General features: G+C 59.7%; 48 protein-coding genes (1 of these 48 running past the window's edge). 19 read left to right on the forward strand and 29 right to left on the reverse strand.

Going from position 1 to position 57,671, the window contains the following annotated elements; translation table 11 throughout:
* Nucleotides 1-519 precede the first annotated feature (519 nt).
* The gene (locus tag AGR1_RS26520) at nt 520-2,466 is read left to right on the forward strand and encodes a M23 family metallopeptidase (RefSeq protein ID WP_149148975.1); all 1,947 of its coding nucleotides are present in this window, start codon (nt 520-522) and stop codon (nt 2,464-2,466) included.
* A 68-nt stretch (nt 2,467-2,534) separates the two neighbouring features.
* On the opposite strand, the gene clpB is transcribed toward AGR1_RS26520, so the two are convergent.
* The 6 genes from clpB to AGR1_RS26550 form a co-directional block, all read right to left on the reverse strand.
* Complete coding sequence (clpB, locus tag AGR1_RS26525) at nt 2,535-5,159, reverse strand: ATP-dependent chaperone ClpB (RefSeq protein ID WP_142913466.1); 2,625 nt, start codon at nt 5,157-5,159, stop codon at nt 2,535-2,537.
* Nucleotides 5,160-5,512: 353 nt separating this feature from the next.
* Entirely contained in the window at nt 5,513-6,295 is a 783-nt protein-coding gene (locus AGR1_RS26530) for a DUF4167 domain-containing protein (RefSeq protein ID WP_077984937.1), read from the reverse strand.
* Nucleotides 6,296-6,692: 397 nt separating this feature from the next.
* Complete coding sequence (prmC, locus tag AGR1_RS26535) at nt 6,693-7,562, reverse strand: peptide chain release factor N(5)-glutamine methyltransferase (protein WP_149148976.1); 870 nt, start codon at nt 7,560-7,562, stop codon at nt 6,693-6,695.
* Nucleotides 7,559-8,638, reverse strand: coding sequence for a peptide chain release factor 1 (gene prfA / locus AGR1_RS26540; RefSeq protein WP_149148977.1), 1,080 nt, complete (start codon nt 8,636-8,638; stop codon nt 7,559-7,561). Before prfA ends, prmC begins: the two co-directional genes overlap by 4 nt.
* A 130-nt stretch (nt 8,639-8,768) precedes the next feature.
* On the reverse strand, nt 8,769-11,036 hold the full coding sequence (gene ptsP / locus AGR1_RS26545; RefSeq protein WP_077984940.1) for a phosphoenolpyruvate--protein phosphotransferase: 2,268 nt from the start codon (nt 11,034-11,036) through the stop codon (nt 8,769-8,771).
* A gap of 175 nt (nt 11,037-11,211) precedes the next feature.
* Nucleotides 11,212-12,489: an aspartate kinase gene (locus AGR1_RS26550; protein ID WP_077984980.1), complete on the reverse strand. Its 1,278-nt coding sequence runs from the start codon at nt 12,487-12,489 to the stop codon at nt 11,212-11,214.
* Between the two features lie 390 nt (nt 12,490-12,879).
* Here AGR1_RS26550 and AGR1_RS26560 point away from each other — a divergent pair, with 390 nt between their 5' ends.
* On the forward strand, nt 12,880-14,727 hold the full coding sequence (locus tag AGR1_RS26560) for a DEAD/DEAH box helicase (RefSeq protein ID WP_137412444.1): 1,848 nt from the start codon (nt 12,880-12,882) through the stop codon (nt 14,725-14,727).
* A gap of 276 nt (nt 14,728-15,003) precedes the next feature.
* Here AGR1_RS26560 and AGR1_RS26565 read toward each other — a convergent pair whose 3' ends face one another.
* Nucleotides 15,004-16,242 (reverse strand): saccharopine dehydrogenase family protein, encoded by a 1,239-nt coding sequence (locus tag AGR1_RS26565; protein WP_077984942.1) that lies wholly within the window; start codon nt 16,240-16,242, stop codon nt 15,004-15,006.
* Between the two features lie 60 nt (nt 16,243-16,302).
* Entirely contained in the window at nt 16,303-17,400 is a 1,098-nt protein-coding gene (gene nspC, locus AGR1_RS26570) for a carboxynorspermidine decarboxylase (RefSeq protein ID WP_149148978.1), read from the reverse strand.
* Nucleotides 17,401-17,678: 278 nt separating this feature from the next.
* Between nspC and AGR1_RS26575 the strand changes: the two genes are divergently transcribed.
* The 3 genes from AGR1_RS26575 (at nt 17,679) to galE (ending at nt 19,630) form a co-directional block, all read left to right on the forward strand.
* On the forward strand, nt 17,679-18,023 hold the full coding sequence (locus AGR1_RS26575) for a DUF883 family protein (RefSeq protein WP_149148979.1): 345 nt from the start codon (nt 17,679-17,681) through the stop codon (nt 18,021-18,023).
* A gap of 4 nt (nt 18,024-18,027) precedes the next feature.
* Complete coding sequence (locus tag AGR1_RS26580; protein WP_149148980.1) at nt 18,028-18,465, forward strand: hypothetical protein; 438 nt, start codon at nt 18,028-18,030, stop codon at nt 18,463-18,465.
* A 181-nt stretch (nt 18,466-18,646) separates the two neighbouring features.
* Nucleotides 18,647-19,630, forward strand: coding sequence for a UDP-glucose 4-epimerase GalE (galE, locus tag AGR1_RS26585; RefSeq protein WP_149148981.1), 984 nt, complete (start codon nt 18,647-18,649; stop codon nt 19,628-19,630).
* Nucleotides 19,631-19,733: 103 nt separating this feature from the next.
* Here galE and AGR1_RS26590 read toward each other — a convergent pair whose 3' ends face one another.
* Nucleotides 19,734-20,309, reverse strand: coding sequence for a PRC-barrel domain-containing protein (locus tag AGR1_RS26590; protein WP_080794281.1), 576 nt, complete (start codon nt 20,307-20,309; stop codon nt 19,734-19,736).
* Between the two features lie 235 nt (nt 20,310-20,544).
* Between AGR1_RS26590 and AGR1_RS26595 the strand changes: the two genes are divergently transcribed.
* On the forward strand, nt 20,545-22,269 hold the full coding sequence (locus AGR1_RS26595; protein WP_149148982.1) for a sensor histidine kinase: 1,725 nt from the start codon (nt 20,545-20,547) through the stop codon (nt 22,267-22,269).
* 260 nt (nt 22,270-22,529) lie between these two features.
* Here AGR1_RS26595 and AGR1_RS26600 read toward each other — a convergent pair whose 3' ends face one another.
* Both AGR1_RS26600 and AGR1_RS26605 read right to left on the reverse strand, forming a co-directional pair.
* Nucleotides 22,530-23,522: a sensor histidine kinase gene (locus tag AGR1_RS26600; protein WP_080794287.1), complete on the reverse strand. Its 993-nt coding sequence runs from the start codon at nt 23,520-23,522 to the stop codon at nt 22,530-22,532.
* A gap of 95 nt (nt 23,523-23,617) precedes the next feature.
* On the reverse strand, nt 23,618-24,412 hold the full coding sequence (locus tag AGR1_RS26605; protein WP_080794289.1) for a response regulator: 795 nt from the start codon (nt 24,410-24,412) through the stop codon (nt 23,618-23,620).
* Between the two features lie 138 nt (nt 24,413-24,550).
* On the opposite strand from AGR1_RS26605, the gene AGR1_RS26610 reads away from it, so the two are divergent.
* Nucleotides 24,551-24,757, forward strand: coding sequence for a NepR family anti-sigma factor (locus tag AGR1_RS26610; protein ID WP_077984949.1), 207 nt, complete (start codon nt 24,551-24,553; stop codon nt 24,755-24,757).
* Nucleotides 24,757-25,323: an RNA polymerase sigma factor gene (locus tag AGR1_RS26615; RefSeq protein WP_003508744.1), complete on the forward strand. Its 567-nt coding sequence runs from the start codon at nt 24,757-24,759 to the stop codon at nt 25,321-25,323. The genes AGR1_RS26610 and AGR1_RS26615 overlap by 1 nt, the downstream gene beginning before the upstream one ends.
* Before the next feature lie 59 nt (nt 25,324-25,382).
* Here AGR1_RS26615 and AGR1_RS26620 read toward each other — a convergent pair whose 3' ends face one another.
* Nucleotides 25,383-25,853, reverse strand: a complete 471-nt coding sequence (locus AGR1_RS26620; protein ID WP_080796464.1) for an Lrp/AsnC ligand binding domain-containing protein — start codon at nt 25,851-25,853, stop codon at nt 25,383-25,385.
* Nucleotides 25,854-26,028: 175 nt separating this feature from the next.
* Here AGR1_RS26620 and putA point away from each other — a divergent pair, with 175 nt between their 5' ends.
* On the forward strand, nt 26,029-29,703 hold the full coding sequence (putA, locus tag AGR1_RS26625) for a trifunctional transcriptional regulator/proline dehydrogenase/L-glutamate gamma-semialdehyde dehydrogenase (protein WP_149148983.1): 3,675 nt from the start codon (nt 26,029-26,031) through the stop codon (nt 29,701-29,703).
* 132 nt (nt 29,704-29,835) lie between these two features.
* Here putA and AGR1_RS26630 read toward each other — a convergent pair whose 3' ends face one another.
* A complete protein-coding gene (locus tag AGR1_RS26630; RefSeq protein ID WP_080794294.1) occupies nt 29,836-31,365 on the reverse strand; it encodes an aldehyde dehydrogenase family protein in 1,530 nt (509 codons plus the stop codon).
* Nucleotides 31,366-31,564: 199 nt separating this feature from the next.
* Between AGR1_RS26630 and AGR1_RS26635 the strand changes: the two genes are divergently transcribed.
* A complete protein-coding gene (locus AGR1_RS26635) occupies nt 31,565-32,467 on the forward strand; it encodes a LysR family transcriptional regulator (RefSeq protein ID WP_149148984.1) in 903 nt (300 codons plus the stop codon).
* A 29-nt stretch (nt 32,468-32,496) separates the two neighbouring features.
* Here the strand turns inward: AGR1_RS26635 and AGR1_RS26640 are convergent, their stop codons facing one another.
* Nucleotides 32,497-33,384, reverse strand: coding sequence for a DMT family transporter (locus AGR1_RS26640; protein WP_149148985.1), 888 nt, complete (start codon nt 33,382-33,384; stop codon nt 32,497-32,499).
* 382 nt (nt 33,385-33,766) lie between these two features.
* Between AGR1_RS26640 and AGR1_RS26645 the strand changes: the two genes are divergently transcribed.
* Together AGR1_RS26645 and AGR1_RS26650 are read left to right on the forward strand one after the other, a co-directional pair.
* On the forward strand, nt 33,767-35,098 hold the full coding sequence (locus AGR1_RS26645) for a UDP-glucose/GDP-mannose dehydrogenase family protein (RefSeq protein ID WP_149148986.1): 1,332 nt from the start codon (nt 33,767-33,769) through the stop codon (nt 35,096-35,098).
* An 86-nt stretch (nt 35,099-35,184) separates the two neighbouring features.
* Entirely contained in the window at nt 35,185-36,204 is a 1,020-nt protein-coding gene (locus AGR1_RS26650) for an NAD-dependent epimerase (RefSeq protein ID WP_149148987.1), read from the forward strand.
* A 6-nt stretch (nt 36,205-36,210) separates the two neighbouring features.
* Here AGR1_RS26650 and AGR1_RS26655 read toward each other — a convergent pair whose 3' ends face one another.
* From AGR1_RS26655 to AGR1_RS26665, 3 genes are read right to left on the reverse strand one after another with little or no spacing between them, the layout of a single operon-like run.
* Nucleotides 36,211-37,257: a glutathione synthase gene (locus tag AGR1_RS26655; RefSeq protein ID WP_137412453.1), complete on the reverse strand. Its 1,047-nt coding sequence runs from the start codon at nt 37,255-37,257 to the stop codon at nt 36,211-36,213.
* 10 nt (nt 37,258-37,267) lie between these two features.
* Nucleotides 37,268-39,142 carry a flavohemoglobin expression-modulating QEGLA motif protein gene (locus tag AGR1_RS26660; RefSeq protein WP_149148988.1) on the reverse strand — a complete coding sequence of 625 codons (1,875 nt, stop codon included), beginning with the start codon at nt 39,140-39,142 and terminating at the stop codon, nt 37,268-37,270.
* Entirely contained in the window at nt 39,139-39,969 is an 831-nt protein-coding gene (locus AGR1_RS26665; RefSeq protein ID WP_149148989.1) for an N-formylglutamate amidohydrolase, read from the reverse strand. The genes AGR1_RS26660 and AGR1_RS26665 overlap by 4 nt, the downstream gene beginning before the upstream one ends.
* Nucleotides 39,970-40,259: 290 nt before the next feature.
* Between AGR1_RS26665 and AGR1_RS26675 the strand changes: the two genes are divergently transcribed.
* The 6 genes from AGR1_RS26675 to AGR1_RS26700 all read left to right on the forward strand — a co-directional run bounded on the left by AGR1_RS26675 (nt 40,260) and on the right by AGR1_RS26700 (nt 44,141).
* Nucleotides 40,260-40,481, forward strand: a complete 222-nt coding sequence (locus AGR1_RS26675; RefSeq protein ID WP_077984959.1) for a hypothetical protein — start codon at nt 40,260-40,262, stop codon at nt 40,479-40,481.
* 18 nt (nt 40,482-40,499) lie between these two features.
* Entirely contained in the window at nt 40,500-41,060 is a 561-nt protein-coding gene (locus tag AGR1_RS26680) for a type 1 glutamine amidotransferase domain-containing protein (RefSeq protein WP_080794311.1), read from the forward strand.
* A 61-nt stretch (nt 41,061-41,121) separates the two neighbouring features.
* Entirely contained in the window at nt 41,122-41,562 is a 441-nt protein-coding gene (locus tag AGR1_RS26685) for a PPC domain-containing DNA-binding protein (protein ID WP_149148990.1), read from the forward strand.
* A gap of 54 nt (nt 41,563-41,616) precedes the next feature.
* Entirely contained in the window at nt 41,617-42,477 is an 861-nt protein-coding gene (locus tag AGR1_RS26690; RefSeq protein WP_149149095.1) for a TIGR02587 family membrane protein, read from the forward strand.
* Nucleotides 42,478-42,484: 7 nt separating this feature from the next.
* Entirely contained in the window at nt 42,485-42,895 is a 411-nt protein-coding gene (locus AGR1_RS26695; protein WP_149148991.1) for a TIGR02588 family protein, read from the forward strand.
* A 19-nt stretch (nt 42,896-42,914) separates the two neighbouring features.
* A complete protein-coding gene (locus AGR1_RS26700) occupies nt 42,915-44,141 on the forward strand; it encodes an FAD-dependent oxidoreductase (protein ID WP_149148992.1) in 1,227 nt (408 codons plus the stop codon).
* 6 nt (nt 44,142-44,147) lie between these two features.
* On the opposite strand, the gene AGR1_RS26705 is transcribed toward AGR1_RS26700, so the two are convergent.
* Entirely contained in the window at nt 44,148-44,603 is a 456-nt protein-coding gene (locus AGR1_RS26705; protein WP_236760855.1) for an MgtC/SapB family protein, read from the reverse strand.
* A gap of 202 nt (nt 44,604-44,805) precedes the next feature.
* Between AGR1_RS26705 and AGR1_RS26710 the strand changes: the two genes are divergently transcribed.
* A complete protein-coding gene (locus AGR1_RS26710) occupies nt 44,806-45,306 on the forward strand; it encodes a ferritin-like domain-containing protein (RefSeq protein ID WP_149148993.1) in 501 nt (166 codons plus the stop codon).
* A 74-nt stretch (nt 45,307-45,380) separates the two neighbouring features.
* Here AGR1_RS26710 and AGR1_RS26715 read toward each other — a convergent pair whose 3' ends face one another.
* The 11 genes from AGR1_RS26715 to AGR1_RS26765 all read right to left on the reverse strand — a co-directional run.
* A complete protein-coding gene (locus AGR1_RS26715) occupies nt 45,381-47,717 on the reverse strand; it encodes a glucose/quinate/shikimate family membrane-bound PQQ-dependent dehydrogenase (RefSeq protein WP_149148994.1) in 2,337 nt (778 codons plus the stop codon).
* Between the two features lie 103 nt (nt 47,718-47,820).
* Entirely contained in the window at nt 47,821-48,162 is a 342-nt protein-coding gene (locus AGR1_RS26720) for a hypothetical protein (protein WP_080794321.1), read from the reverse strand.
* 151 nt (nt 48,163-48,313) lie between these two features.
* On the reverse strand, nt 48,314-49,099 hold the full coding sequence (locus AGR1_RS26725; protein ID WP_080794323.1) for a 3-hydroxybutyrate dehydrogenase: 786 nt from the start codon (nt 49,097-49,099) through the stop codon (nt 48,314-48,316).
* Nucleotides 49,100-49,103: 4 nt separating this feature from the next.
* Nucleotides 49,104-51,059, reverse strand: a complete 1,956-nt coding sequence (locus AGR1_RS26730) for an acetoacetate--CoA ligase (protein ID WP_149148995.1) — start codon at nt 51,057-51,059, stop codon at nt 49,104-49,106.
* Nucleotides 51,056-51,940: a 3-hydroxyisobutyrate dehydrogenase gene (gene mmsB / locus AGR1_RS26735; RefSeq protein WP_149148996.1), complete on the reverse strand. Its 885-nt coding sequence runs from the start codon at nt 51,938-51,940 to the stop codon at nt 51,056-51,058. Before mmsB ends, AGR1_RS26730 begins: the two co-directional genes overlap by 4 nt.
* 13 nt (nt 51,941-51,953) lie before the next feature.
* Entirely contained in the window at nt 51,954-53,549 is a 1,596-nt protein-coding gene (locus tag AGR1_RS26740) for a GMC family oxidoreductase (RefSeq protein ID WP_080794329.1), read from the reverse strand.
* Between the two features lie 73 nt (nt 53,550-53,622).
* On the reverse strand, nt 53,623-54,630 hold the full coding sequence (locus AGR1_RS26745) for a branched-chain amino acid ABC transporter permease (protein ID WP_080794332.1): 1,008 nt from the start codon (nt 54,628-54,630) through the stop codon (nt 53,623-53,625).
* Nucleotide 54,631: 1 nt separating this feature from the next.
* A complete protein-coding gene (locus AGR1_RS26750) occupies nt 54,632-55,519 on the reverse strand; it encodes a branched-chain amino acid ABC transporter permease (RefSeq protein ID WP_080794335.1) in 888 nt (295 codons plus the stop codon).
* Nucleotides 55,520-55,521: 2 nt separating this feature from the next.
* Nucleotides 55,522-56,223, reverse strand: coding sequence for an ABC transporter ATP-binding protein (locus AGR1_RS26755; RefSeq protein ID WP_080794339.1), 702 nt, complete (start codon nt 56,221-56,223; stop codon nt 55,522-55,524).
* Nucleotide 56,224: 1 nt separating this feature from the next.
* On the reverse strand, nt 56,225-57,010 hold the full coding sequence (locus tag AGR1_RS26760; RefSeq protein ID WP_080794341.1) for an ABC transporter ATP-binding protein: 786 nt from the start codon (nt 57,008-57,010) through the stop codon (nt 56,225-56,227).
* A gap of 25 nt (nt 57,011-57,035) precedes the next feature.
* On the reverse strand, nt 57,036-57,671 hold the 3' portion of the coding sequence (locus AGR1_RS26765; RefSeq protein WP_149148997.1) for an ABC transporter substrate-binding protein. Its footprint extends 573 nt past the window's final position; 636 of the gene's 1,209 nt are visible here — the last part of the coding sequence; the start codon falls outside the window, past its right edge; its stop codon occupies nt 57,036-57,038.

Raw genomic sequence — 57,671 nt, forward strand, 5'->3', positions numbered from 1 at the left:
ACAGACCACATCAGCAGTCACAAAATCAATCCCCCAAGGCTCAAAACCCCGGAAACAAACAAGCATTCAGCTCATCTTCTTGATTTTCTTAGAACGAAAGACTTCGTCGCCAGCAGCGCCGCCGCCCTCGTTCAGTGAGCGGACTTATAAGAGATCACCCTCAAACAAGTCAACACACCAAATTCGAAAAAATAAAGAAATGTTATATCTGCATGATTCTAAAAGGAAATTTCGTTTTCATGAGCGTATCGGCATAATAAGACGCCACCGAGCTTGTGGTTTTGCACAGGAGAGTACGCCCACGCGCATGAAGGCGGGTCGCGCGCCTTCTTTTAGCCCCCTTCCTCGCCAATTGCTTTGCCAACGAAGCGTTAACACGAGACATGCCTGCGCGTGTCCCTATACAGACGGTTGCGACATGTCTTCCGGTGCGTCGACCGATTTGACTCACGGCTTTGAAAGTTGCACATCTTCGCGTGAAGTTTCTGGAGAGCGCATGACCGACAGGGCACAGCTGGTATGACTGCGGATCGCAATGTGATCCGGTCGCTAGGCACGGAACCGCCAATTCTGGCGGAAGGACGACGTGCACCCGATCGCCGTGAGATTTCGTTGCGCTGGCTTTCGGGCACGTTCCTCACGGGGATTACCTCTTCGATCTTGATGGGGGTTGCGCTGTTTGCCGCTCTTGACGGTCGCCAGCAGCTTGCCATTCCCGCCGAAGCTTTCGCCAAGACGGATATGGGCGACAATGTGACGGAGGCAGCTCGTCGCGGCACGCGCCTCGTTGCTCCGAACATCGCGGCCCGCCCCTCCGATCGCTCGATCATGGAAGTTTCCACCGTTATCAATGAAGGCGACAAGGAAGTGGTCCGCAAGGTCCCCTTCTCTCACGTCAAAATTCCGCTGGCGTCCAATTACGCGAAACAGGATGACTACCCCGCCTTTGATCCGCTGAACATATTTGCCAGCAACGACGACAAGGATGCGCCCGCTCCGGCGGCGAGCCGCACCGGCACGATCTACGGCTCCGAGGTCGAATCCGAAGTCAGCCTGAAAACCGTCGCCTTTCCCATCCAGCACTCTAAATATGCTTTTGCGGGCTCCCTGAGCTTCGATGAGGTCGAGGAAGCGGTACGTTCAAACGGCTCGATCCTGACGGACGGTAACGAGCAAGTTGCGGCACTCTACTACATCGACCCACGCCGCTTCGATAATGATGATGGCGATGTCGACATTACCGCCGGCCTTGCTGCCCGCGTTGTCGAGCAAAACATGTCGGTTTCGACCCCGCAATCACCCTCGGTTCCCGCCAAGGAATATGCCGACGACATCATCCCTGCCCGCCAGACGGAGACAATCGAAGCTGCCCTCTTCGGCGCCGGTTATTCGAAGGCGCAATCCTCCGAAATTGCCGGGCTGCTTTCGCCGCAAATCCAGTCGAACAATGTCGAAAGCGGCGACGTTCTGCGCGTCGGCATCATCCAGGAGGACGAAAAGAGCGACATCGTGCGCGTGAGCCTTTATCGCAAGGGACGCCACATGGTCACCATGGCCATCGATGATCGCAAGCGTTTCGTCAAGGCTAGCGAACCGCCGAAGCTCGACGCCGTGGCGACCGCCTTCGACAGTACGCCAACGCCTGCCGCCGGTCGCGATCTGCCGAGCGTTTATGACGGAGTCTACCGTGCGGCTCTGGCTTACGGCATGAACCAGAGCATGGTTTCGCAGCTCATCAAGCTTCTGGCCAGCAGCGTCGATTTTCAGGCGCAGCTCAAGCCGGCCGATACGCTGGAGGCCTTTTTCTCCGTGGAGGACGCGGACGGCAAGGCGACGGACAAGTCGGAACTGCTCTACGTGAACGCCAAATTCGGCGACAACGAGACACGTTTTTACCGTTTCCAGAACCCGGACGACAACAGCATCGATTATTTCGACGAGAACGGCAAAAGCATCCGGCAGTTCCTGTTGCGCAACCCCGTTCCGAACGGCCGCATGACATCCGGTTTCGGTATGCGCCGCCATCCGGTTCTGAAATTCAGCCGCATGCACACCGGCACCGACTGGGCGGCGCCCCGTGGAACGCCGATCATCGCGACCGGTAACGGCATTGTGGAGAAGGCCGGCTGGGCATCCGGTTACGGCAACCAGACCCTGATCCGCCACGCCAATGGCTATGTCTCTTCCTACAACCACCAGAGCGCCATCGCCAAGGGCGTGACCGAAGGTTCCAAGGTCCGGCAGGGTCAGGTGATCGGTTATGTGGGATCGACCGGCCTTTCGACCGGCGCGCATCTGCATTACGAGCTGATCGTCAACGGCACCAAAGTGGACGCCATGAAGGTGCGCCTGCCGGGCGGCAAGTCGCTTTCCGGCGAGGCGCTGGCGCGGTTCTCCGATGAGAGAAAGCGCATCGACAATCTGCTCAACATCGCGGACAAGCCTAATCAGGTGGCGAGCCGGTAACTCGGCGGACTTTTACGGGTTAAAAAGTTGTCAAATGAAAAGGGCTCCGTTTCCGGAGCCCTTTCATTTTATGCCGCATCGGCCGTTTCAGTCTCAGCCTCACCCTTGGCGGGTTTGACCTTGAACAGCAGGCGGTCGGTGCCTGAGGTTACCTTAACCCGTGAACCATCGGGGATTTCACCGCCGAGGATCATTTCCGCCAGCCTGTCCTGAACCGATTTCTGGATCACCCGCTTCAGCGGACGCGCGCCGTAAGCCGGATCGTAACCCTTATTGGCAAGCCAGTTGCGGGCATCCTCATCCAGTTCGAGCGTGATCTTGCGATCTGCCAGGAGCGAGACGAGACGCTTCAGCTGGATTTCCACGATCGCACCCATTTCGTCACGCCGCAGGCGGTGGAACAGGATGATATCGTCGATACGATTGAGGAATTCCGGCCGGAAATGCGACCGGACCCGCTCCATGACCAGTTCGCGAACCGAATCCACATCGTCATTGTCGCCCATCTGCGTCATGAATTCCGAACCGAGGTTCGAGGTCATGATGATGATGGTGTTCTTGAAATCGACGGTGCGGCCCTGGCCATCCGTCAGGCGGCCATCATCCAGCACCTGCAAGAGGACGTTGAACACGTCCGGATGCGCTTTTTCGATCTCGTCGAACAGCACGACCTGATAGGGCCGACGGCGAACCGCTTCCGTCAGCGCGCCGCCTTCTTCGTAACCGACATAGCCGGGAGGCGCGCCGATCAGCCGCGCGACGGAGTGTTTCTCCATATATTCCGACATGTCGAGGCGAACCATCGCGGTTTCGTCGTCGAACAGGAAGCGAGCGAGCGACTTGGTCAGCTCGGTCTTGCCCACGCCCGTTGGGCCGAGGAAGATGAACGAACCGATCGGCCGGTTGGGATCCTGAAGGCCGGCGCGCGAACGGCGAACCGCCTTGGAAACCGCCTGAACGGCCTCGCCCTGCCCGACAACGGACTTGGCAAGCTCGTCTTCCATGCGCAGCAGCTTTTCGCGCTGGCCTTCCAGCATCTTGTCGACCGGAATGCCGGTCCAGCGGGAAACGACATGGGCGATATTGTCCGCCGTCACCACTTCCTGAACCATTGAGCCGGCGCCGCTGCTGTCGCGGGCTTCCGCCGCAGCCAGTTCCTTTTCAAGGCTCGGAATGATGCCATATGTCAATTCGCCGGCGCGTTGGAACTGGCCGTTGCGCTGGGCGATTGCCAGCTCGTTGCGGGCTTCATCCAGCCGCTTCTTCAAGTCGGCGGCATGGCCGAGCTTCTGCTTTTCCGCCTGCCAGCGGGCCGTCAGCGCATCCGCCTTTTCTTCCGTATCGGCCAACTCGTCCTCGAGCTTCTTGAGGCGGTCGGCGGACGACTGATCCGTTTCCTGCTTCAGGGCTTCGCGCTCGATCTTCAGCTGAATGATGCGGCGATCCAATTCGTCCAGTTCCTCCGGCTTGGAATCCACCTGCATGCGAAGACGCGAAGCGGCCTCGTCCATCAGGTCGATTGCCTTATCAGGCAGGAAGCGGTCGGTGATGTAGCGGTTGGAAAGCGTCGCAGCCGCAACCAGGGCCGAATCCGAGATGCGGACCTTGTGGTGCTGTTCGTATTTTTCCTTCAGACCGCGCAGGATCGAAATCGTGTCCTCAACGGTCGGCTCATCCACCAGAACGGGCTGGAAACGGCGTGCAAGGGCCGGATCCTTTTCCACATGCTTGCGATATTCATCGAGCGTGGTGGCGCCGACGCAGTGCAGCTCACCGCGGGCAAGCGCGGGCTTTAAGAGGTTGGACGCATCCATCGCGCCATCGGCCTTGCCGGCGCCGACCAGCGTGTGCATCTCGTCGATGAACAGGATTATGCCGCCATTCTCGGCCTGCACTTCGTTCAGAACCGCCTTCAGGCGTTCCTCGAACTCACCGCGATATTTCGCACCGGCGATCAGCGCGCCCATATCGAGCGCCATCAGCTTCTTGTCCTTCAGGCTTTCGGGCACGTCGCCATTAACGATACGCAGCGCAAGGCCTTCCGCAATCGCCGTTTTACCGACGCCGGGTTCACCGATCAGAACGGGGTTGTTCTTGGTACGGCGCGACAGGACCTGGATGGTGCGGCGAATCTCGTCGTCGCGACCGATGACAGGGTCGAGCTTGCCTTCGCGGGCTTCTTCCGTCAGGTCGCGCGCGAACTTCTTCAGCGCATCGAAGCCCTGTTCGGCATTGGCGCTGTCAGCCGTGCGGCCCTTGCGGATATCATTGATGACCTGATTAAGCGCCTGCGCCGTTGCGCCGGCCTTCTTCAGGGAAGCCGAAGTGGTGGCGGAACTTTCAATCGCAAGTGCCTGCAGCAGACGCTCGACAGTGACGAAACTGTCGCCGGCCTTCTTGGCGAGATCTTCCGCAGTCGAGAACACTTTGGCAAGCGGCGCGGTGAGCGAAAGGCCGCCATTGCCGCCGGAAACCTTGGGCAATTTCGCAAGTGCCGCATCATTGGCAAGACGCGCTTCCTTGGCGTCGCCGCCGGCGCGCTCGATCAGCGATGCCGCCATGCCCTGCTCGTCATCGAGCAGTACCTTCAGAACGTGTTCGGGCGAAAATTGCTGATGGTTTTCGGCAAGCGCGAAGGTCTGCGCCGACTGCAGGAAACCGCGAACGCGCTCGGAGTATTTTTCAATATTCATAGTCGAACCTCCATAGACCGGCCCGCCCGCTTTCGGCACGGCACCGGGTGTTAGGGTTGAGGCTCCCTCAAAAGGCAAGCCCCGCTACGACAGCCGTGCTTAAGAGATTTCACGTCCGTCGCCTCTCGCTGGTCGGCACCGACGATGCGGTGTTTGTCCTTCCTGCACGAATATGGGAGCCGTTTTCATCGGTTTAAAGGGGAGCAAATCCGCCATATCGGGAAATTTTCGTTCGATCTGACAGGTGTCAATTCGCCTCGCCGGATGAAGCTGGAGAAGGTGAACTACCGCCGAAAACAAAAAACTCCGGCAAGCCGGAGTTTTTCAATCGCCATGTGATTTGCAGACGCTGCTTATTCGGCAGCATTCTCGAGAGGCGCGACCTCTTCACCCGCAGGCGTTTCTTCGCCTTCGGCGCCTTCCGCCGCGGCGGTACGGCGCGGGCGACGCTGACGGGGGGCAGCTGCTCGGCGGGTCTTCGGGGCACGTTCAGCCGCTGGTGCTTCCGCCTGCTGCTGCTCTTCCTCGACAGCCACTTCCATGGGCGTGCCTTCAATGACGGGCTGCGGCGCCTGGCTGGCGTCGTAAACCGGAGGCTGCTGTTCGGCGGTCACCTGCGGCTGGCGCGGCTGACGCTCCTGCCGTTCGCGGCGATCCGGACGCTCACGACGCTCCTGGCGCGGTTCGTTCCGCTCGTTACGCTCCTGGCGTTCGGGCTGCTGCGCCCGCTCGGCCTGTTCGGCCTGCTGCTGCGGCGCAACGGCACCTTCATCGCCGTCGTTCACTTCCATATCGTCACCGTCGGCGGCATTGTACTCGCCGCGGTCGTCGCGCTGGAAGCGTTCCTGCATCTGGGCCTGAGCCGACGCAATGATGCGGTTATAATGTTCAGCGTGCTGCAGATAATTCTCAGCGATCACGCGGTCGCCGGAACTCTGCGCGTCGCGCGCCAGCGCCGCGTATTTTTCCGCTATATGCTGGGCTGTGCCACGGATTTTAACATCGGGGCCGGAACTGTCATAAGTCCTGGTGAGCGGGTTGCCGCCCTTGCGGTTAAAGTTGTTGTTACCGCCACCATTGTTATTGTTGTTGTTTCCACGCCCCCGGCCGCGCTTGTTTTGCTGTCCTGGCCTCATCAATTGCTCACCTGAATTCTGTTTTGCTGACAATCTGGTTGTTTTCATGCAATTCCGGGCGGAAAACCGCTGGAAATTTTTTCCTGAAATTGCTCCATCACGCGCCTTGCCGAAGATAACTCCCGGGCAAGACCTCGCGTATGACGACCGGCTGCGCAAATGCTGCACCGAGCCGCCTGCGAACAAAGTTTACTGATTCACATGCCGGAAACGCCCAGCCTTTCAGGGCTCCTTAAAGAACCCGCTTCGGGACTGACCCATACCCTGACGAATCTCAGTTCGTCCTCAGCCACCCGGCATGTGGCCGCAAACTATCCCGCTTCCCGCGGAAATCCAAGCCTTTTCTTTTGCTGTGCAAAATATCCTTGCAAAAAATCCGCAGACATATCGCGAACAACTATCTCCGGAAGGTCAAAACTCTGTCGTTACCGCCATAATCCTTGACGGCGTCCAGAAGAGAGAAGCCGTGGGAAGCAAATATAGCGGAAACATCAAGCCTTTGATCGAAACCGATCTCCACACCGACAATCCCGTTTTCCACAAGAAAGCGGCCTGCATCTGCAGCGATGAGGCGGTACGGTGCAAGGCCGTCCTGACCTCCATCCAGCGCCGCCATCGGGTCGTGGTTACGAACCTCCCGGTCGAGCGTTGCTACCATATCAGTTCTTATATAGGGCGGATTCGACACAATTATGTCAAAGCGGCCAGAGATTTTTTCAAACCAGTCACTGCGAATGGTTTCGAAGCGTGAACTGAGGCCATTTCGAGCGGCATTTCTGGCGGCCGTTTCCAGCGCATCGGCCGAAATATCACTGCCAATACCGGACGCCTGCGTACATTCCTTTAGCAGTGCCAGACAGATTGCACCCGTTCCGGTGCCTAAATCCAGAATGCGGACGCTACCCGTTCGGGAAACCGTCTCCTTTAACGCCGGCAACAGCGTATCGACGAGAACCTCTGTATCCGGGCGGGGTTCGAGTGTTTCCTTCGATAGAAGAAGATCAAGGCCGTGAAACTCGCGGTGGCCGAGAATGCGATGCACCGGTTCGCCCAAGGCCCGCCGCTCGATCATGGCGGTGATACGCGCGTTTTCTTCCGCGGTGACCGGGCGGTCTGGCTTCATCACGAAATCGGTCAATGAGAAACCGACGACTTCCGCAATCAAAAGCCGCGCATCGAGAAGCGGATCATCGATCCCGGCTGTCTGCAGCCTTTTGCGGGCGGCGGCAAGCGCGCTCGCGATACTCGCTTCAGCCGCCGTGCTCAAAGCTGTTCGCCGAGCTGGGCGAGTTGTCCCGCCTGATAATCGGCGATCAGCGCATCCACAAGTTCATCGATCTCGCCTTCGATCATCCGATCCAGCTTGTAGAGCGTGAGATTGATGCGGTGATCGGTAACGCGACCCTGCGGGAAGTTATAGGTGCGGATGCGCTCGGAGCGATCACCCGAACCCACCTGGCTCTTGCGGTCGGCAGAGCGTTCGCTCTCCACCTTCTGGCGTTCGATATCGTAAAGCCGGGAGCGCAGAACCTGCATGGCCTTGGCGCGGTTCTGGTGCTGCGATTTCTCCGAGCTGGTAACGATCAGGCCCGTGGGAAGATGGGTGATGCGAACGGCGGAGTCTGTGGTGTTGACGTGCTGGCCGCCGGCTCCCGACGCGCGCATCGTGTCGATACGGATGTCTTCCGGACGGATTTCGACGTCGATGTCTTCCGCCTCCGGCAGCACGGCAACAGTGGCGGCAGATGTGTGAATGCGACCACTCGCTTCCGTTTCAGGCACACGTTGCACACGGTGCACGCCGGATTCGAATTTCAGCTTGGAGAACACCCCTCGCCCGCTGATCGTGGCGATGATTTCCTTGTAACCGCCCGCTTCACCTTCGCTTGCGGAAAGAACTTCCACCTTCCAGCCCCTGGTCGATGCGAAGCGCTCATACATGCGAAAAAGATCGCCGGCGAACAGTGCCGCCTCGGAACCGCCGGTTCCGGCTCGAATTTCGAGGATCGCGCTTTTTTCGTCCGCCGCATCCTTTGGCAACAGCAGGACCTGCATATCCTTTTCAAGCTCGCCGATACGGGTCTCGACCTCTGGCAGCTCCATTTCCGCGAGCTCGCGCATATCCTTGTCGGTCGTCTTGTCGGCCAAAAGCGCTTCTAGATCGTTGGCCTCGGAAACAGCCTTCTCGTAGTCGCGGATTTTCTTCACCACCGGCTCGAGTTCGGAATATTCCGAAGCCAGTTTCACATAGACATCCGCTGCCGGGCCTGCCGACATGCGCGCTTCGATCTCGCCGAAACGTCTTTCCAACTCGCGCATTTTTTCGACGGGAAGCTTCGCCACCAGTCACTCCAATAATGAAACAGGTCTTTTAGAGCACTTTCGCTTTTCATCGAAACGCGAAAACGCTCTAACTTTTTGCTTTAACGCATTTCCGGACGGAAAACCGGGGTCCACTCTTCCTGGAAAAGCTCTAAACGGGAATGGAATGCGTCGCAGCGAAGCGTAACAACACCTCGCGCGCGCTTTCCAGCGAATTGTGATCGTCCAGCGCCGCGTTCAGCTCTTCGGCAAGGCGCGCGGCATCGAGCCCGAGCAGCATTGCCTTGACCGGACCGATTGCCGTCGGTGACATGGAGACCGAACGGAAGCCGAGGCCGATCAACGCCATGGCCGAAAGCGGCTTGCCCGCCATTTCGCCGCACAGCGTGACCGATGTGTGATGCCTTTCGCCAGCGCGGACGATATCGCGCAGAATGCGCAGGAACGGCTTGCCGAGATTGTCGAAACGATCCGAAACACGCGCATTGCCGCGGTCGACCGCCATCGAGAACTGGAACAGGTCGTTCGAACCGACGGACACGAAATCCACCTCCTGCATCAGCTCATCGAGCTGCCACATCAGGGAGGGCACTTCCAGCATGGCGCCGAATTGCAGCTTTTTCGGCAGCGCATGGCTGAATTTGGAGAGATGCTGCACTTCCTTCTGTAACAGGTCGCGGGCGGCGCGAATTTCTGACACTTCCGTCACCATCGGCAACATCATGCGCAATTCAGCACCGGATGCGGCGCGCAACAGTGCACGCATCTGCGTGCGCATCAGGCCCGGACGGTCGAGCGACAGGCGAATCGCCCGCCAGCCCAGCGCCGGATTTTCCTCTTCCTGGCCCCGCATATAGGAAACGACCTTGTCGCCACCGATATCCAACGTGCGGAAGGTAACGCTCTTGCCCTTAGCCTGCCGCAGAACGGAGCGGTAGAACGCCTCCTGCTCCTCGCCCTTCGGCATGTTGGAGGCGATCATGAATTGCAGTTCGGTGCGGAAGAGGCCGATGCCATCGGCGCCGGATTCCTCCAGTTGCGGCAGGTCCACCAAAAGGCCCGCATTCATCTTCAGATTGACCTTCTGGCCATCCTTGGTGATCGGCTCGACATTGCGCAGCGCGCGGAACTGCTCCTGTCGCTTGGCGCGCAGGCGCACCTTTTCTTCATAAGCGCGCTGCAAATCCGACATCGGGCGCAGATGCACCTGGCCGTCATCGCCATCGATAATGATGGGATCGTTATTTTCCGCCAGCGCGACGATCCCGGTCGCCTGCCCGATGATCGGAATGCCCATGGCCCGCGCGACGATGACGACATGGCTGGTCACCGCGCCGTCTTCGAGCACCAGTCCACGCAGTTTTTCACGCGGATAATCCAGCAGCTCGGCAGCGCCCATGGCGCGCGCCAGAACGATGGCGTCGAGCGGGAAATCCTGCTCCGGCCCACGCCCGCCAAAACCGATCAGCTGGCGCAGCAGCCGGTTGGCGAGATCGTCGAAATCATGCATGCGCTCACGCAGATAGGGGTCAGTGAGCCGCATCATGCGCGCCTTGGTGTCGCTCTGCACCTTCTCGACCGCCGCTTCCGCCGTCAGGCCGTTGCGGATGGCCTCTTCCATGCGCCGCACCCAGCCCTGATCGTGGGCGAACATGCGGTAGGTCTCGAGAACCTCGCGGTGTTCGCCCTCGGTCGGCACGTCACGGCGCTGCAACATGTCGTCGATCGACAGGCGCAGCGAGCCGATGGCGTCGGCAAGACGGCGGATTTCCGTATCGGCATCTTCATTGAGCAGGTTGGTCACGACGATGCGCGGATCGTGCAGCACGACGTGGCCAAGGCCGATTCCTTCGCCATAACCATCGCCATCGATGGAAACCGCGCGCGTCAGGTCCAGCTCCACGCCGGGGCGGGTGATCTTCTTCAATTCACCGCTCGCCACTATTTCAGCGATAAGCATCGCGGTTGTCTCGAGCGCTTCAACTTCATCCTCCCGATATGTTCGGCTGGCCTTGTTCTGGACCACAAGAACGCCAAGAGTGCGACCGGAGCGCAAAATCGGCACGCCGAGGAAGGAATGATAAATTTCCTCACCGGTTTCAGGAAGATAGCGGAAAGCGGGATGCGCCTGCGCATCGGAAAGATTGAGCGGTTGGGCGGACGCGGCGATGGTGCCGACAAGACCTTGCCCCATTTTCAGCTGGGCAAGATGCACGGCATCCTTATTGAGACCTTCGGTCGCATAAAGTTCCAGCACGCTGTCGGAACGCAGCACGTAGACCGAGCAAACCTCCGCCACCATGTTGCTGGCAATCTGACGGACGATCTGGTCCAGACGCTCCTGCGGTTCAAGGTGCTCCGCCATCATTTCGCGCAGCCGCTTGAGCAGGACACGCGGACCTGCGGAAAGGTCTCTCATCGCGTTTGCTCCCCGACGCTTCCGATCCGAATGTCATAATATTCGGGAATCAAAAGGTCATTTAAAAATTTATAGCGCGAGAAGCGCGTCCCGCAAGGGACACGCTTTCATGAAACGCCGCATCGGAAGAACGCAACTCCGAAGAATCGGAGCATCGGGAACCGATGCCTCGGGTTCAAGCTTTATCGAGGCCGTAAGCGGAATGCAAAGTGCGAACGGCAAGTTCGGCATAGGCGCCGTCGATCAGGATCGAAATCTTGATCTCGGAGGTAGTGATCGCCTTGATGTTGATGTTCTTCTCGGCAAGCGCCTTGAAGGCACTGGCGGCCACGCCGGCGTGGCTGCGCATGCCGATACCGATGACCGACACCTTGGCGAGGCCCGTCTCGTTCTGCGCGACGTCGAAGCCGATCTGGGCCTTGTTGTCTTCCAGAAGCTTGATAGCCTTGGCGACGTCGCCCGAAGGAACGGTGAAGGTCATGTCGGTGCGCGAACCGTCTTCGGAGATGTTCTGCACGATCATGTCGACATTGATATGCGCTTCGGCGAGCGGCCCGAAGATCGCGGCGGAGACGCCCGGACGGTCGGCCACGCGGCGCAGCGAGATCTGTGCTTCATCCTTGGCATAGGCGATGCCGGTTACGACTTCCTGTTCCACGATTTCATCCTCGTCACAAATCAAAGTACCGGGCGGGTTGATGAGGTCGCCCATGCCCGGCGCATCGGGATCCTCGAAACTGGAGCGAACGAAGGTGCGCACCTTGTGTACCATGGCAAGCTCGACCGAGCGAACCTGCAGAACCTTCGCGCCGAGAGACGCCATTTCGAGCATTTCCTCGAAGGCGATCTTCTTCATGCGGCGAGCCTTCGGCTCGATGCGCGGGTCGGTCGTGTAGACGCCGTCGACATCCGTATAGATGTCGCAGCGATCCGCCTTGACGGCGGCGGCGATGGCGACAGCCGAGGTGTCCGAACCGCCGCGGCCGAGCGTCGCGATGCGGTTGTCAGGACCGATGCCCTGGAAACCGGCAACAACGGCAACCTGGCCTTCGCCCATGCGTTTGACGATATCGGAACCGTCGATTTCCAGAATCCGGGCGGCGCCGTGCGCATTGTCGGTGCGGATCGGGATCTGCCAGCCCTGCCAGGAGCGAGCATTGATGCCCATGGATTGCAGCGTGATCGCCAGAAGACCTGACGTCACCTGTTCGCCGGATGCAACAACCGCATCATATTCGCGCGCGTCGAAAAAGGAGGCGGCGTTGGCGCCAGCCACCTTCGCGGCGTTCTGCACCCAGTCCACCAGCTCGTTGGTTTTACCGGACATGGCAGAAACGACCACGGCCACTTCATGGCCGGCATCCACTTCGCGTTTCACATGCCGTGCGACATTGTGAATGCGTTCGAGGTTCGCGACGGACGTGCCGCCGAATTTCATGACAATGCGAGCCATAGCCTTGACCAGTACCATCCCATTTTCCCGCCGGCTCCTTCAGGAAGCGGACGGACAAGAACAAACCCAGTCGGCCCTTCCTGAAAAGAGCCTCAAGTTGCGGGTCTCTTAGCGAAAAGGTGGGGGGCACGCAATGCCGTTTATGAACCATGCGGTACGCCTTCTTTCTGGGCCGATAAAACGGACGAAGACAGCATCGAACCGTTAACGAGATAAAGCACCCGTAAAAGAGCGTACCGCAGTGCACTGTACAAATGGGCCCATTCGCAGTATGAGCGCGGCAATGCAACCGGCCAGATGGCCGAAATGGCCTGCATCGGCTGCCCCGGAGACATTAGGATCTATTGGTTTCGGGCGGATGCGGGCAGCTTCATATCCGAAAGACGGTAGATGACAGACACCCAGGGTATCGCCCCGGCGATCGCGCAGGCGTTGGAAAAACGCGGCTACAAAGACTTGACCCCCGTGCAGCAGGCCATGCTTGCGCCCGAACTCGCCGACAAGGACGCGCTGGTTTCCGCGCAGACCGGTTCCGGCAAGACCGTTGCCTTCGGCATCGCGCTCGCGACCACGCTGCTGCGTGACAATACCCGTTTCGGCCAGGCCGCTGCCCCTCTGGCGCTTGCCATTGCCCCCACGCGCGAACTGGCCATGCAGGTCAAGCGCGAACTGGAATGGCTTTATGAGTTTGCCGGTGTCTCCATTGCCTCCTGCGTCGGCGGCATGGATATCCGCAACGAGCGCCGGGCGCTGGAGCGCGGTGCGCATATCGTCGTCGGCACGCCCGGCCGTCTCTGCGACCACATCAAGCGCAACGCACTCGATCTTTCGTCGATCCGCGCCGTCGTGCTCGACGAAGCCGACGAGATGCTCGATCTCGGCTTCCGCGAAGATCTGGAATTCATTCTGGAAGAATCGCCCGACGATCGCCGCACGCTGATGTTCTCGGCCACCGTGCCGCGCAGTATCGCCAAGCTGGCCGAAAGCTACCAGAAGAACGCCGTGCGCATCGCCACCGCTTCCGAACAGAAGCAGCATGTGGATATCGAATATCGCGCGCTCCTGGTGTCGCCTTCCGATCGCGAGAACGCCATCATCAATGCGCTGCGCTTTTATGAAGCCCGCAACGCAATCGTCTTCTGCTCCACCCGGGCCGCGGTGAACCATCTGACGGCACGCCTGAACAATCGCGGCTTTTCGGTCGTGGCTCTCTCCGGTGAACTAACGCAGAACGAACGCACACATGCCCTGCAGGCCATGCGTGACGGCCGCGCCCGCGTTTGCGTAGCGACAGACGTTGCCGCCCGCGGCATCGACTTGCCCGGCCTCGAACTCGTTATCCATGCCGATCTTCCGACCAATTCCGAAACGCTTCTGCACCGTTCCGGCCGTACCGGCCGCGCCGGTCAGAAGGGCGTCAGCGCCGTCGTGGTGCCGGTCAGCCAGCGCCGCAAGGCCGAACGCCTGCTCGAAGGCGCCAAGGTCAGTGCCGCATGGGTTCACCCACCCTCCGTTGAAGAGATCGTAGAGCGCGACGGCGCCCGGCTTCTGGCCGATCCTACGCTAAGCGAAGCAGTGGCGGATGACGAACGCGATTTCGTCACCAAGCTGCTGGAACAGCATGGCGCGGAAAAAGTCGCCGCTGCCTTCGTGCGTCTTTATCATGCCGGACGTTCGGCGCCGGAGGACATTTTCGAGGTCGCGCTTGACAACACCCGCAAGCCGCGCCGCGACAGTTTCGAAACACCCGAAAACAATGCGCCGCGCCGCGACAGGTCCGATTTCTCCGACAGCGCCTGGTTTTCGCTCTCCGTTGGCCGCAAACAGAGCGCCGAACCGCGCTGGCTCATCCCCATGCTCTGCCGTTTCGGCAAGATCACCCGCCAGGATATCGGCGCGATCCGCATGCAGCAGACGGAGACCTTCGTGGAACTGGCGGCTGATGCCGTCGACCGTTTCACCTCCGCCATCGGCAAGGATATGACGCTCGAAAAGGGCATCCGTCTGAAGGCGCTGGAAGGCAAGCCGGAAATAACCGGCAGCTTCCGCGAAGACACCCGCCCGGCGAAGGCCCAGCGCAAGTTCAGCAAATCGGACAATGCTGCCGCTCCCCGCGATGACCGCAAGGGCGACGACAAGCCCTGGAAAAAGAAAAAGCCCTTTGGCGACAAGCCGAAATACGAGGGCAAGAAGGACAAGCCGTTCGAGAAGCGTGGTCCGAAGCCGACAAAGGGCTGAAGTCACTCTGCAACTGACGACGACGACGGGCATACCTGCTCTCGACATCATCCTCGGGTTAGTCCCGAGGATCTGGAACCTATTGATGTCATTCAACGTGATTGGATCCTCGGCACAGGGCCGAGGATGACGTCGCGTCACGGGTTAAACTCCTCTTTCCATCGACTGGCGCTACCCTCGTCTTGTGTCCAGTGCGTGATAGATGAGCTGCATAGCCAAGAAAAAAGCCCTGCTTTCGCGGGGCTTTTCTGTCTCTATCCGTTAAGAATGCTGCGCTTAGAACTCCAGCGCGCGATCGCCGTTTTCGTCCTTGATGCGGTTCGGAAGACCGATCTTGTTCAGAAGGTTCAGGAACGGCTTCGGCGGCAGTTCTTCAACATTCGCCATCTGCTTCACGTCCCATTCGCCAGTAGCGATGAGCATGGCGGCTGCGACCGGCGGAACGCCGGCGGTGTAGGAAATCCCCTGCGAGCCGACTTCTTCATAGGCTTCCTTATGGTCAGCCACGTTGTAGATGAAGACTTCGCGCTCCTTGCCGTCCTTGATACCCTTGACGATATCGCCAATGCAGGTCTTGCCGACATAATCAGGCGCCAGCGAAGACGGATCGGGCAGCACGGCCTTGACCACCTTGAGCGGCACGACTTCCAGGCCTTCGGCCGTCTTGACCGGCTTCTCGGACAGGAGGCCAAGGTTCTTCAGCACGGTGAAGACGTTGATATAGTGATCGCCGAAGCCCATCCAGAAGCGCACATCGGCGCCGTCCATGTTCTTGGACAGCGAATGCACTTCGTCATGGCCGGTCATATAGGCCTTCTGCTTGCCGACGACAGGCAGGTCGAATTCCTGTCCGACTTCGAACATCTGGTTCGTCTGCCACTGGCCATTCTGCCAGGAGTAAACGACGCCGGTGAATTCGCGGAAGTTGATTTCCGGATCGAAGTTGGTGGAAAACCAGCGGCCGTGGCTGCCGGCATTGATATCGACGATATCGACCGAGGTGACCTTGTCGAAATACTCATCCTTGGCGAGACGCGCATAGGCGTTGACCACGCCTGGGTCGAAACCGACGCCGAGAATGGCGGTAACGCCCTTTTCCTTGCACTCTTCCGCGCGCTTCCACTCGTAGTTTCCATACCACGGCGGCGTCTCGCAAATCTTGGTCGGATCCTCGTGGATCGCCGTGTCCATATAGGCAACACCCGTGTCCATGCAGGCACGAAGAACGGACATATTGACGAAAGCCGAACCGACATTGATGACGATTTCCACGCCGGTTTTTTTGATCAAGGCTTTTGTCGCCTCGATATCCATCGCGTCAAGCGCATGGGCCTCAAGTTTCACATCTGTCTTGAGGCTCTTCTTTTCGCGTACGGACTCGACAATCTTGCGGCACTTTTCCACGGTCCGTGACGCAATATGAATGTCTCCCAATACATCGCTGTTCTGGGCGCACTTATGCGCCACGACCTGTGCTACGCCACCGGCGCCGATGATCAGAACGTTCTTCTTCATTTCAGGTGATGCCTCCTTTTCCCCGCAGGGATGAGCTTCGTTTCATGTTAAAAACAGGGTTTAAGACAGGCTTTGCTCGAAATCGGCAAAGTCGAATTCACGAACGGCGCGAACGGTGCCGTCCAGTTCCTTGATGGCGATGGTCGGCATCCTCACGCCGTTGAACCAGTTCTTCTTGACCATGGTGTAGCCCGCCGCATCCTGGAAGGAGATGCGGTCGCCGACCTTCAACTCCTTGTCGAAGCGAAAATCGCCGAAAATATCGCCGGCGAGGCAGGACTTGCCGCAGACCATGTACGGATGCTCGCCCTCATTCGGCGACACCTTGGCGGTTTCGCGGTAGATCAGCAAATCGAGCATATGCGCTTCGATGGAGCTGTCGACGATGGCGAGGTTCTTGCCGTTGAACAGCGTGTCGAGAACCGTCACTTCCAGCGTCGTGCTCTTCGTAATCGAGGCTTCGCCCGGCTCCAGATAGACCTGCACGCCATATTTTTCGGAGAAGGCCCGTAGACGGTCGCAGAACTGGTCGAGCGGATAATTGTCACCGGTAAAGTGGATACCGCCGCCAAGGCTCACCCATTCGGCACGCGACAGCAGCGATCCGAACTTTTCCTCAATCTGGGTCAACATGCGGTCAAACAGAGAGAAATCGCCGTTTTCGCAATTATTGTGGATCATGAAACCGGAAATGCGGTCCATGACCTTGTCGACCTTGGCCACATCCCATTCGCCGAGCCGACTGAAGGGACGCGCGGGATCGGCAAGGTCGAAGCTCGAAGAGCTGACCTGCGGGTTGAGGCGCAGACCACGGGTGATACCGGAGGCCTTGTCCGCAAAACGCTCGAGCTGGCTGATGGAATTGAAGATGATCTTGTCCGCATTCGAGATCACCTCGTCGATTTCGTAATCGGCATAGGCGACGGAATAGGCGTGGGTTTCACCACCGAATTTCTCGCGGCCGAGACGGACTTCATAAAGCGAGGACGAGGTGGTGCCGTCCATATATTGCGACATGAAATCGAAAACCGACCATGTGGCGAAGCACTTCAGCGCCAAGAGCGCCTTGGCGCCGGATTTTTCCCGCACATAGGCAATCTTCTCCATGTTGCGAAGAAGTTTTGTCTTGTCGATAAGGTAATAGGGCGTCTGCAGCATGTCGTTTCACATATTGATTGAAGTCAAGGTACGTCTCGATGATGGGCCTTATAGGATGCTTGTGACAGGAAAACAAATGTCCGGGGGCTGATTCCTGAAAAATGCCCGGCACACCACTATGATGGAACAAAACGCATAACGTTACGGAACCAAGGCAAGGCCGGCGCGTTTCACTCCCGGACAGGCGGGTTGTTTCTGCCGCCTTAACGGGAGTTAAGCGGCGTCAGTCATTGACATGTCGCCATTTCCATCAACGATGTTCAAGAAGGACCTGACCCATGGCAAGCGTGCGCAGCAGCGTTAACGACAAGATCCAGCAATCCCTCGAAAGCGGTGACGCAGCCGATGTGGCCGCACAGCTCGCCCAGCTTCGCGAAGATCTGGCGAATCTTGCCAAGAGTGTGAAAGCGCTTGGCGTCGGCGCATCTTACGAGCTGAAGGCACAGGCCGCGCGGGTCGCAGACGATGCAATTTCCGCGTCGAGTGACATGGCGGACACTGTCCGTAACGAGATTTCCACGCTGAACGACAACCTCACCGATCAGGTCCAGAAGAACCCGCTGCAGTCGCTCGGCATCGCCGTCGGCGTCGGCTTCGTTCTTGCCCTCCTGACGCGTCGATAAGCTCATGCTTGAGGCATTGCTGGTCTATCTGGGGGAGACCCAGCGTGAAGGGCGTGTCGTCACGAGACGATTGCGCTCCGTCATCATATTGTCGGTGCTGGCGGGGATATTTTTCCTGATTGCCTTTGTCGCAGCGGTCGTGGCGGGATCAATTTATCTGGCGCGTCACGTCGGGGCCGGACCGGCAGCGCTCGTCGTTGCGGGCTCTGCCTTTCTGCTCGGTGTTATCATGCTGGTGGCGCTCGCCATCCTCAAACGCCCGAGGGTCTACGCGACCAGACCGATGACACCACTTGCTGCCGCAGCACCTTTAACGGCTGCGCCGCTCGCTCTGCAATCGCTGCTTTCGCTTGCAATCCAGGCACGCCCTTACGCAACACTTGCCGTCGCTATTGCAGCCGGATTTCTCGCGACGAGAGCGGGTACAAAAAAGACCAAGTAACTTCTTGGCAGCCTCGCAAGACCAACCGCGCGTCCAGACGATGGATGCGCGGTTTTTTTTATGTTACCCGCGAAGGATAGACTGGTTGTTGGCGTTGCCCGCCACGCCGCCCTTATTTGAACAAAGTGACATACAGTCTCGGGCAGTCTCTGCGCGTCCCTAATTTTCTGAAAGGCAATTGATGAAGAAGAAAGTCCTTGTCGTCGGCGGTGCCGGCTATATCGGTTCGCACACCTGCCTTCTCCTGTCTGAGCGAGGGTATGAACCGGTCGTTTTCGACAATCTGTCCAACGGGCATGAGGAATTTGTCCGCTGGGGACCCTTCGAACAGGGCGATATTCGCGACCGGGCGCGTCTGGACGAAGTCTTCGCCAAACACCAGCCGGAGGCGGTTCTGCATTTCGCCGCGCTGATCGAAGTCGGTGAATCGGTCAAACAGCCCGTGGCTTTCTATGACAACAACGTCATCGGCTCGCTCAACCTTCTCTCCGCCGCCATCAATGCCGGCGTCACGGCCTTCGTTTTTTCGTCCACCTGCGCAACTTACGGATTGCCGGAACAGGTACCGATCGACGAAACGCACCGGCAGGCGCCGATCAACCCCTATGGCCGCACCAAATGGGTGGTGGAGCAGGCGCTGAAGGATTACAGCACCTATAAGGGGCTGCGTTCGGTCATGCTGCGCTACTTCAACGCCGCTGGCGCGGATTTCGAAGGCCGCATCGGCGAATGGCACAAGCCGGAGACCCACGCGATCCCGCTGGCCATCGAGGCCGCACTCGGCCGGCGTCAAGGCTTCAAGGTGTTCGGCACGGATTACGACACGCGCGACGGCACCTGCGTGCGCGACTATATCCACATTCTCGATCTCGCCGATGCGCATGTGCGGGCGGTCGATTATCTGCTTGCCGGCGGGGAGACCGTCGAACTCAACCTCGGCACCGGCACCGGAACGACTGTGAAGGAACTGCTGGCAGCGATTTCGGAGGTCTCCGGCCGCCCCTTCCCCGTCGAATATACCGGGCGGCGCGACGGCGATTCCACGACACTCGTCGCCAATAATGACAAGGCGAAGGAGGTTCTCGGCTGGGAGCCGCGTTATTCCCTCTCCGACATCATCGAATCCGCCTGGGCCTGGCACTCCTCCCGCAATGCCGGGGATTGAACAGCCGGCGATCAGATAAAAAAAGACACCGGCCTGTTGGCCGGTGCCTCTCGCGGGACAGCTGATTTTAGCCGGTCCCGCTCCTGCCTCCCAGGGACGGGAATTAGGGCTTGGTGGCGGACGTCGTCGTGCCGTCAGGCGCCGCCGGCGTTGCCGCGTTCTTTTCGCTCGCCTGCTGTTCCAGCGTCTTGAATTCGGGAGCAGCCTTCAGCGTTTCCGCCGTTTCCGTCGTTGTCAGGCGGATTGTGCCGTCTTGCGCGTTGCGCGTCATCGTTACCTTATCCATCGGAACCGCAACGTCCTTTGCGCCGATGCCCAGGAAGCCGCCGACACCGATCACCGCAGCAACCAGACCGCCATCTTCTTCCATAATCAGGTTGGTGACGTTACCGATGCTTTCATCGGCCGCCGTATAGACCGACTTGCCGATATAATCGTTCGCGCTGACCTGCGTTTCGCCCTGCTCGGTCAAATAGGCGCCACCCATCGTTGTGGCCGCGCTGTCATTGGCCGAAGGGGCGGCAGGCGTCATCGGGGTGGCGGGCGGGTTTGCCGGCTCCGTCTGCGCGCTCGGATTTGCCGGCGCAGGCTGGGTCGTACCCTGAGCGATGGCCAGCGGCGCGAAAGCCGTGGTGCCCATCAAAGCAGCTGTGACGAGGATAGTAATTTTCTTTGCCATTTCGTACCTTCCTTTCATCGTTCTCAACTGGCCGGCGGTGATGAATTTCATGCCCGCTGCTCGACCGGTTCGTCTGGCAAACGGGTTGGTCGTTGAAATAGTTCCGATTTTTTCAATCATACCGATGCAATTGTGGCCTGCCACAACGACCGAAGGTAAAAAATCAGGCATTGCTAAAGAGGGACGGCACGGTATTATCCGTGCCGTAACAATGCCATAACTGCCGGAGTTTTGTATGCCTCTACCCGGCAACAGACTGAAAGACATGATTTCGGCTTTGCGTCGGCGCAGCGCGAATTTTTTCCCAACGGCTTCCATCGGCACCTATCTGGTGGTGATGGCTACCGTCATCACCCTGCCGCTCATTCTCTTTGGCGGCTATCTGATGCTGCGCCTGGAAGCGGAAAAGCGCGACGACCTGCAACGGGAAACCGTCGAGGACGTGCGGGTGGCCTCGCGCAACATCGACCGCCGCCTGCAGGAAATCGCCACGTCTCTCAATCTCCTGTCGCAATTCCCGGAACTTGAAAGCGGCAATCTCGCCGCGTTTCAGGGACGCGTCGCCGACAGCCTGAAGCGGGAGGGCCTCTACGCCATTCTCACGACCAAAGATGGCCAGCAGCGTCTCAATACACGCATGCCCTATGGCCAGCCGCTCGGCAAGGTGCCGGCGGAAGCCAACCTGGCCAAAGCGATCGACTCTGGCCGCATCACCGTCTCGAACATGTTTTTCGGCCAGACCAGCAAGGAATGGGTGTTCAACGTCACCTTGCCGCTCGGCCCGGATTTGGACGCCGCCGGAGACGCCCTGATCCTGACGCAGAATACCAGCGACCTGAGCCGGCTCATTCCCACGGAAACCCTGCCACGCAACTGGGCGGTCGCCATCATTGACGGCAACAACCGCGTTGTCGTCTCAAGCGCGCCCGATGAGGCGGAAATGGGCAAGCCGTTTGTCACCCCGGACGTCCTTTCGGAAATGCAGGCTTTCAGCGGCAATTTTTTTGACGGCAAGGGCAATCTCTATGCCTATGCCCAATTACCGGGCTGGCAATGGAAGACGGTGATGTGGGGTCCGCTCGCCGCAAGCCAGGCGGCGCTGATAGATACCTGGCGACAGATGATGATCGGCAGCCTGGTGCTGGTGCTTATCGCCATTGGCGGCGCCTATCTGGTCGGCCGGCAATTGCGCAGCTCCATTCGTGATCTGACCCTGATGGCCGAGCGCATTGGTGAGGGCGAGATCGTCGCACCCATCGATACCAAGATAAAGGAAGCCAACCAGGTCGCCATAGCACTCTCCAACGCGTCCTTCGACAGAAGCCAGTCAGAAGAGCGGCTGCAATTACTGCTGCACGAACTTGTACACCGTTCCAAGAACATTCTGACGCTGGTTCAGGCGATGATACGGCAATTGGGACGCGAAAATAAAAGTATTCCGGAATTTCAAAAGGAGGTGGATCACCGCCTGCGCGGCCTTGGAATGTCGATCCGGGCCTTGGCAGAGGTTCAATGGCAAGGCCTGCCGATCCGCAAGCTGATCGAGACCCATCTTGAAGTTTTCGGCACCGTGGCGCATCGCGTCCTGCTGATCGGAGATGATTTCATGCTCTCCCCGGAAGCGGCACAGAATTTCGGCCTGGTGATCCATGAGCTGACGACGAATTCCATCAAATATGGCGCATTGTCGGTTCCAACAGGAAAAATCACCGTGCGCTGGCAGCCGCTTGAAAAAGACGGGCGGCAGATGATCCACCTCGTTTGGACCGAAACGGGCGGCCCTCCGGCGAGCGAACCGAGCCGCAAAGGTTTCGGCACCACGGTCATAAAAAGGCATGCGGAAGGCGCCTTCGGTGGGCAGGTGCTGACGGAATATCGTGAATCCGGCTTCGAGTGGACGCTGGAGGCGCCGATGCGTTATTTCACGCCCAAAAGATCTGAACAGGCAGGCCAGCACTGATGCTGGCAAGCGGGTTCAAAAGCAGCTCATTTGTCGATTGTTAAAAAATGCATTTTGCGGGAACCTATTCCCGGCAGGCGCATTCTTACTGCAGGCCAAGCAATTCCCCCGTCCCCGCCTGAAGCTTGGCTGAAAATAAACAGGTTTCACCCCTGAAAACCTGTCATAAAATAGCACGGCTCTTTTCATGGGCCGTGCTATTTGTTTTTGATTTCCACGACATCAGCGGTAAACCCGGCGTCGCGCCCGATATCGCGATTTCAGGCGGCGTCCACGCTGTCGACGGAAGGAAATTTCAGCCGGTAGACGATTCGCTTAGCCGTCAACTCGTATTCGGCGCTTCCACCCAGCGCGGAGGGAACCACCTTTTCCAGCACCACGCTGCCGAAGCTGCCCCGCCGGGTTTCGACGGGCTCTTTCGAGGGCATCATCGGCTCATTCCATTCGACCATATAAAAATCACCCTCCTGACGACATTGCAGGGATATGGGGGGGTGATAGGCAAGATTGCCGCTATGGCTGACGGTGTTTACGACCAGTTCATGGAAGGCGAGCCCGATATAAAGCGCGCCGTTCGGATTTAGCAGCAGGTTTTCGCCTTCCATATGGATGAGGTTTGGATATTCCGGCACATAAAGATCGAATTGCTGGCGCAGCAGCTCGAATATACGCGCGCCCCGCCAGTCCGAATCCGTGATGAGATCCTGACTTTGCGCAAGAGCATGTAGTCGTCCTCGAAACTTTCTCAGAAAATCATCCTTGGTCAGACTGAAACGGGCCGTCTGGCCTGCAAGGCTCTGGATGATCGCCAGGAGATTCTTGGAACGGTGGCTGACCTCGCGCAGCAACGAGCGCAGAAGCTGCTCGCGCCGCCTTTCCGCCGTCACCTCGCGAATGGTGGTCTTCATCACCACCTGGTTCGACTGGTTGAAGGTGGAGTGGACCTGAAACTGAAAGACACGATCGTTGCCGGCATTGACTTCCAGCATACCGCGGCTACCCGCCGTCTTCATGTCCTTTTTAAGTTCGGCAAGCCGCGCGGAGAGATCTTTGCCGAACAGATTTTCGTCGGTCGGATGGGAATCGGCCGGAAGTTTCCAGACATCCGGCAGATTGGCCACGAATATATAGTCGCGGTTCCAGTCCTGCAGCATGACTGTCTCACCCGAATCGAGCAAGGCGAGAACGAGCGAGTCGTGAAGTTCGCTTTCGTTCCTCTCCGCGTTGTGCCATGCCAGCCGATGCAAATTCATCTCCTTGCAGAAAGCCGTGGGGCAACCCCACGACCGTAACCGCCAACGCCCGGGCGCCAGACTGGTTCCCGGTCAGCCTGCGGCTTCGGCAAAATTCACGCCGCGGCGCGTGAGCTTTCGTTGAAAAACAGGGCCTGGCTGATAAGCGCTTTCACCATGTCCGGGTTAAACGGCTTCGTCACGAGGAAGGTCGGCTCCGGCCGTTCGCCCGTCAGAAGACGCTCGGGGAAAGCCGTGATGAAGATAACCGGGAGGGTGGTCATCTCAAGGATGTCCTTCATCGCATCGAGACCGGAACTGCCGTCGGCAAGCTGAATATCGGCAAGGATCATCTTCGGCTGGGTGCGATGGAAGAGATCGAGCGCTTCCGTATGCGTGCGGGCGATGCCGGTGACACGATGACCGAGATCGGTGACCATCTGCTCGATATCCATCGCGATCAGAGGTTCGTCCTCGATGATCATGATGTCGGTCGCCACCTGCCGGGCGATTTCAGACGCTGCCTCGTCGATCAGCTTGCCGACCTGATCCTCGGAGACCTTAAGGACCTCTGCGGTTTCCGATGGTGTGAATTCTTCTACCGTGGTGAGCAGGAAAGCCTGACGGGCCAGCGCCGGCACGGCGGACAGGTTGGCCGAGGCGCGTTTTTCCCATCCCGACAGGTTTTCGTCGGTCTTAATATTGATCGTGACGGAACTAAAGATCGATACGAACAATTGATAGAGCGAAACGCGATCGCTGCTTGTCTGTGGAAAAATGCTAATATCGGCGATCAGAGCTTCGAGCGTTGCCGCAACATAGGCATCGCCCGTCGATTGTGAGCCGCAAACGGCACGCGCGAACCTGCGCAGATATGGCAGGTGCGGTGCGATGCGTGTAGAAACTGACATGGAATTCTCCCCTTTCATGCGGTCTGCAACGCAAACCCACGATAGCAACGTGCGCATGTCAAAAATAGTTCCGGATCGCCGGAACTATTTTTTTCACCGCGCATTCTTTGCCACGACGCAGAAGGAATACCGGACGTTATGAGAATATTTCAATCGGACCAAGACCAGCCGGACAATCCGGCCGCCCCCCAGGTTCCACACTCGGGACGGGCGGTGATTTCCCGCAAGCTCAGGGAGCTTTATGATGCCGTTCAGGATGAAGGCATCCCTGACAAATTCCTCGACCTTCTCGAAAAACTCGATGAAGCCGAAAGCAGAGCCAAGACGAAGGCTTCGGAGGAATGATGGCGAAAGAGCCGGAACAGACAGAATACAATTTCAAGCGGGAAATGCTGGCGGCGCTGCCGAACCTGCGCGCCTTCGCGATTTCGCTCATCCGCTCGAGGGACCGTGCCGACGACCTCGTGCAGGACACGATCATGAAGGCCTGGGCCAAACAGGACAGCTACCAGCCCGGCACCAACATGCGGGCATGGCTGGTGACGATCCTGCGCAACGAGTTCTACAGCCAGATCCGCAAATCAGGCCGCGAGGTGCAGGATACGGACGGGGTCTATACTTCGCGCCTTTCAGTCCCGCCCGAACAGCATGGTTCGGTAGACCTTCAGGATTTCCGCGCAGCACTCGCAAAGCTGCCGGACGACCAGCGTGAAGCCATCCTGCTGATCGGGGCTTCGGGTTTTGCCTACGAGGAAGCCGCCGAGATTTGCGGTTGCCCTGTCGGCACAATCAAGAGCCGCGTGAGCCGCGCGCGACTGCGCCTGCAGGAATTGCTCGGCATCGAGAACGAAAACGAGTTCGGCCCGGATGCGCAGATGAGCGCGGTGACCGCCGCTGCCACGGCACGCTGAGGAAATTGAACGACAGAAACGGGCAGGCAAACGTCTGCCCGTTTTTCCATGTCCGCTTTTCAGATGCCGGTTTCCTTGACCGATTGCATGACCACGAAGGTCGAAGTGTTGGCCACGGATGGCAGGCTCGAGATTTTTTCGCCGAGTACCCTTCGGTACTTGCGGATATCGCTCGTGCGCACCTTCAGAAGATAATCGAAGGCGCCTGCGATCATGTGGCACTCCTCCACTTCCTTGATCTTGCGCACCGCCGTATTGAACTCCTCCAGCGCCTTTTCACGCGTATCGGAGAGTTTTACCTCGGCGAAAGCGATGTGATCGACGCCGAGCTTGTGCGGATTGAGCATGGCGCGGAAGCCGAGAATATAGCCTTCATCCACTAGCCGCTTCAGCCGCGTCTGGCAGGGCGTCTTGGAAAGACCGACCCTTTTTGACAATTGCAGAACGGACATCCGCCCGTCCTCACTGAGCGCCTCGAGAATCTTGAGATCAAAGTGGTCAAGATCGTCTGTTTTTTGACTATTCGCCATGTGATTCAACACCATTTTTTAAGAATAAAAGTTCATATTGCCTGTTTTATCCCGAAAATAGGGCCATAGCAATTTTTGCGTTGATGATATTGTCTGTGCCAGAGAAGAAAGCGGCGGGCGGAGGACACGCGGCCGCCGAAGGTCTGTCTTCAACAGCGTTTTCAGGATTTTCAGAATGGCCGATGGTGCAAGCAACGCCGGTGTAGTGGCGAACGATATTTTCCAGAATTTTGCGCCGCCGGTGCGCGAGCAAAGCCTGTTGCGCAAGGCGATCACCGCCGCCTATCGTCGCCCGGAAGAAGAATGCCTGGCGCCGCTGATCGAGACCGCTACGGTGACGGCTGAAGAGGCGAAAGCCATTCGCGACACCGCCCGCAAACTGATCGAGGCATTGCGTGCCAAGACCAGGGGCACCGGTGTCGAGGGGCTTGTGCAGGAATATTCGCTTTCCAGCCATGAGGGCGTAGCGCTGATGTGCCTTGCCGAAGCGCTGCTGCGCATTCCCGACACAGCCACCCGCGACGCGCTGATCCGCGACAAGATCGCACGCGGTGACTGGAAGTCCCACATTGGCGGCGGGCGCTCGCTCTTCGTCAATGCCGCCACCTGGGGCCTCGTCATCACCGGCAAGCTGACGTCGACGGTAAACGATAGCGGCCTTTCGTCGGCGCTGACCAAGCTCATCGCCCGCGCCGGCGAACCCGTCATCCGCCGTGGCGTCGACATGGCCATGCGCATGATGGGTGAGCAATTCGTGACCGGCGAAACCATCGGCGAAGCGATCACGCGTTCGAAGCCGCTGGAGGAACAGGGCTTCCAATATTCCTACGATATGCTCGGCGAAGCCGCGACCACCGCTAAGGATGCGGAGCGTTATTACAAGGATTATGAAAACGCCATCCACGCCATCGGCAAGGCGTCGGCCGGCCGTGGCATCTATGGTGGTCCCGGTATTTCCATCAAGCTTTCGGCGCTGCATCCGCGTTACGCGCGCGCCCAGGCCGAGCGGGTGATGGCGGAGCTTCTTCCGCGCGTCAAATCGCTGATGCTGCTCAGCAAGACATACGATATCGGCCTCAATATCGATGCCGAGGAAGCCGACCGGCTGGAACTGTCGCTCGATCTTCTGGAGGAACTGGCGCTCGACAGGGATCTCGCTGGCTGGAACGGCCTCGGCTTTGTGGTGCAGGCCTATGGCCGCCGTTGCCCCTTCGTTCTGGATTACATCATCGATCTCGCCCGCCGTGCGGGCCGCCGCATCATGGTGCGCCTCGTCAAGGGCGCTTATTGGGACGCGGAAATCAAACGCGCACAGGTGGAGGGGCTGGAGGATTTCCCGGTCTTCACCCGCAAGGTCCACACGGATGTCTCCTACATCGCCTGCGCCCGCAAGCTGCTGGCTGCGCGCGATCTGGTCTTCCCGCAATTTGCGACCCACAACGCGCAATCCATGGCAACGATCTACCATCTCGCCGGTCCAGACTTCAAACTCGGCGACTACGAGTTCCAGTGCCTGCATGGCATGGGCGAACCGCTTTACAGCGAAGTCGTCGGCAAGAAGAAGCTCGACCGCCCCTGCCGCTTCTATGCCCCCGTCGGCACCCATGAGACGCTGCTCGCCTATCTCGTGCGCCGCCTGCTGGAAAACGGTGCGAACTCTTCCTTCGTCAACCGCATTGCCGACCCCGCCGTGCCGGTGGACTCCCTGCTGGAAGACCCGGTCACGGTGGTTAAAACCTACCCTGTTCCCGGCGCGCGTCATGACCGCATCGCCGCTCCTGAAGGTCTGCTCGGCCCTGAACGCAAAAATTCCGCCGGCCTCGATCTTTCCAACGAAACGACGCTCGCCGCACTGGACAGAACCCTCAAGGCAGGTACAGCAACGGAGTGGAAAGCCGCCGCGCCGCAGGCAGGCGGCAACACGCGCCCGGTTCTCAATCCTGGCGACCACAATGACATCGTAGGCCATGTGACCGAACCGACTGAAGCCGATGCCGAAGCGGCCATGCAGCGGGCGGCGGCCTCGAACTGGCCTTCCACCCCGGTGGATGAACGCGCCGCCTGCCTGGAGCGCGCCGCCGATGCGATGCAGGCCGAAATGCCCACCCTGCTCGGCCTCATCATGCGCGAGGCCGGAAAATCCATGCCCAACGCCATTGCCGAGGTGCGCGAGGCCATCGACTTCCTGCGTTATTACGCCGCGGAAGCCCGCAGAAACTTGAAGACCGGCGAAACGCCGCTCGGCCCGGTCGTCTGCATCAGCCCGTGGAACTTCCCGCTTGCGATCTTCATCGGTCAGGTGACGGCGGCGCTGGTTGCCGGCAATCCGGTGCTGGCGAAGCCCGCCGAAGAAACGCCGCTGATCGCAGCGCAGGGCGTGCGCCTGCTGCATGAGGCCGGCGTTCCGCAGGATGCCGTGCAGCTTCTGCCGGGCGACGGCAAGACGGGTGCCGCACTTGTTGGCTCACCCCTTACAGCCGGCGTGATGTTTACGGGCTCGACGGAGGTGGCGCGGCTCATTCAGGGCCAGCTTGCCGGCCGGGCTCTCGCCAATGGCCAGCCGGTGCCGCTGATCGCCGAAACCGGCGGCCAGAACGCCATGATCGTCGATTCCTCCGCACTTGCCGAGCAGGTCGTCGCCGATGTCATCGCATCTGCCTTCGACAGCGCCGGCCAGCGCTGCTCGGCATTGCGCATCCTCTGCCTGCAGGAAGATGTGGCGGACCGCACGCTGACCATGCTGAAAGGCGCGCTACATGAATTGCGGATCGGCCGCACCGACAGGCTTTCCGTCGATGTGGGCCCCGTCATTACCGCCGAGGCGAAAGGCATCATCGAAAAGCACATCGAGGGCATGCGCGGGCTCGGCCATCGCATCGAACAGATCACGCTTGCGGGCGAAACCGGCAAGGGCACCTTCGTGCCGCCGACCATCATCGAGATGAAATCGCTCGCCGATCTGAAGCGTGAAGTCTTCGGCCCGGTGCTGCACGTCATCCGCTTCAAGCGCGACAATCTCGACCGGCTGATCGACGAGATCAACGCTACCGGCTATGGCCTGACCTTCGGCCTGCATACCCGTCTCGACGATACGATCCAGCATGTGCTGTCCCGCGTCGCGGCCGGCAATCTTTATGTGAACCGCAACATCATCGGCGCGGTGGTTGGCGTGCAGCCCTTTGGCGGGCGCGGCCTCTCCGGCACCGGTCCCAAGGCAGGCGGGCCGCTCTATCTCGGCCGCATGACGCAAAAGGCGCCGAAGATCGACCGCATCGCCAGCCAGCAGGATCAGGCAGCCGTCGATCTCGCCCGCTGGCTGGACGAAAACGGCGAAACCGTCGCGGCCGAAGCCGCACGTCAGGCGGCAGCACTTTCCGGCCTCGGCTTTGAAACCGAGCTGGCGGGGCCTGTCGGCGAGCGCAATGTCTATGCGCTGCATCCGCGTGGAAAGGTTCTGCTGGTTCCGGCAACAGAACAGGGGCTTTACCGCCAGCTTGCGGCAGCGCTTGCGACCGGAAACACGGTTGTCATCGATAATACTTCTGGACTGGAAAAGTCGATATATGGCTTGCCGGCAACCGTAACCTCGCGCATCGTCTGGGCGGATGATTGGGAAAAATCCGGTCCTTTCGCCGGCGCGCTGGTCGAGGGGGACGCGGATCGTATCGTGACGGTCAATAAAAAGATCGCCGCCCTGCCCGGCCCGCTCACTCTCGTTCAGGCCGCGGCGACGGAAGCGCTTTGCGGGGAAAGCCAGCCCTATAATCTCGACTGGTTGGTCGAGGAAGTCTCCGTCAGCATCAACACCACGGCCGCTGGCGGCAACGCCAGCCTGATGAGCATTGGCTGATGATATTGTCCGGCGGGGTCTCGGCCCTGCCGGTTCATGCCTTATCCGTTGGTGTCGCCACGGCGAATAGAAATGCCGGCGTGGATGAAACCGCGCCGGCAGGGTGGATCAGTTTCTCTCTGGAAGAGGCGATTATTCGATATCGAACGAAACACCCTGCGCCAGCGGCAGCGCCTTGGAGTAGTTGATGGTGTTGGTGGCGCGGCGCATATAGGCCTTCCAGGCGTCAGAGCCGGATTCACGACCGCCGCCGGTTTCCTTCTCGCCACCGAAGGCGCCGCCGATTTCCGCACCCGAAGTGCCGATATTGACGTTGGCAATGCCGCAATCGGAGCCTTCCGACGACAGGAACCGTTCCGATTCCTGAATGTCGCGGGTGAAGATCGATGATGAAAGACCGGCGGCAACGGCGTTGTGGTCGTCGATCGCCTGATCGAGATCGCTGTATTTCATGACGTAGAGGATCGGCGCGAAAGTCTCTTCCAGCACAGGCCCCGCCTGCTTGGGCATTTCGACAAGCGCCGGCTTAACGTAATAGGCATCAGGCGCACCCGTATCCACGCGGCCGCCGCCATTCACCACGCCATCATGCGCTTTCGCCGCTTCGAGGGCCTTCTGCATGCCGTCAAAAGCCGCCTTGTCGACCAGCGGACCGACGAGTGCGGAGGTCTCCAGCGGGTTGCCGACTGAAACGGATGCATAGGCCTTTTTCAGGCGCGGCACGAGCTGGTCATAGACACTGTCATGCACGAAGAGACGGCGAAGCGTGGTGCAGCGCTGACCGGCCGTGCCCATCGCTCCGAAGGCGATGGCGCGCAGCGCCATGTCGAGATCGGCGGAAGGGCAGACGATACCGGCATTGTTGCCGCCGAGTTCCAGAATGGCGCGGGCGAAGCGTTTCGCCAGACGCGGGCCGACATCGCGGCCCATGCGGGTGGAACCGGTGGCCGAGACGAGCGGCACCTTGGGATTATCCACCAATGCCTCGCCAACGGCGCGGTCGCCGATCAGCAGCTGGGACAGGCCTTCCGGCGCATCGCCAAAACGGGCGGCGGCGCGCTCGAAGATGCCCTGAACGGCAAGTGCCGTCAGCGGGGTCTTCTCCGAAGGCTTCCAGACCACCGAATTGCCGCAGACGATGGCGAGCGCCGCATTCCAAGACCACACCGCGACCGGGAAATTGAAGGCGGAGATGACGCCGACAACGCCAAGCGGATGCCAGGTTTCCATCATGCGGTGGCCAGGACGTTCGGTGGCGATGGTGAGACCATATAGCTGGCGGGAAAGACCAACGGCGAAATCGCAGATATCGATCATTTCCTGCACTTCGCCGAGACCTTCGGACGGAATCTTGCCTGCTTCCAGCGACACGAGACGGCCGAGATCGCTCTTGAAGGCGCGCAGTTCCTCACCGAGCAGCCGGATCAACTCACCACGACGGGGAGCCGGCACATTGCGCCATGCCTTGAAGGCGGCGTCGGCCCGGTCGATCACGGCTGCGACACCTTCGACCGAAACGGTCTTCAGGCTCGCGACCTGCTCGCCCGTCACCGGGCTGAAGGAGGCCATATCGCCGCTGGTATAAAGTTCGCGGGCAACGCCCATCCTGTCGAGCAGGGCCGCTGCTTCCTGTTTCACATCGAGCTTCGTGGTCGCATCCATATCCGTCGTCCTTTTGGCTGAAAAGGGAGGAAAGGCCGTTTTGATGCGGCGCTTTCAACTCCCGTCACTTTTCTTTCCCGAATTTGTCATCCGTTCTCTGAAACTGGCGCTTTGCACCGTTCCATTCTTTCCCGTAATCATATATGGCTACAATAACGCTTTCTAATGAGGAAAGCAGGTAAGTTGATGCGAGAATGGAATGGATCCGCGCAGAAGACTGGTCCCTGACATCGTTACCCTGCAAGCGTTCGAATGCGCGGCGCGGCACGGCAATTTTACGCGTGCGGCGGAAGAACTCAACCTTACGCAGAGCGCGGTGAGCCGGCAGATCGGCGAACTCGAAGCGCAGACGGGAATGCAGCTTTTCGAGCGCATCCGCAGGCGGGTCGTGCTCTCGGAGGCGGGCCGCAAATTCCTGCCGGACGTGCGCCGCCTATTGCAGCAGTCCGAACAGCTGATGGTGCGCGCGGTTTCAGCCGGAACATCGCACGCATCGCTTTCCGTCGCGACATTGCCGACATTCGGCAGCCGCTGGCTGATGCCGCGCCTCTGCCGCTTCATCGACAACAATCCTGATGTGGCGATCACCATCGGCTCACGCTCCCACCCCTTCGATTTCGATGAGGAAGGTTTCGATCTCGCCATTCATTACGGCCAGCCGGTCTGGGCGCATGGCACCTGCACATTTTTATGCAACGAGGTGATCGTGCCGGTTGCGAGCCCCACCCTCCTGCGCGGCGCCACCGTGAGTGTGCCGCAGGACCTGACCGGACAACCGCTCCTGCATGTGACGACGCGGCCGAAACTATGGACGGAATGGCTGGAGATGAACGGTGTGACGGCGGATAACGCTTATCAGGGCAGCCGTTTCGACCAGTTTTCGATGATCATCGAGGCAGCCGCGAGCGGCATCGGCTTTGCCCTTCTGCCGAAATATCTCATCGAGGCGGAGATAGCCTCCGGCCGCCTCGAAATCGTCTTCGACATTCCCCTGCAGACCGACAAGAGTTATTACGTCGCCCTGCCGGAAGGACGGCAGGACAATGCGCTGGCCCGCGCCTTTCAGACCTGGCTGCTCGATCAGGTCGGTAAGCCGGTGTAGTCCATCAACGGATCGACTCACATCGGCGATCAGAGGCGATTGCGGAAAAACGGGTTCCAGCGCACGGTGCCGAGCCTTACCTTCTCACGGATCATCGTCAGCAGTCCCGATGCGGCGATGACGGCAAGACCCAGCACCGCGATGGCATCGGGGTATTCGTGAAAGAAAGTCATGCCGATCGCCACCGCCCAGAGGATTTGCGAATAATGCGAGGGCGCGATCTGGCTCGCGGGCGCAATGCGGGTGGCAACCAGAAGCGTGATCTGCCCCGTCGCCGTGCACAGACCGATGAAGGCGAAGCCCAGCAACTGGTGCAGGTTTGGCGTCACGAATTCGGGGATGGAGGCAATGCCGTTGAAGGTAAGGCCGTAAATCAGCAACACACCCATGATCGAGGTGCGCTTTTCCTTGCCCGCCAGCGAGCGCAACAGCACGATGGTCATGGCCGCAAGGAATGCCACGCCGATGGCGGCAATATGCCCGAGCTCCAGTGTCTTGAAGCCCGGCCGCACGACGAGGATAACACCGACGATGCCGGCCAGAACCGCCGCCCAGCGCCACGGGCCGATATTCTCCTTCAGCACAACGGCGGAAAGGACGGTCACGAAGAGCGGCGACAGGAAGATCAGCGCATAGGCTTCCGCCAGCGGAATGGTGGTGAAGGCGTAGATACCGAAAATACCGGCAAACAGACCGGAGATGGCGCGCCCATGCACGGCGAAGGGCCGGCTCATGCGCCAGAATTCACGCCACCTTTCCTCGCGCGGCTTGCTGAAGAAGATGAAAATGCCGGAAAACAGAATGCTGAAGAAGCCGATTTCGAAAACGCTGATCTGCGATCCAAGCGACTTGATGGTGGCATCGCCCATGGAAAAGGTCGCATAAGCGAACAGACCGAGCAGAAAACCCTTTTGCATTTGAACGTCCCCGAACACCGACCGCAACGCAAAGCTTCTCCCGGTCGCGTAAAGCGACCCGGACGCCCCGCTAATGGGGCGGACAGCCTGGCAGATTTGATCCTCGACCTTATGGCTAGACCCGGCTACCTATGAGTGCAAGCCGCAAAACAGGCAAAAAGAGGCGATCTCTCCCCTTCGATGCAAATGGCCGCAAGGTGCGGTAAATTTGTCCCGCCATGGCCATCACATCCTCGTCATGGAAAGAGGTTAGCCGGTGTTGATCGCGGCGCTTGGCGACGGGCATGAAGGCGGCTAAATATTATCATGCGATTTTCACCCGCCGGTTTCCCCGGCTGGCATTACCGCGTTAACATGGCCTTGCTAACCGAAAGGAAAAAGAATGCGGATTGTGATGATCGGTTCAGGTTATGTCGGCCTCGTGTCCGGCGCGTGTTTTGCCGATTTCGGCCATGACGTGGTCTGCGTCGACAAGATGCCGGAGAAGATCGAGGCTTTGAAAAGCGGCCATATTCCGATCTTCGAGCCGGGTCTCGAAACAATCGTCGCCAACAACGCCAAGGCTGGCCGGCTGAGTTTCACGACGGATCTTTCCGCAGCTGTGGCCAATGCCGATGTCGTCTTCATCGCAGTCGGCACGCCCTCGCGGCGCGGCGATGGCCATGCCGATCTCGGTTATGTCTATGCGGCGGCGAAAGAGATCGCCCATGCGCTTGACGGCTTCACCGTCATCGTCACCAAATCCACCGTTCCCGTCGGCACCGGCGACGAGGTGGAACGCATCATCCACGAGGAGAACCCCTCGGCCGATTTCGCCGTGGTCTCCAACCCGGAATTCCTGCGCGAAGGGGCCGCCATCGAGGATTTCAAGCGGCCGGACCGTATCGTCGTCGGCCTTTCGGATGAGCGCGCCCGCCCCGTCATGACCGAGGTTTACCGCCCGCTTTACCTCAACCAGTCACCGCTGCTCTTCACCACAAGGCGCGCTTCCGAACTCATCAAATATGCCGCCAACGCCTTTCTGGCGATGAAGATCACCTTTATCAACGAAATGGCTGATCTCTGCGAAAAGGTCGGCGCCAATGTGCAGGACGTCTCGCGCGGCATCGGTCTCGATGGCCGCATAGGCCCGAAATTCCTGCATGCCGGCCCAGGTTATGGCGGCTCCTGTTTCCCGAAGGACACGCTGGCGCTCGCCAAGACCGCGCAGGATTATGATGCGCCGGTGCGGCTGATCGAAACCACCATCGCCATCAACGACAACCGCAAGCGCGCCATGGGCCGCAAGGTCATCAACGCTGTGGGCGGCGACGTGCGCGGCAAGAAGATCGCCGTGCTTGGCCTCACCTTCAAGCCGAATACCGACGACATGCGCGACAGCCCGGCAATCGCCATCATCCAGACCCTGCAGGATGGCGGCGCGAAGGTGGTGGGCTACGATCCGGAAGGCATGGTGAATGCCCGGCACCTGATGGAAGACATCGACTATGCGGCAGGCCCTTACGAGGCAGCGGAAAACGCCGACGCCGTCGTGATCGTGACGGAATGGAACCAGTTCCGCGCGCTCGACCTGCCGCGCCTCAAAGCCATCATGAAAAGCCCAGTGCTGGTGGATTTGCGCAATATCTATCGCTCGGACGAGGTCGCCGGCCACGGTTTCATCTATGCCGCGGTGGGCCGCCCGCATGAAGGCAGTCCGGGCAACGACACCTGAAGGCTGCGCTTTAGCAATTTCATCAGAAGATTTTCCGCGCTTCGGTCTGACCGCAAACGCACCAACGGATTCGGGACTTAGTCATCATGCGTTATCTGGTTACCGGCACGGCAGGCTTCATCGGTTTTTACGTTGCGAAACGGCTGCTGGACGCCGGCCATTTCGTGACCGGCTTCGACGGCATGACGAAATATTACGATGTCAGCCTCAAGGAAAAACGCCACGCCATTCTTTCGCGCTCCAACGGCTTCCGGGCCGAAATCGGCATGCTGGAGGATACGGATGCGCTGAAGCGCGCGGCTGAGGCCGCCGAACCTGAGATTATCATCCACCTCGCAGCACAGGCGGGCGTCCGTTACAGCCTTGAAAATCCGCGCGCCTATATCGATTCCAATCTCATCGGCTCGTTCAACATGCTGGAGCTAGCCAGAAGCCTGGAGGTCAAGCACCTGATGCTGGCGTCTACCTCTTCCATCTACGGCGCCAACGAGAAAATCCCCTTCGCGGAGAGCGACAAGGCCGACGAGCCGATGACGCTTTACGCCGCCACCAAAAAATCCATGGAGCTGATGGCGCACAGCTATGCCCATCTGCACAAGCTGCCCACCACCGCCTTTCGTTTTTTCACGGTCTATGGCCCGTGGGGACGGCCGGACATGGCGCCGATCAAATTCGTCGACGCCATCTCCAACGGCAGAGCGATCGATATTTACGGGCAAGGCAATATGAGCCGTGATTTCACCTATATCGACGATCTGGTCGAAGGCATCGTCCGGCTGAGCACAGTCATCCCTTCCGAGGAAAACCGGGTCACGCAGGAAGGCGTGACCGACACGCTCTCGCATCACGCGCCGTTCCGCGTGGTCAATATCGGCGGCGGCCAGCCGGTGGAGCTGATGCATTTCGTTGAGACGGTCGAAACGGCGGTCGGGAAACCCGCGATCCGCAACATGCTGCCGATGCAGCAGGGCGATGTTCCCCGCACCTTCGCCTCGCCCGATCTACTGAGGGCCTTGACCGGTTATGTGCCGCAAACCCCGGTCGAAGAGGGCATCAAGGCCCTCGTCGCCTGGTATCGCGAGATGAACGGCAAACTGAAAGAATAATAATAATCAGAGTGTCGCCAGCAGCCTGTTCGACAGGGCACCACCGGATGCCGCCTGCATCGACACCTTGGTTTCCACCGCCTCGATGATTGTATCGCTGAAGTCCACATTGGTGAGTTCAAGGATATTCGACAGCCCGCCCGGCGAAAACACGTTCACCTCCAATATCTTGTCGCCGACGATATCGAGGCCGACAAGGAACATGCCATCCTCTACGAGCTTCGGACGCATCATTTCAGCCAGTTCGACAATCTCGTCTGTCACTTTGACCGCTTCGGCGGTGCCGTTTGCGTGAATATTGGAACGAAGGTCGCCCTTGGCCGGCACCCGGCGAAGCGCGGCATATTGGCCATCGCGCATCAGGGGCCTGCCGTTCATCATGAAGAACCGCACATCGCCCTCTTTCGCTGCCGGCAGATAGGCCTGCGCGATCAAATAACCCTCAAGGCTCACCGCCTCGAAAATCTGATTTAGATTGGTTTCCTTGCTCGACCCGATCTTGAAAACATTCTTGCCACCGGAACCCTGCAGGGGCTTGACGATGACGCCCTTCGGGTGCGCATCGGCAAAGGCTCGGATTTCCTCGACGTTGCGGGAAATCAGCGTCGTTGGGCGAACGATTTCCGGGAAGCTCTGAAAATAGAGCTTGTTCTGCGCAAGCGCCAGACCTTCGGGGTCGTTCAGCACCACCACACCGCGCTGCTCGGCAAGCCTGCCGAACAGAATACCGGCATGAACGGCCCATGGCCGGGTGGTCTGGTCGAGCGACGGATCGTTGCGCAGCATCAGCGCGTCGATTTCCTCCACGTCCATGGTCATGCGCTCAAGCGCCTTGTCCTGGAGTGCCACATGGAAAGCCTCTGGCTTTTTGTATTTTCCCTTGCGGACAACAGTGGCATGAACCGCCAGCGTGTCATCGGAGCGCAGGGTAAAATCCCCCGGTGTCAGATAGACCACATCATGGCCGCGATTGAGCGCGGCCATGGCCAGCAGGCCCGTGGCGAAGGTCGGCCCCTCGGTTTCGATGGAATTGACGAAAAATGCGATACGCATGAAGCCCCTCCTATAAAGTCGCCAGTTCGGCGATGGATAATCCCGCCCGGATTTTCTCCAGGCGCTCATTGGCCTTGGCGGGCAGCAGGAATGCGGGTCTGACGCCCGGCGGCCGCAACAGACCGCGCAACGCCAGCTCCTGCATGACAGGAAAATGGGCGGCGGCGATCTTACCCATCCAGAACGGATCGAGCGCCCCGCCCTTTCGTAGATGGTCCATCACCTCCGCCAGCCCGCGCAGATAGATCGCGTCCTTGGAGAGGCCGCCGCCGCGATAGATGCGCAGCACCATGTTGAAGGCGCCGGCCTCATCGAAACCGTGATCGCGGGTCATGATGCGGAAGGTCTCCACGAAGCTTGCGCCATCCAGCATGGCGGCGCAGCCGATAACGCGGCCGGCAATCAGCCGCAGGCGCTCGCGCGTCATGCCGCCAGCCAGATATTCCGCCAGCACTGCCAGCCCCTCCTGCACGCCCTCGTAACCGGAAAGGCCGGTGCGGAAGAGCCGCAACCCCTGAAACGAGCCATTGAAATATGTAAGAAGATGCACCCCGATCTCGTGCGACAGCAGCGCCTCGACACGGCGTTGTTCCATGACGGTATGGCGGGAGACCAAAAGCTTCTCGCCCGTCACCATCAGGCCCGGTGGCAGGTCGTCACGGATTTCGACGCGCGCCTTGAACTCCGGTTCTCCCGCCAGATAGGTCTCGACCATCTCGCGCGACTTCTTCGCGACGGCGTAACAATCGACCATGGCGATTTCGCCGCTTTCCTGCCCGCGCGGGCAATCCTTGAGCACATGAAGCGCCAGCGTCAAAAGCGCGGGTTCGACGGCGCCATATAGAGCGCGGGAGAAATCGGTGAAGGTACGATGATGCAGGCTCGCCAGCATCGTCAGCTGCAGATCGATCTCCCGCTGTTTCTCCCGATAAAGATGATAGAGCACCGGGTCTTCGAGATGATCGAAGGCGACGGAATAAAGCTTGCGCTTCTGCTCTTCCACATCCACGCCCAGCGGTCGGTAAAGCAGGCGCGGCGCGTATTGGAAGCCGCCGTCGCGAAACTCCTCGAAGGCCCGTCTCGCATTGATGGGCGTGACGGAGAGAAGAAAATCGAACGACGAGACGATGTCGTCGATCGATCGGTCGGCGCGTTTCACCGCATCGACAAAGGCCTTGCGGCCCAGCGCCCTGTGACTGGCGACCTTCAACGCATCCGTATCGGAGGAAAAGGACGAAAAGGCCTGCAGACCGGCGTCGAAAAGATCGGCGATCATCGTCTCCCGCAAACCGGGATAATCGGCACCGGATTCCGGCTGGCGATAGATCGGCGCAAAACGTACGCTGATGCAGGGAAAATCCAGCCCGGCATTCTGAAACCGGAGGATCGGATCGGCTTCCGGTTCCGGCCGGGTGATGCGCGGCGTGCGAAAGCGTACCTCGACATCGCAGACCGCCTTGATGAAGACCCGGCGCGCTTTCCGGGTTTCCGGTTCTGACGTAGCGGAGACCGAAACCTCAAAATGCGGCAGGAAAGGTGAATCGTCGGCCAGCAGGATGTCATGCTCCAGTTCGCCGATATCGAGCACGATGAAGGCACCGAAACGCTGCCGCATGACCGTGCCAATAGCCTCGATCAGCGGCGCCGCTTCCTGCATGGTCGGCACGATCAGATAGGAGGCATGGGCAGCGGCGATATCGCGGGCGGCGAGATTTTTCGTGCCGCCGGTCAGATGCAGGCACAGGAACGGCAGCGGCCGGTCGATATGCAGACGACCGTCTTTGCCGACATCGCGGCGGATGGCCTTGCCGGCCTCAAGGCAGGACACGACGTCATCAACCAGATCGGCGATGGGAGACGCGCTGGGGGCGGATGAAAGGTTCATCGCCGCGACCTCAGACATTCTTCGATTACTGGCTGGAGTGCCGCGATCGCTTGGCGAATATCCGCCACCACACGCTCATCCGGCTTTCCCGTCCACTCGTCCATGAAAAATTTCTTGAACTCGATTGCGATGGCGCAGCCATTTTCTGCGAACCTTTCGTGGATGAAACGGGTCTGCTCTCCCTTGCCCTGAAACGCCACATTCTCGCGGACATCGAGGTGGCGCTCGCCGATGGTCGCCGACGCGAAATGGCGCCCGACTGCGCTTACGATATCGCCCCAGCGGCTGCGATCCATGGAGAAGGTGCCTATATTGATATCGGGCGCTTCCGCCTGCGCCGTCGGCGGCGCGGCGGCGCCCTGCCGGCGATGATTATAGCTGTGTATATCAAGCACCACGAAAGCCCCATGCCGCCTTTCGATTGCAGAGAGCACGGTCTCCAGCATCGTGTAATAGTCGGCGTGAAAGTCGAGCGACTGCCGGACGGCTTCCTGCGCCGGCTCTTCTTTCCAGACCTCAAGCCCCCAGGATTGTTCCGGCTTCAGATAAATCGCCTGATCGGCCGCTCGGTTGAGATCGATTTCGAAACGTGAATGGTGAACGACGATGCGGTTCGTCAGCCCGGCGATCATCTCACCGGTGAAAGGGTCTTCCTCCCTCAGCCTCTGTTCCGGGGAAAGGGCCATGAGCCGCGACACGTCAGGTCTAATGCGATGGCCGTCATGGATGGCCGTGCCGATAACAGGCGAGCCGCCGAAATCGATCGACCAGAAGCCTTTGTTGTCGTGGTTATTCCGGTATTCACCATTGCTCTGTCTGGCTGCCATGCCGCCTCCCCTGCATCGGGGATAAAACAGCGGGACATGCCCGTTTGTTCCGGTGAAAAATTGCGCGCGATACATTCCGCTTGGCAATGACGCCGCCGGAAAACTACGGAACCTTACCGGAAAGATCACGTTGTTCCAACTGGAGGGGCCGCCGTGTCAAACGGACGCGATGGCGCTGAAGAACATCGGGGTTTTTCCGTTTTCTCCCGATGGCCAACGAAACGGCAGCCGAGCTTCTTACCCATCCGGCGCCCCTCCGTTCCCGCTTTCGACGCACAAGGAGCCGCGACATGGAAAAGACCGAAACACGCAAACTTGCGGAAGAATATCTGCGTCTCGGCGGCACGCGTCAGGTGATGATCGACGATAACAAGACCTTCGTGCGCCAATGGGAGCACGAACCGGCGGAGGCTGAACGGTTCTGGCAAACGCATATCGAAAATCTCGATGCGGAGCGCCGCAAGGACGTGGAGTTTTTCCTGCCATCTATCAATTCCGACAAGGACGACTAAACCTACAAGGAGAAAGACATGACTGCTATCAACGCCGCAAAAATCCTCATTCTCGCAACGGACGGCTATGAGCGTTCCGAATTGCGTGTGCCCTATGACCAGCTGAAGGCCAAAGGTGCAGACGTGAAGATCGCCTCCATCGAGGAGGGCGAGATCAAGAGCTGGGACAAGAAGAACTGGGGCGACAGCATCGCCGTCGATCTCTTGGCGAAAGCCGTCAAAGCGGAAGATTTTGACGCGCTGGTTCTTCCCGGCGGCCAGATCAACCCCGATATTCTGCGTCACGACAAGGATGCGATGCGGGTGGTCCGCGATTTCGTCAAATCCGGCAAGGTGGTCGCCGCCATCTGCCATGCACCGTGGCTGCTTGTCGAAGCCGACGCCCTGCGTGGCCGCGACGCCACCTCCTATTGGTCGATCAAGACCGACCTCAAGAATGCCGGCGCCAACTGGAAGGATGAAAAGGTGGTAACGGACAAGGGGATCGTTACCTCCCGCAGCCCTGACGATCTCGACGCCTTTGTCGCCAAGATCGTGGAAGAGGTCGAGGAAGGCCGCCACGAACGCCGCGCCGCCTAAGACACGCAACTTTATTCCGTGCCGCCGGTTTTCCGGCGGCACTTCCATATGTGAGGAAGACATGAAAAGCAGATTGCTGGCAAGCGGCGCGGAGCGCACCTTCATCCTCGTCACCGATCCCGAGGAAGAAGCATTCGAGGCCATCAGGCGCTTTGCCAAGGCCGAGAACATCAACGCCGCCTCGGTGAGCGCGATCGGGGCCTTCGCCACGGCAACCCTCGCCTTTTTCGACCTATCGACGCGGGACTATAATGAAATACCGGTCACCGACCAGAGCGAGGTTCTGAGCCTGCTCGGCGATATCACCCTTGACGAGAACGATACACCCAATCCGCACCTGCATGTCGTTCTGGGCTTTGCCGACGGCTCCACGAAGGGCGGCCATTTTCTCAAAGGAGTGGTGCGGCCAACGCTGGAAGTCGTCATCCGCGAAACACCTGCGGAGTTGCGGCGCAGTTATCGCCGGGAATTCGGCATCGCTCTCATCGATCCCGCGAAATAAACCCACGGAACCGGAAAAACGCCATTGCGTTATCGCTCTGCACAGGGGGGCGGCATGGTGGCGGCGATCAATCGAAGAGACGCGGATGATGACGAGGTCGGGCAATTTCTGATCGGTCTCGCACGCGGCACGGCGGGTGCATTGCTGTTTGCGCTGCCCATGCTGATGACCATGGAAATGTGGTTTCTCGGCCTTTACATCAACTCATGGCGGCTTCTGCTGCTTTGCATCCTCAACCTGCCGCTGCTGCTGCTTCTCGCCCGCCGCATCGGTTTCGAGAATGTTTACTCCTGGAGCCAGGCGCTGCGCGACGCGATAACGGCCTATGGACTGGGCATCGCCGTCAGCGCCGCCGTACTCCTGCTGTTCGGCATTCTGAACGACCAGATCACCGCCTCCAACTTCGTCGCCAAGATTGCGCTGCAATCCGTTCCAGCCAGCATCGGCGCGCTGCTTGGGCGCAGCCAGCTCGGTCAGCATTCTGATACGAAGGATGAAGAGGAGGGCGAATATTCGGGCGAGACGGGTTATCTGCACGAACTTTTCATGATGATGGTCGGCGGGCTTTTCCTCGGCCTAAATGTCGCCCCGACAGAAGAAATGATCCTGATCGCCTATAAGGTGACGCCCTATCACATTCTGGCGCTTAGCCTGCTGTCGATCGCCATCATGCATGGCTTTGTCTACGCGCTTCACTTCAAGGGCTCGCACCAGCTGCACGAAGGGCAGAAGTGGTGGCAATCCTTCATCCGCTTCACCCTGCCCGGCTATGTCGTCGCCATCGCCATCAGCGTCTATACGCTTTGGACCTTCGAGCGCCTCGACCACATCTCGCTGTCGCAGATCATGAATGCCGCCGTCATTCTCGGCCTGCCCGCCTCGATCGGCGCGGCCTCGGCCCGGTTGATCCTGTGAGGAAAAAATGACGATATCCAAAGACGGAAAACAGATGGAAAGCGCCGATCCGCATTGGATCGAATGGGTGACGGGAACCATCTGCACCTTGCTGGTCGCGGCGATGCTGGGCTGGATCGCCTATGACATCTATCGCTATATACCCGAGGATGCCCGCTTCGAAATCGCCGTCACCGGCGTAGAGGCGCAGGCCGGGCAATACCGGGTGCGGTTCGACATCCGCAACCTTTCCATGACGACGGCGGCGCAGGTGCAGGTGCGCGGCGACCTGCAGCAAAACGACGCGACGCTGGAGAGCGCCGATGTGACATTCGATTACGTCGCCTCGGAGTCTCGCGACACCGGCGCGCTTTTCTTCCGCAACGATCCCCGCAGCGCAACGCTCACCATCAATGTCGCCGGCTATACCGAGCCGTGACACCTTTCAGGATGATTTCATGCCGACATCGGAACTGACAAAAGAACGTGACCTCAGGGACTCAAAACCCGTGTGGGCGGATAGCCCGCGTATCGGCGTCCGCAGCAGGCACACGCCGGAGGCCGACCATTACGATACGATTGTCATCGGCGCCGGCATCAGCGGCGCACTCGTATCCCACGCCCTGCAACGGCCAGGTCAATCCATGCTGATCATTGAGCGGCGCGAGCCGGTCATGGGCAGCAGCGTCGCCAGCACCGCGATGATCCAGCACGAAATCGACACGCCACTGACGCAGCTTCGAAAGATGATCGGCGGGCACGCGGCTGACAGGGCATGGCAGCGTTCCGCCCGCGCCGTCCTGCGGCTGGAGGAAATCGTCTCCTCGCTCGGCATCTCCTGCAGCATGAGGCGCAAACAGGCCCTTTATCTCGCCGGAGACGACATGGGATCGCGCGCTTTGAAAGCCGAAGCGGATGCCCGCAAAGAAGCGGGCATCGAGGCCCGTTTCCTCACCGCTGCGGAACTGAGAGAGCGATACGGCATGCACCGGACCGGGGCCATCCTCAGCGATATCTCGGCCTCCGCCAATCCCGCACAGCTGACGGCCGGCCTTTTGCGCCACACGGCGCGCGCGGGCGCCGAAATCGTCTCGCAGCTTGAGATCACCGATCTCAGAAACCTCGGCGACGCGGTTGTCCTCGCCACCGCCGGCGGCAAAATCCTTTCCGCGCGCAATGTCGTTTTCTGCACCGGCTATGAATTCCTGAAAATGCTGGAAAGCCCGAAGCACCAGATCATTTCCACCTGGGCGCTGGCAAGCGGAAAGGGGCTTGACCTGCCCGACTGGCTGGAGAGCCATATCGTCTGGGAGGCTTCCGATCCCTATCTCTACCTGCGCACCGACCGCGAGGGGCGGGTGATCGCCGGAGGCGAGGACGAGGAAAACCCCACCGCCTACCAGTCGGAGCGCAAGCTCGCCGCCAAGGCGGAAACTATCCGCCGCAAGATCGAAAAGCTTCTCGGCATCGATGTGGGAGAACCGGAATATAGCTGGGCGGCGGCCTTCGGCACGACTACCACCGGTCTACCGCTGATTGGCCCCGTGCCCGGAATGAACAACGTTTATGCAGTGATGGGTTTTGGCGGCAACGGCATTACCTTCAGCCAGATCGCCGCCGAAATAGTGGCTGCCGCCGTCAATGGCGGCAAGGACCCCGACGCCGACCTTTTCCGCTTCGGCTGATGTCGTTTATTCCTCCTTGATGCCCGCCGCCACCTGCATGCGGCGCAGCGTCCACAGGACGACAATACCCATTCCCGAAGCAAGAAGGGCAAGCGGCCACATACCAAGGCCGGCCGAAAGGCCGATTGCCGCCGAAAGCCACATGCTGGCGCCCGTCGTCAGGCCTTTGACATCGCCTCTGGTATAAACGACCACACCCGCCGCAAGAAAGGCGATGCCGGCCGTCACCGCCTCCACCAACCGGATGGGATCGAGCCGTGCGGCTTCATGACCTTCCGCCATTGTCTCCATCATATGAACGGTGATGACGCAAAAGGTGACGGCGGCGAGGCCGATCAGCATGTTGGTGCGCAGTCCAGCGGTGTTCTTGTGAAACTCCCGTTCCAGACCGATCAGGCCGCAAAGGACGACCGCGCCGAACACACGCACCAGCAGCACCTCGAAGGGGATGGAAATATTCATCGAAAATTCTTCTGCTAGGCTTTGGGGCAAGGTCGTATCTCCTCCGGCAATTTCTTCACACTAAGTTTAAGGAGACGTGTTGGTTCCACTCGGCAATATAAACGTTGCGCGCAACGGAGCCGGAACTATGGCCGCGGCAAAGGGTTTGCCTCCCGTGCGCATGGGCGCACGTCACATATTTTCACACATGGGAGAAGGACCAATGGCCGAGAAGAAACTCGACGACCTGTTTTATGACACGCTGAAGGATATTTATTACGCCGAGAGGCAGATACTGAAAGCCCTGCCGAAAATGGCCCGGGCGGCCACGGACCCGAAGCTGAAACAGGCTTTTGAAAAGCACAAAGAAGAAACCCAGGGCCAAATCGAACGCCTGCAGGAAGTATTCGAAATCATTGGCAAGCGGGCGCAGGGCAAGACCTGCGAAGCCATTCAGGGCATCATCGCCGAAGGCGAAGAGATCATTGAGGATTTCAAAGGTACGCCCGCTCTCGATGCCGGCCTTGTCTCCTCGGCACAGGCGGTTGAGCACTACGAGATGGCCCGCTATGGCACGTTGAAGGCATGGGCGGAAAAGCTTGGCCACACAAAGGCCGTCGCACTGCTGGATGCCACGCTCAAGGAAGAGTCCAAGACCGACGAGGCCCTGACAGCGCTCGCCAAGACCTCGGTCAATGCTGCCGCAGAGAAAAAGGCGGCGTAAGGCGCTCTCATCCAAAACAAAAACCGGAATGGTCACCCATTCCGGTTTTTTTTGTGCCTGAAGACCCGTAGACCCTATGGCAGCGTATAGGCGATGACGTAATCGCCGGGCTTGGTTCCAACCGAACCGTGGCCGCCCGCTACCATCACAACATATTGCTTTCCGTTTTCCAGCGAATAGGTCATGGGCGTTGCCTGACCGCCGGCCGGCAGACGCGCTTCCCAGAGCTGCTTGCCGGTCGTTAGGTCATAGGCGCGCAGATAGTTGTCGACGGCAGCACCGAGGAAGGCGACGCCGCCCTTGGTTATCATCGGCCCGCCAATGCCCGGCACGCCCAATTTGAAGGGCAGCGGCAGCGGCGTCATGTCATGGACCGTGCCGTTCTTGTGCTTGTAGGCGATATCGCCGGTGCGCAGGTCAGCGCCCGCGACATAACCCCATGGCGGGGCCTGGCAGGGAATCTGCAGCGGACCGAGGAACGGGCCCATGAACACGCCATAGGGCGCACCGTCGTTGCGGTTCAGGCCCTGTTCGCTGCCCTTTTCGTCCTGACCCTTCGGCGGAATGTCAGCGCGCGGCACGAGCTGCGAGGTGAAGGCGAGATAGGTCGGCATGCCGAACATCACCTGGCGTTCGGGGTCGACCGCCACGCTGCCCCAGTTGAAGGTGCCGAAATTGCCGGGATAGATGATCGAGCCGTTCAGCGAGGGCGGCGTATAGCGGCCCTTGTAGTTCAACTGATGGAAGCGGATGCGGCAGGCGAGCTGGTCGAACATGGAAACACCCCACATGTCCTTTTCCTGCAACGGCTCCGGCTTGAAGGACAGCGCCGTCGTCGGCTGCGTCGGAGAGGTGAAGTCCTCAGGGATTGCCCCGCCCGGCGCAGGCTCTTCGGTGATCGGCAGCAGCGGCTCGCCGGTGCGCCGGTCGAGAACGTAAATATCCCCCTGCTTGGTCGGGCCGACGAGGGCCGGCACGGTCTGGCCGTCCCTGGTGATATCGAGCAGCACCGGCTGAGCCGGCACGTCCATGTCCCAGAGATCGTGATGAACCGTCTGGCGCACCCAGCGATCCTTACCGGTATTGATATCCAGCGCGACGATGGAGGAGGAATATTTTTCCACATTCTCGCTGCGGCCCATGCCCAGCTGATCCGGCACCTGATTGCCGAGCGGGATATAAACGAGACCCAGGCCTTCATCGTAACTGAAGACCGACCAGCTGTTGGGCGAATTGGTGGTGTAGGTTTCACCCGCCGCAATCGGTTCGGTTTTCGCCGGATTGCCGGAATCCCAGTTCCAGATAAGCGCGCCGCTGTTCACATCGAAAGCGCGGATGACGCCAGACTGTTCCTGCGTGGAATAGTTGTCGTTCACCGCACCGCCGATAATGATCTTGCCCGCCGCGATGACGGGTGGCGAGGTTGAATAATAATAACCGGCAGGATTATATTTCATGCCCTGCTCAAGATGCAGCACACCCTGATCGGCAAAGGACGTGCAGACCTGACCGGTGGCGGCGTCAAGCGCGATCAGCCGGGCGTCCGAGGTCGGCAGGTAGACGCGCTCGGCGCAGACCGTGCCTTCAGCGGCATTCGGCTCGGCATAATAGGAAACGCCACGGCAGGTCTGGTGCTGGCGGTCCGGATTGAGACCGACATTCGGGTCATACTTCCACTTTTCCTTACCGGTGGCGGCGTCGATGGCGATCGCCCAATTATGCGGCGTGCAGATATAAAGCGTATTGCCGATCTTGAGCGGCGTCACCTGATAGGTAGTTTCCCCCACGTCATCTGGAAGCTTCACATCGCCCGTCTGGTAACGCCAGGCTTCCTTGAGCTGCGAGACGTTGTCGACATTGACCTGGGTGAGCGGTGAATAACGCTGGCCATAGGGCGTGCGGCCATATTGATGCCAGTCACCGTCAGGGACATCGCCGCCATAAACGGGCGTGGCCGAGGCCGTTTCCTGCGGCAGGGAACCTGCCGTATCGTGCGGATCCTGCGCCATGGAATATCCGGCAACGACGATGGAGGCGAGGACGGAAAAGGCAAGCGGCCAGGCGTTCGGCCCATAACTATGTCCGGTCGGGCTTGCAAAACCGAGCGGCTTTCTGACCCATGGAACCAGAAGCCAGAGACCGATGAGAATGATGACGCCGCCGCGCGGGCCAAGTTGCCACCAGTCGAAGCCGACTTCCCAGATGGCCCAGGCAAGCGTCGCGACAATGAAGACGGCATAGACATGGAGGGCTGCACGATTGCGCTTGAACAGCAGAACGGCTGTCAGCAGAAAGGCAAGCCCGGAAAGAACGTAATAAAAGCTCCCGCCCAGCATGACGAGCTGAGAGCCGAAACCGAACAGCGCGAGGCCGATCAGCGTGAGAAAAACTGCAGTGACGGTGACTGCCATGAATGAAACCCCCGATTCCTGTCACTTTGCGTGAAATGAAATCAGGCGCGATATGGTTCCATGAAAATCATCATCGTCGCGAAAAAACTTCACGCCATGGTGGTCACGGGTTTTGTGGGGCTCCGGTCGAATCCTGCGGCGCGGGATTTGTCTCTGTCGACGATGGCGGCTGGGCACGGCCATTTGCCGGATTGTTGTCGAAGGTTCCGGACCCGGACGGCTGCTGCGGCACCGGCGCTGTTTCCGTCTGCGAATTCTGCGGCCGGTTTTCGTCGGGTTCAAAAACCGAATATTCGACAACGGCCCACACCACCAGTGCAAGAAACACGCTGACGATCAGAATGACAAGGACGGGACGCCCGCGCGATCCCTGCCGCGCACGCGTTGCCGTTTCGCTTTTCGGCGCATCCCGACCGCGGAGATAGCTGGCATTTTCTCTGGCCATGTCTTTCACTCCCTGTAACCCTGCTGATCTAATCCCCGGGGTCAGGGTTTTGTTCCAGAAGTGGAAGAGGACAGTTTCAACCGCATTCCAGAGGCCTGCGGCCGAGCCGCCGGCGTATAGAAGCGCCAGTGCAGCGTCGGGTATGCTAAAATTATTTCGCGGTCCAGCCGCCATCGATGGAAATGGTGGTGCCGGTGATGGAGCGCGCCATATCGCCCGCGAGATAAAGCGCCATTTCCGCAACTTCTTCCGGTTGCACAAACCGTCTGGTCGGCTGCGGCGCAAGCATTACCTTTTTCACCACGTCCTCCTCGCTCATGCCATGCACGCGCGCCTGATCGGCGACCTGGGCGGCGACAAGCGGTGTCCAGACATAACCGGGGCAGATGGCGTTGCAGGTAATGCCAAGTTCGGCCACCTCCAGCGCCACGCTTTTCGTCAGGCCCACCACCGCATGTTTGGTCGCCACATAAGGCCCCTTGAAGGGCGACGCGCGCAGGCCATGTGCGGAGGCGATGTTGACGATGCGGCCCCAGCCCCTTTCCTTCATGCCGGGCAAGGCCGCATGGATGGTGTGAAACGCGCTGTCGAGCGAGATGGCGACGATGCGGGAGAAATCGGCGAAATCGAACTCGTCGATCGGCGCGACCTTCTGAATGCCGGCGTTGTTGACCAGGACGTCGATATGGCCGAACTCGGCGATGACGGTTTCCGGCAGATGCGCGCTCTCGTCATAATGAGCGAGGTTGGCGGCAAAATAGACCGGCCTGTGCCGCGCCGCCTTCGCCACGGCCTCCAGCGCCGGCGTCGCCTCCTCAGCCGTCTCTATGCCATGCAACGCGACCCGAAATCCCGCTTCGGCGAAACGCTTGGCGATGGCAAGCCCGATGCCGCTGGTGGAGCCCGTGACGAGCACGGTTTTCGGTTGATCCTCCATAGGCCTAGTCCTTCAGCTGCGGCAGGTTGCGGAAAAGTTCAAGCGCTTCGGGATTGGCGAGCGCATCGGCATTCTTCACCGACCGGCCATGGATGGCGTCGCGTACCGCGATTTCGGATATCTTGCCGGAACGGGTGCGGGGAATGGCGGCAACGGCAATGATCCTCGCCGGCACATGCCGCGGCGTCGCACCCGAACGGATGCGGCTGCGGATGGTCTTTTCCAGCTCTTCCGTCAAAACCGCGCCGTGCCTCATGCGCAGGAAGAGGATGACACGCTGGTCGCCGTCAATATCCTGCCCCACGGCAATGGCCTCTTCGACTTCAGGCACGGTTTCCACCTGCCGGTAGATTTCCGCCGTCCCGATGCGGACCCCGCCGGGATTGAGCGTCGTGTCCGAACGCCCATGAATGACGTATCCGCCGGAGGGGCGCAGCTCGGCAAAATCGCCATGCGCCCAGATGCCCGGAAACCGGTCGAAATAGGCGGCCTGATAACGCGACCCGTCCTCATCGCCCCAGAATTTCACCGGCATGGACAGATGCGCGTTGCGGCAGACAAGTTCGCCGGCGACGCCGCGAACGGAACGACCCTCGTCGTCAAGCGTATCGATATCCATACCGAGCATCGCGCCCTGCAATTCACCGCGATGCACCGGCTGCAAAGGGTTGCCGCCGAGGAAACAGGCGCAGATATCCGTGCCGCCGGAAATGGAGGCGAGATGCACGTCGGCTTTCCAGTCGCGATAGATATAATCGAAGGATTGCGGGATGAGTGGCGAGCCTGTCGAAAGGATCGTCCTCAGCGATGAAAGGTCGTGGCTTGCACGGGGTTTCAGCCCGGCCTTAAGGCAGGCATCGATGAATTTTGCCGAGGTGCCGAAGGTCGCAATCCGTTCCACGTCGATGAGATCGATCAGCCGCGCAGGGTTGGGATAACCGGGATTGCCATCATAGGTGACAAGCGTTGCGCCGAGCGCCAGACCGGAGACCTGCCAGTTCCACATCATCCAGCCGCAGGTAGTGAAATAGAAGAAACGCTCGCCTTCCTGAATGTCGCATTGCAGCTTCTGCTCCTTCATGTGCTGAAGAAGCAGCCCGCCGCCGGAATGGGTGATGCATTTCGGTTTGCCGGTCGTGCCCGAAGAATAAAGGATCGCCAGCGGCGCCTTGACGGGCAGACGGTTGAAGGCAATCTCACCCCCCGCATAAGGCTCGACGAAATCCGTAAGCGTCACGCAGCCGAGATCGGCAAGGCTTTTGGGAACGGCATCGCCGATAAGCACGATCTTTTCGGGACTTGCACTTTCCGCCACCGCACGGATGGTCGGGGCTACATCGATGCGTTTACCAGCATAACCATATTCCGGCACGGCGATGAGGACTTTCGGGTCGATCTGGGAAAGGCGGTCCGAGGCCCCGGCGGGGCCGAAATCGGGGGAGCAGGACGACCAGATCGCCCCGATGGCGCTGACTGCGAGATAGCTGACGATCGTCTCGATATCATGCGTGACGATGGCGCCGACACGGTCGCCTTCGCTCACGCCGTCTTGGGCAAGCGCCTGCACCAAGCGGGACACTTCGGCGTAAAGCCCTTTGCGAGTAATCTCGCGCCTTGTTCCATCGTCGCGATAGGCGATGATGGCCAGCCGCTCATCGGCATCGCGCAGCAGGTTTTCGGCATAATTGAGCCTCGCGCCCGGATAGAACTCGGCCTCCCGGATCGTTGCGCCCGGTTTGAACGCCACGTCGCCTCGCGTGCCGATAATGCCGAGTTCGTCCCACAGAGCATCGTAAAATTCATCCGGTGCGTCGATGGACCAGCGCAGCAGGCCGGCATAATCATCGGCGGCCTGCCCGTGCAGCTTTGCCGTTTTCGTCGCGAAGGAAAAAAGCGACGAATGCTCCAGCCTTTCACGCGGCGGCACCCACAGAATATCGGAAGGCGTGGCGTCCATCATGCATCGCCCCCACGCAGCATCTCAACGATGGCGGAAAAATCGCGCCCGCCGCTTCCCGCATCGACGAAGTTTTCATAAAGCGCCGCCGCCGCCGCTCCGAGCGGGGTGGAAGCCCCGGCTCCATTCGCCGCCTCCTGCGAAAGCTTCAGATCCTTCAACATCAGGGCCGCCGCAAAACCCGGCTGGTAGTCCTTGTTGGCGGGCGATGTCGGCACCGGCCCGGGCACCGGGCAATAGGTGGTGAGCGACCAGCACTGGCCCGAGGAGGTGGAAGCAACATCGAACAGCGCCTGATGCGAAAGGCCGAGTTTTTCACCAAGCACGAAGGCCTCGGAAACGGCGATCATGGAAATGCCGAGGATCATGTTGTTGCAGATCTTCGCCGCCTGGCCGTTACCGCCCTTGCCGCAATGCACGATCTTCTTGCCCATCGCTTCAAGCACCGGCTTTGCCGCAGAGAAGGCCGCAGCTTCACCGCCGCACATGAAGGTGAGCGTGCCGGCGGCAGCCCCGCCCGTTCCGCCCGATACGGGCGCGTCGACCGAGGCGCAAGCGGCGGAAGCGGCGAGTTCATGCGCCTTCAGGGCGCTTTCCATATCCACCGTCGAGCAATCGATGAGAAGCGTTCCAGCAGGGATTTTCCGAACCAGATCGCCATAGACCGATACGACGTGTTCGCCCTTCGGCAGCATGGTGACGATCACTTCAGCGGCTTCGATGGCCTCGGCCGAATCCGCCGCGACGGGAACGCCCGCCTCTTTCGCCGCCGCGCGGCAGGCGTCGGCAAGATCATATCCCCTGACGACATAACCTGCCTTGACGAGGTTGACGGCCATCGGCAGGCCCATATGTCCCAGCCCGAGAAAAGCGACGGTCTTCATAGGTGCGTTCCTTTCAGCGATTATCCGCAAGGATCATGTCGGCAGCCTTTTCGGCAATCATGATCGTCGGCGAATTGGTATTTCCGGATGTGATACGCGGCATCACCGATGCGTCGGCGACGCGCAGCCCGGCGAGCCGACGGAATTTCAGCCGCGCGTCGACAACGCTTTCCATATCCGACCCCATGCGCAGCGTGCCGACAGGATGGAAGATGGTGGTGCCGATATCGCCCGCCGCCTTGGCAAGATCATTGTCGTTTTCGAAGGAGGGACCCGGCTTGTATTCCTGCGGGTTGAAGCGCGCGAAGGACGGCTGGGCGACGATGCGGCGCGTCAGCCGCATGGCGTCGATGGCCACCTGACGGTCGCCTGCGGTGGAAAGATAGTTCGGGCGGATTTCCGGCTGCATGGCGAAATCCGGTCCTTTCACATGCACTGAACCCCGGCTTTCCGGTCGCAGATTGCAGACACTTGCGGTAATGGCCGGAAAATTGTGAACCGGATCGCCGAACTTGTCGAGCGAAACCGGCTGGACATGATATTCCAGATCGGCGGTTTCCTTTTCCGGCGAGGAGCGGGTGAAGACGCCGAGCTGGCTCGGTGCCATCGACATCGGCCCGGAGCGCGTCAGCGCATATTCGAGGCCGATCCTCGCCTTACCGAACAGGGTGGAGGCCCTTTCATTCAACGTCAGGACGCCGGAGACCTTGTAGACCATGCGCAATTGCAAATGGTCCTGCAGGTTTTCGCCCACACCCTGAACCTCCGCCACAGTGTCGATACCGGCCGCCTGCAACACATCGCCACGCCCGATGCCGGAAAGCTCCAGAATATGCGGCGAGCCGATGGCGCCGGCGGACAGCACCGTCTCGCGCCGCGCCCGTATCGTTTTCAGGACGCCGTCATGGTGAAACTCGACACCGGTCACCCGGCCTTCTTCGATGATGAGACGCTTCACATGCGCCTTGGTCAGAACCGTCAGGTTCCTGCGGCCGAGCGCCGGCTTCAGGAAGGCTTTCGCCGTGTTCCAGCGCCAGCCGGCCCGCTGGTTGACATCGAAATAACCGGCGCCTTCATTGTCGCCCCGGTTGAAATCATCGGTCGCGGGAATGCCGGCTTCGCCCGCCGCCTTCTGGAAGGCGTCCAGCACATCCCAGCGCACCCGCGCCTTTTCCACACGCCATTCCCCGCCGGCGGCATGCAGATCGCTCTTGCCGCGATAGAAGTCTTCCGACTTCAGGAAATAGGGAAGGATATCGTTCCACCCCCAGCCCTCGCAGCCGAGCTGCCGCCACATATCGTAGTCGCGCGCCTGGCCGCGCATATAGATCATGCCGTTGATGGAGGAGCAGCCGCCGAGCACCTTACCGCGCGGATAGATCAGCGAGCGGCCGTTAAGCCCCGGCTCTTCCGCCGTTTTGAAACACCAGTCGGTGCGCGGATTGTTGATACAATAGAGATAACCGACCGGAATGTGGATCCAGTGGTAATTATCGTTGCCGCCCGCTTCCAGAAGCAGCACGCGGTTGTTCGGATCTTTCGAAAGGCGGTTGGCGAGAACGCATCCGGCACTCCCCGCTCCGATGACGATATAGTCATATTCGCCCATGCTCTTCTCCACGCGTCACCCTTGCCGCACCGTTCCGGACGCGGAGGCCGCCTTCCAAGTGTTTTAAAAATGTCTAGCTGCGGTGCTGAAAGCCGAGTTTTCTCCCGAGCCGCGACGCGTAAAATTCGCCGATAAGACCACGCCGGAACACCAGGACGCAGGCCATGAAGACAAGGCCGGTGATGATGGTGACCGGGAAATCCGATGTCGCGAGATAATTCTGCAACGTGACCACCAGGCCTGCGCCAAAAATCGGCCCGATCATGGTGCCGATGCCGCCGAGCAACGTCATCAGGATCACTTCGCCGGACATCTGCCATGTGACGTCGGTGAGCGTTGCGAACTGGAACACAAGCGCTTTGAGGCCACCCGCAAGACCGGCCAGCGTCGCCGACATGACAAAAGCACCGAGCTTGTAGCGCTGCACGCTGTAGCCCAGCGAAATGGCGCGCTGCTCGTTTTCGCGGATCGATTTCAGGATCATGCCGAAGGGCGAATTGACGAAACGCCAGATGACAAGAAGCGCCAACACAAAGGCTGCAAGCACCGTGTAATAGATATTGAGCGGCGCATTAAGGTCGAGAAGGCCGAAGAGATGGCCGCGCGGCACGCCCTGCAACCCGTCCTCGCCATGGGTAAACGGCGCCTGAAGGCAGAAGAAATAGAACATCTGCGAGAGCGCCAGCGTGATCATGGCGAAATAGATGCCCTGGCGGCGAATGGCGAAGAAGCCGATGACGAGGCCAAGAAGGGCAGCACCGGCCATGCCGATGACCAGACCGATCTCCGGCGTGACGCCCCATTCCTTCACCGAATAGGCCGTGAAATAGGCGGCCCCGCCGAAAAACGCCGCATGGCCGAAGGACAGCAGTCCCGTGTAACCGATCAGCAGATTGAAGGCGCAGGCGAACAGCGCAAAGCACAGGAGCTTCATCAGAAAGATCGGGTACACGAACATGGGCGCGGCGATGAGCACGGCAAGGCCAGCCAGAATAAGCACTGTCTTGATGGTTCCCGCAGTCGTTGAAACTTCCGTTTGCGGCATCGCACCGGCAGTGGGGTTGTGGGTGGCTTTGGACATATCAGGCGTCCTTTCCGAAAAGACCGGCGGGGCGGATGAGCAGCACAAAGGCCATGATGACAAAAATGACGATGTTGGAGGCCTCAGGGTAGAACACCTTGGTCAACCCTTCGGCGATGCCGAGCATGTAACCGGTGACGATGGCTCCCATGATCGACCCCATGCCGCCGACGACGACCACGGCGAAGACGACGATGATGAGGTTGGTGCCCATCAGCGGCGAGACCTGATAGATGGGCGCTGCCAGCACGCCGGTGAAGCCGGCAAGCCCGGCACCCAATGCGTAGGTCAGCGTCAAGAGCACCGGCACGTTGATGCCGAAAGCCTGCACCAGCGTCGGGTTTTCCGTCGCCGCCCGCAGATAGGAGCCGAGCCGCGTCTTTTCGATCAGTGCCCAGGTGGCAAGGCAGGCGACCAGCGAAATGACGACTACGAAGGCGCGGTAATTCGGCAGGAACATGAAGCCGAGATTGGTGCCGCCGGCAAGCTCACGCGGCACCGAATAAGGCTGGCCAGCAGCGCCGTAAAGCCAGCGGAACGTGCCTTCCACCACAAGCGCCAAGCCGAAGGTGAAGAGCAGCCCGTAAAGTGGATCGAGATCATAAAGCCGTGACAGCAGGAAGCGTTCGACGATCGCGCCGAAAAACGCAACAACGAGCGGTGTCACCACCAGCGCCGCCCAGAAATTGATGCCGAAATATTGCAGGCCGAGAAAGGCGACAAAAGCGCCGAGCATATATTGCGCCCCATGCGCAAAATTGATGACGCGCAGCAGGCCGAAAATGACGGCAAGGCCCAAAGACAGCAGCGCATAAAACGAGCCGTTGATAAGGCCGATCAGCAATTGCCCGAGCAGCGCCTGAATTGGAATACCGAAGAGCATCGTCATCGTTAAACCCCCAGCACTTTGTTGAGTTCGCCCATACGGCCGGAAAGCTCAGCCACCGGAAAGTTGCTCACCATCTGGCCGTGATCCATCAGGTAGAAACGGTCGGCGATACGGCTGGCGAAACGGAAATTCTGTTCGACCAGAACGACGGTCATGCCGCGGCTCTTCAGCTTTTGCAGCACCTCGCCAATGCGCTGCACGATAACGGGCGCAAGGCCCTCTGTCGGTTCGTCGAGCAGCAGCACCTTGACGCCGGTGCGCAGGATGCGCGCCATGGCCAACATCTGCTGTTCGCCGCCAGAAAGCTTGGTGCCGGGGCTGGTGCGACGTTCATATAGATTGGGAAACAGCTCGTAGATTTCATCTAGCGTCATGCCACCGGATGCGACGACGGGCGGCAGCATCAGGTTTTCCTCGACACTCAGCGTCGCGAAGATGCCGCGCTCCTCCGGCACGAAACCGATGCCGTATTTCGCCGTGCGATGCAGCGGTACCGGCATCATATCCTTGCCGCCGAGCTTGATAACGCCCTTGCGGTTGCGGATGATGCCCATGATGGTGCGCAGCGTCGTGGTTTTGCCCACACCGTTGCGGCCGAGAATGGTGATGGTTTCGCCCTCGCCGACCGTCAGATCGACACCGTGCAGCGCCTGGCTTTCGCCGTACCAGGATTTCAGGTTGGAGACTTCGAGCATTGCCGCCATATCAGGCCTCCTCCGTGCCCATATAGGCCGTGCGCACCCGCGGATCGGCGGCGACGGCGGCATAGTCGCCCTCCGCCAGAATTTCACCCCGCTGGAGCACCGTGACGTGGTGGCAGATATCGGCCACGACTTTCAGATTATGTTCCACCATCAGCACCGCGCGAGTCTTGGCCACCTCCCGGATGAGTTCGGCCACATGCGAGACATCCTCCCCGCCCATGCCGGCCATCGGCTCATCGAGCAGCAGAACCTTCGGATCGAGCGCCAGCGTGGTGGCGATTTCGAGAACCCGCTTGCGGCCGTAAGAAAGATCGGCCGCAAGCGCATATTTTTCCCGTGTCAGGCCGACCATGGCGATCAGTTCCTCGGCGCGGGCGTTCAGCCTGTCGAGCGAGGAGAGCGGCAGCCAGAACTGCGTTGCAAGGCCATTCGGCCGCTGCAACGCAACCCGCACATTTTCCAGAACCGTCAGGTGCGGAAACACCGCCGATATCTGGAAAGACCTGACGAGGCCGAGACGCGCCACCTTGTCCGGTGGCGTCCTTGTTATATCCGTTCCCATGAAGGTGATCGCCCCGCCTGTCGGCTGGAGGAACTTGGTCAATAGATTAAAGACCGTTGTCTTGCCGGCGCCGTTCGGACCGATAAGCGCATGCACGCGGGCATGGTGGACGTCGAGATCGACGTTCTTCACGGCCGCGAATGCGCCGAAGGTCTTGGAGAGACCGCGCGCCGAAAGAACGACGCGAGATTCGGCCTGCCCGGCAAGGGCGGGAGCGATCGTCATCAAGCTTTCCCCTTTTTATTCTTCTTTACTGCGTTACCAGCGGGCAACCGCTCTTTGCGGGGTCCATGAAGGCTTCCTTGCCGGGAATGGTGGCCAGCACCTTGTAATAATCAAAGGGCTGCTTGCTTTCGTCCGGCTTCTTCACTTCCATGAGATACATGTCGTGAATCATGCGGCCGTTGGCGGCGACCTGGCCATCCTTGGCGAAGACGTCATTGACCGGCATTTCCTTCATGGCCTTCGCAACGGCATCGGCATCGTCGGTGCCGGCCTTTTCGATGGCCTTCAGGTAGTGCAGCACGGCAGAATAGGTGCCGGCATGGACCATGTTCGGCATGGCGCCGGTGCGCTCCTTGAAGCGTTCGCCGAATTTGCGCGATTCATCGTCGCGATCCCAGTAAAAACCTTCCGTCAGCGTCAGCCCTTGAGCCGCTTCGAGACCGAGGCCGTGAACTTCGGCGAGTGTGAAGAGAAGCGCCGCAAGCCGCTGGCCACCGGCGACGATGCCGAATTCGGACGCCTGCTTGATGGCGTTGGAGGTGTCGAGGCCGGCATTGGCAAGGCCGATGACCTTCGCGCCCGAGGACTGCGCCTGCAAAAGGAAGGAAGAGTAATCCGTCGTGGCGAGTGGATGGCGCACGGAACCCAGCACCTTACCGCC

The sequence above is a fragment of the Agrobacterium sp. B1(2019) genome (genome assembly GCF_008274755.1).
Classification (GTDB): Bacteria; Pseudomonadota; Alphaproteobacteria; order Rhizobiales; family Rhizobiaceae; genus Agrobacterium; species Agrobacterium salinitolerans.

What these genes read in the sequence shown, in the direction of transcription:
- AGR1_RS26605 (WP_080794289.1), bottom strand. Translation starts at nt 24,412, where the DNA reads ATGTCAGTTTCTACACGCATCGCACCGCACCTGCCATATCTGCGCAGG.
- AGR1_RS26550 (WP_077984980.1), bottom strand. Translation starts at nt 12,489, where the DNA reads ATGGCTCGCATTGTCATGAAATTCGGCGGCACGTCCGTCGCGAACCTC.
- AGR1_RS26740 (WP_080794329.1), bottom strand. Translation starts at nt 53,549, where the DNA reads ATGGGCGAATATGACTATATCGTCATCGGAGCGGGGAGTGCCGGATGC.
- AGR1_RS26630 (WP_080794294.1), bottom strand. Translation starts at nt 31,365, where the DNA reads ATGGATGCGACCACGAAGCTCGATGTGAAACAGGAAGCAGCGGCCCTG.
- AGR1_RS26640 (WP_149148985.1), bottom strand. Translation starts at nt 33,384, where the DNA reads ATGCAAAAGGGTTTTCTGCTCGGTCTGTTCGCTTATGCGACCTTTTCC.
- AGR1_RS26755 (WP_080794339.1), bottom strand. Translation starts at nt 56,223, where the DNA reads ATGGCGGCAATGCTCGAAGTCTCCAACCTGAAATCCTGGTACGGCGAA.
- ptsP (WP_077984940.1), bottom strand. Translation starts at nt 11,036, where the DNA reads ATGAGAGACCTTTCCGCAGGTCCGCGTGTCCTGCTCAAGCGGCTGCGC.
- AGR1_RS26575 (WP_149148979.1), top strand. Translation starts at nt 17,679, where the DNA reads ATGGCAAGCGTGCGCAGCAGCGTTAACGACAAGATCCAGCAATCCCTC.
- AGR1_RS26615 (WP_003508744.1), top strand. Translation starts at nt 24,757, where the DNA reads ATGGCGAAAGAGCCGGAACAGACAGAATACAATTTCAAGCGGGAAATG.
- AGR1_RS26715 (WP_149148994.1), bottom strand. Translation starts at nt 47,717, where the DNA reads ATGGCAGTCACCGTCACTGCAGTTTTTCTCACGCTGATCGGCCTCGCG.
- AGR1_RS26720 (WP_080794321.1), bottom strand. Translation starts at nt 48,162, where the DNA reads ATGGCCAGAGAAAATGCCAGCTATCTCCGCGGTCGGGATGCGCCGAAA.
- AGR1_RS26685 (WP_149148990.1), top strand. Translation starts at nt 41,122, where the DNA reads ATGAAAAGCAGATTGCTGGCAAGCGGCGCGGAGCGCACCTTCATCCTC.
- AGR1_RS26595 (WP_149148982.1), top strand. Translation starts at nt 20,545, where the DNA reads ATGCCTCTACCCGGCAACAGACTGAAAGACATGATTTCGGCTTTGCGT.
- AGR1_RS26520 (WP_149148975.1), top strand. Translation starts at nt 520, where the DNA reads ATGACTGCGGATCGCAATGTGATCCGGTCGCTAGGCACGGAACCGCCA.
- AGR1_RS26680 (WP_080794311.1), top strand. Translation starts at nt 40,500, where the DNA reads ATGACTGCTATCAACGCCGCAAAAATCCTCATTCTCGCAACGGACGGC.
- AGR1_RS26560 (WP_137412444.1), top strand. Translation starts at nt 12,880, where the DNA reads ATGACAGACACCCAGGGTATCGCCCCGGCGATCGCGCAGGCGTTGGAA.
- AGR1_RS26600 (WP_080794287.1), bottom strand. Translation starts at nt 23,522, where the DNA reads ATGAATTTGCATCGGCTGGCATGGCACAACGCGGAGAGGAACGAAAGC.
- AGR1_RS26580 (WP_149148980.1), top strand. Translation starts at nt 18,028, where the DNA reads ATGCTTGAGGCATTGCTGGTCTATCTGGGGGAGACCCAGCGTGAAGGG.
- AGR1_RS26660 (WP_149148988.1), bottom strand. Translation starts at nt 39,142, where the DNA reads ATGAACCTTTCATCCGCCCCCAGCGCGTCTCCCATCGCCGATCTGGTT.
- clpB (WP_142913466.1), bottom strand. Translation starts at nt 5,159, where the DNA reads ATGAATATTGAAAAATACTCCGAGCGCGTTCGCGGTTTCCTGCAGTCG.
- AGR1_RS26710 (WP_149148993.1), top strand. Translation starts at nt 44,806, where the DNA reads ATGGCCGAGAAGAAACTCGACGACCTGTTTTATGACACGCTGAAGGAT.
- AGR1_RS26530 (WP_077984937.1), bottom strand. Translation starts at nt 6,295, where the DNA reads ATGAGGCCAGGACAGCAAAACAAGCGCGGCCGGGGGCGTGGAAACAAC.
- AGR1_RS26745 (WP_080794332.1), bottom strand. Translation starts at nt 54,630, where the DNA reads ATGTCCAAAGCCACCCACAACCCCACTGCCGGTGCGATGCCGCAAACG.
- AGR1_RS26675 (WP_077984959.1), top strand. Translation starts at nt 40,260, where the DNA reads ATGGAAAAGACCGAAACACGCAAACTTGCGGAAGAATATCTGCGTCTC.
- nspC (WP_149148978.1), bottom strand. Translation starts at nt 17,400, where the DNA reads ATGCTGCAGACGCCCTATTACCTTATCGACAAGACAAAACTTCTTCGC.
- AGR1_RS26695 (WP_149148991.1), top strand. Translation starts at nt 42,485, where the DNA reads ATGACGATATCCAAAGACGGAAAACAGATGGAAAGCGCCGATCCGCAT.
- AGR1_RS26690 (WP_149149095.1), top strand. Translation starts at nt 41,617, where the DNA reads ATGGTGGCGGCGATCAATCGAAGAGACGCGGATGATGACGAGGTCGGG.
- AGR1_RS26705 (WP_236760855.1), bottom strand. Translation starts at nt 44,603, where the DNA reads ATGAATATTTCCATCCCCTTCGAGGTGCTGCTGGTGCGTGTGTTCGGC.
- mmsB (WP_149148996.1), bottom strand. Translation starts at nt 51,940, where the DNA reads ATGAAGACCGTCGCTTTTCTCGGGCTGGGACATATGGGCCTGCCGATG.
- AGR1_RS26750 (WP_080794335.1), bottom strand. Translation starts at nt 55,519, where the DNA reads ATGACGATGCTCTTCGGTATTCCAATTCAGGCGCTGCTCGGGCAATTG.
- AGR1_RS26730 (WP_149148995.1), bottom strand. Translation starts at nt 51,059, where the DNA reads ATGATGGACGCCACGCCTTCCGATATTCTGTGGGTGCCGCCGCGTGAA.
- AGR1_RS26635 (WP_149148984.1), top strand. Translation starts at nt 31,565, where the DNA reads ATGGATCCGCGCAGAAGACTGGTCCCTGACATCGTTACCCTGCAAGCG.
- AGR1_RS26620 (WP_080796464.1), bottom strand. Translation starts at nt 25,853, where the DNA reads ATGGCGAATAGTCAAAAAACAGACGATCTTGACCACTTTGATCTCAAG.
- AGR1_RS26725 (WP_080794323.1), bottom strand. Translation starts at nt 49,099, where the DNA reads ATGGAGGATCAACCGAAAACCGTGCTCGTCACGGGCTCCACCAGCGGC.
- putA (WP_149148983.1), top strand. Translation starts at nt 26,029, where the DNA reads ATGGCCGATGGTGCAAGCAACGCCGGTGTAGTGGCGAACGATATTTTC.
- galE (WP_149148981.1), top strand. Translation starts at nt 18,647, where the DNA reads ATGAAGAAGAAAGTCCTTGTCGTCGGCGGTGCCGGCTATATCGGTTCG.
- AGR1_RS26700 (WP_149148992.1), top strand. Translation starts at nt 42,915, where the DNA reads ATGCCGACATCGGAACTGACAAAAGAACGTGACCTCAGGGACTCAAAA.
- AGR1_RS26645 (WP_149148986.1), top strand. Translation starts at nt 33,767, where the DNA reads ATGCGGATTGTGATGATCGGTTCAGGTTATGTCGGCCTCGTGTCCGGC.
- AGR1_RS26655 (WP_137412453.1), bottom strand. Translation starts at nt 37,257, where the DNA reads ATGCGTATCGCATTTTTCGTCAATTCCATCGAAACCGAGGGGCCGACC.
- AGR1_RS26565 (WP_077984942.1), bottom strand. Translation starts at nt 16,242, where the DNA reads ATGAAGAAGAACGTTCTGATCATCGGCGCCGGTGGCGTAGCACAGGTC.
- AGR1_RS26610 (WP_077984949.1), top strand. Translation starts at nt 24,551, where the DNA reads ATGAGAATATTTCAATCGGACCAAGACCAGCCGGACAATCCGGCCGCC.
- AGR1_RS26760 (WP_080794341.1), bottom strand. Translation starts at nt 57,010, where the DNA reads ATGACGATCGCTCCCGCCCTTGCCGGGCAGGCCGAATCTCGCGTCGTT.
- AGR1_RS26665 (WP_149148989.1), bottom strand. Translation starts at nt 39,969, where the DNA reads ATGGCAGCCAGACAGAGCAATGGTGAATACCGGAATAACCACGACAAC.
- AGR1_RS26590 (WP_080794281.1), bottom strand. Translation starts at nt 20,309, where the DNA reads ATGGCAAAGAAAATTACTATCCTCGTCACAGCTGCTTTGATGGGCACC.
- AGR1_RS26650 (WP_149148987.1), top strand. Translation starts at nt 35,185, where the DNA reads ATGCGTTATCTGGTTACCGGCACGGCAGGCTTCATCGGTTTTTACGTT.